This window comes from Streptomyces sp. NPDC026515, assembly GCF_055567595.1.
The window spans coordinates 299,208-353,384 of sequence record NZ_JBVHQD010000002.1 but is presented as its reverse complement, the minus strand read 5'-3'; the positions used below and the strand labels follow the sequence as shown (position 1 = coordinate 353,384).

57 protein-coding genes, 1 tRNA gene and 1 riboswitch (1 of these 59 cut by a window edge) are annotated in these 54,177 nt (G+C 71.1%); of the genes, 30 read left to right on the top strand and 28 right to left on the bottom strand.

Annotation, left to right across the window (positions count from 1 at the left end):
* The 3 genes in view from ppk2 to ACZ4O3_RS05055 are tightly spaced (at most 33 nt apart) and all read right to left on the bottom strand, a layout consistent with a single transcriptional unit that may run on beyond the window.
* Nucleotides 1–241, bottom strand: the 5' portion of a protein-coding gene (gene ppk2 / locus ACZ4O3_RS05065) for a polyphosphate kinase 2 (protein ID WP_467721198.1). The gene continues 656 nt to the left of window position 1, outside the view; only the first 241 of its 897 coding nucleotides appear in the window; it begins with the start codon at nucleotides 239–241; its stop codon lies beyond the left edge, outside the window.
* Nucleotides 242–274: 33 nt separating this feature from the next.
* A complete protein-coding gene (locus ACZ4O3_RS05060) occupies nucleotides 275–505 on the bottom strand; it encodes a hypothetical protein (protein ID WP_384991453.1) in 231 nt (76 codons plus the stop codon).
* Between the two features lie 14 nt (nucleotides 506–519).
* A complete protein-coding gene (locus ACZ4O3_RS05055) occupies nucleotides 520–1,674 on the bottom strand; it encodes an inorganic phosphate transporter (protein WP_362725591.1) in 1,155 nt (384 codons plus the stop codon).
* 106 nt (nucleotides 1,675–1,780) lie between these two features.
* Between ACZ4O3_RS05055 and ACZ4O3_RS05050 the strand changes: the two genes are divergently transcribed.
* The 6 genes from ACZ4O3_RS05050 (at nucleotide 1,781) to ACZ4O3_RS05025 (ending at nucleotide 6,530) form a co-directional block, all read left to right on the top strand.
* Nucleotides 1,781–2,179: a helix-turn-helix transcriptional regulator gene (locus ACZ4O3_RS05050; RefSeq protein ID WP_362725594.1), complete on the top strand. Its 399-nt coding sequence runs from the start codon at nucleotides 1,781–1,783 to the stop codon at nucleotides 2,177–2,179.
* Between the two features lie 112 nt (nucleotides 2,180–2,291).
* Entirely contained in the window at nucleotides 2,292–2,660 is a 369-nt protein-coding gene (locus ACZ4O3_RS05045; protein ID WP_362725597.1) for an effector-associated constant component EACC1, read from the top strand.
* Nucleotide 2,661: 1 nt separating this feature from the next.
* Nucleotides 2,662–3,993, top strand: a complete 1,332-nt coding sequence (locus ACZ4O3_RS05040) for a caspase family protein (RefSeq protein WP_467721196.1) — start codon at nucleotides 2,662–2,664, stop codon at nucleotides 3,991–3,993.
* Nucleotides 3,974–5,293 carry a Clp protease N-terminal domain-containing protein gene (locus tag ACZ4O3_RS05035; RefSeq protein WP_467721195.1) on the top strand — a complete coding sequence of 440 codons (1,320 nt, stop codon included), beginning with the start codon at nucleotides 3,974–3,976 and terminating at the stop codon, nucleotides 5,291–5,293. The genes ACZ4O3_RS05040 and ACZ4O3_RS05035 overlap by 20 nt, the downstream gene beginning before the upstream one ends.
* A 50-nt stretch (nucleotides 5,294–5,343) precedes the next feature.
* Nucleotides 5,344–5,760 carry a VOC family protein gene (locus tag ACZ4O3_RS05030; RefSeq protein ID WP_362731516.1) on the top strand — a complete coding sequence of 139 codons (417 nt, stop codon included), beginning with the start codon at nucleotides 5,344–5,346 and terminating at the stop codon, nucleotides 5,758–5,760.
* Nucleotides 5,761–5,789: 29 nt separating this feature from the next.
* Nucleotides 5,790–6,530 carry a VOC family protein gene (locus tag ACZ4O3_RS05025; protein ID WP_384991437.1) on the top strand — a complete coding sequence of 247 codons (741 nt, stop codon included), beginning with the start codon at nucleotides 5,790–5,792 and terminating at the stop codon, nucleotides 6,528–6,530.
* On the opposite strand, the gene ACZ4O3_RS05020 is transcribed toward ACZ4O3_RS05025, so the two are convergent.
* From ACZ4O3_RS05020 to ACZ4O3_RS05005, 4 genes are all read right to left on the bottom strand, one after another.
* Nucleotides 6,531–6,863 (bottom strand): DUF952 domain-containing protein, encoded by a 333-nt coding sequence (locus tag ACZ4O3_RS05020; protein ID WP_362731512.1) that lies wholly within the window; start codon nucleotides 6,861–6,863, stop codon nucleotides 6,531–6,533.
* A 10-nt stretch (nucleotides 6,864–6,873) separates the two neighbouring features.
* Nucleotides 6,874–7,083: a hypothetical protein gene (locus ACZ4O3_RS05015; protein WP_467721193.1), complete on the bottom strand. Its 210-nt coding sequence runs from the start codon at nucleotides 7,081–7,083 to the stop codon at nucleotides 6,874–6,876.
* A gap of 161 nt (nucleotides 7,084–7,244) precedes the next feature.
* Nucleotides 7,245–8,345, bottom strand: coding sequence for a family 2 encapsulin nanocompartment cargo protein polyprenyl transferase (locus tag ACZ4O3_RS05010; RefSeq protein WP_467721192.1), 1,101 nt, complete (start codon nucleotides 8,343–8,345; stop codon nucleotides 7,245–7,247).
* Between the two features lie 113 nt (nucleotides 8,346–8,458).
* Entirely contained in the window at nucleotides 8,459–9,865 is a 1,407-nt protein-coding gene (locus ACZ4O3_RS05005) for a family 2B encapsulin nanocompartment shell protein (RefSeq protein ID WP_467721191.1), read from the bottom strand.
* Between the two features lie 288 nt (nucleotides 9,866–10,153).
* Here ACZ4O3_RS05005 and ACZ4O3_RS05000 point away from each other — a divergent pair, with 288 nt between their 5' ends.
* Together ACZ4O3_RS05000 and ACZ4O3_RS04995 are read left to right on the top strand one after the other, a co-directional pair.
* Complete coding sequence (locus ACZ4O3_RS05000) at nucleotides 10,154–10,744, top strand: N-acetylmuramoyl-L-alanine amidase (protein WP_362729997.1); 591 nt, start codon at nucleotides 10,154–10,156, stop codon at nucleotides 10,742–10,744.
* Between the two features lie 33 nt (nucleotides 10,745–10,777).
* The gene (locus ACZ4O3_RS04995) at nucleotides 10,778–11,659 is read left to right on the top strand and encodes a 1-aminocyclopropane-1-carboxylate deaminase/D-cysteine desulfhydrase (RefSeq protein WP_384991421.1); all 882 of its coding nucleotides are present in this window, start codon (nucleotides 10,778–10,780) and stop codon (nucleotides 11,657–11,659) included.
* A 20-nt stretch (nucleotides 11,660–11,679) separates the two neighbouring features.
* On the opposite strand, the gene ACZ4O3_RS04990 is transcribed toward ACZ4O3_RS04995, so the two are convergent.
* On the bottom strand, nucleotides 11,680–13,275 hold the full coding sequence (locus tag ACZ4O3_RS04990; protein ID WP_467721190.1) for a Na+/H+ antiporter: 1,596 nt from the start codon (nucleotides 13,273–13,275) through the stop codon (nucleotides 11,680–11,682).
* Nucleotides 13,276–13,336: 61 nt separating this feature from the next.
* Between ACZ4O3_RS04990 and ACZ4O3_RS04985 the strand changes: the two genes are divergently transcribed.
* The 3 genes from ACZ4O3_RS04985 to ACZ4O3_RS04975 all read left to right on the top strand — a co-directional run bounded on the left by ACZ4O3_RS04985 (nucleotide 13,337) and on the right by ACZ4O3_RS04975 (nucleotide 15,374).
* Nucleotides 13,337–13,597 carry a UBP-type zinc finger domain-containing protein gene (locus ACZ4O3_RS04985; protein ID WP_362715210.1) on the top strand — a complete coding sequence of 87 codons (261 nt, stop codon included), beginning with the start codon at nucleotides 13,337–13,339 and terminating at the stop codon, nucleotides 13,595–13,597.
* 272 nt (nucleotides 13,598–13,869) lie between these two features.
* A complete protein-coding gene (locus ACZ4O3_RS04980; protein WP_004925829.1) occupies nucleotides 13,870–14,283 on the top strand; it encodes an ATP-binding protein in 414 nt (137 codons plus the stop codon).
* A gap of 17 nt (nucleotides 14,284–14,300) precedes the next feature.
* On the top strand, nucleotides 14,301–15,374 hold the full coding sequence (locus ACZ4O3_RS04975) for an RNA polymerase sigma factor SigF (protein WP_362715207.1): 1,074 nt from the start codon (nucleotides 14,301–14,303) through the stop codon (nucleotides 15,372–15,374).
* A gap of 21 nt (nucleotides 15,375–15,395) precedes the next feature.
* Here the strand turns inward: ACZ4O3_RS04975 and ACZ4O3_RS04970 are convergent, their stop codons facing one another.
* Nucleotides 15,396–15,836 (bottom strand): hypothetical protein, encoded by a 441-nt coding sequence (locus ACZ4O3_RS04970; RefSeq protein ID WP_362715204.1) that lies wholly within the window; start codon nucleotides 15,834–15,836, stop codon nucleotides 15,396–15,398.
* Between the two features lie 135 nt (nucleotides 15,837–15,971).
* Between ACZ4O3_RS04970 and ACZ4O3_RS04965 the strand changes: the two genes are divergently transcribed.
* A complete protein-coding gene (locus ACZ4O3_RS04965; protein ID WP_362715201.1) occupies nucleotides 15,972–16,940 on the top strand; it encodes a diacylglycerol/lipid kinase family protein in 969 nt (322 codons plus the stop codon).
* Between the two features lie 319 nt (nucleotides 16,941–17,259).
* Nucleotides 17,260–17,517: a WhiB family transcriptional regulator gene (locus ACZ4O3_RS04960; RefSeq protein WP_010353616.1), complete on the top strand. Its 258-nt coding sequence runs from the start codon at nucleotides 17,260–17,262 to the stop codon at nucleotides 17,515–17,517.
* A 204-nt stretch (nucleotides 17,518–17,721) separates the two neighbouring features.
* Here ACZ4O3_RS04960 and ACZ4O3_RS04955 read toward each other — a convergent pair whose 3' ends face one another.
* On the bottom strand, nucleotides 17,722–19,188 hold the full coding sequence (locus tag ACZ4O3_RS04955) for a sensor histidine kinase (protein ID WP_362715216.1): 1,467 nt from the start codon (nucleotides 19,186–19,188) through the stop codon (nucleotides 17,722–17,724).
* 572 nt (nucleotides 19,189–19,760) lie between these two features.
* Between ACZ4O3_RS04955 and nagB the strand changes: the two genes are divergently transcribed.
* Nucleotides 19,761–20,546, top strand: coding sequence for a glucosamine-6-phosphate deaminase (nagB, locus tag ACZ4O3_RS04950; protein ID WP_362715198.1), 786 nt, complete (start codon nucleotides 19,761–19,763; stop codon nucleotides 20,544–20,546).
* Between the two features lie 120 nt (nucleotides 20,547–20,666).
* Here nagB and ACZ4O3_RS04945 read toward each other — a convergent pair whose 3' ends face one another.
* The 4 genes from ACZ4O3_RS04945 to ACZ4O3_RS04930 form a co-directional block, all read right to left on the bottom strand.
* Nucleotides 20,667–22,151, bottom strand: a complete 1,485-nt coding sequence (locus ACZ4O3_RS04945; RefSeq protein ID WP_467721188.1) for a glycoside hydrolase family 3 protein — start codon at nucleotides 22,149–22,151, stop codon at nucleotides 20,667–20,669.
* Between the two features lie 9 nt (nucleotides 22,152–22,160).
* The gene (locus ACZ4O3_RS04940) at nucleotides 22,161–22,997 is read right to left on the bottom strand and encodes a carbohydrate ABC transporter permease (RefSeq protein ID WP_362715192.1); all 837 of its coding nucleotides are present in this window, start codon (nucleotides 22,995–22,997) and stop codon (nucleotides 22,161–22,163) included.
* Nucleotides 22,994–23,968, bottom strand: a complete 975-nt coding sequence (locus ACZ4O3_RS04935; RefSeq protein WP_362715189.1) for a carbohydrate ABC transporter permease — start codon at nucleotides 23,966–23,968, stop codon at nucleotides 22,994–22,996. Before ACZ4O3_RS04935 ends, ACZ4O3_RS04940 begins: the two co-directional genes overlap by 4 nt.
* Before the next feature lie 177 nt (nucleotides 23,969–24,145).
* Nucleotides 24,146–25,432, bottom strand: a complete 1,287-nt coding sequence (locus ACZ4O3_RS04930) for an extracellular solute-binding protein (protein ID WP_467721186.1) — start codon at nucleotides 25,430–25,432, stop codon at nucleotides 24,146–24,148.
* Between the two features lie 358 nt (nucleotides 25,433–25,790).
* On the opposite strand from ACZ4O3_RS04930, the gene ACZ4O3_RS04925 reads away from it, so the two are divergent.
* The 6 genes from ACZ4O3_RS04925 to ACZ4O3_RS04900 all read left to right on the top strand — a co-directional run bounded on the left by ACZ4O3_RS04925 (nucleotide 25,791) and on the right by ACZ4O3_RS04900 (nucleotide 32,873).
* Complete coding sequence (locus ACZ4O3_RS04925; RefSeq protein ID WP_093499171.1) at nucleotides 25,791–26,555, top strand: GntR family transcriptional regulator; 765 nt, start codon at nucleotides 25,791–25,793, stop codon at nucleotides 26,553–26,555.
* A gap of 123 nt (nucleotides 26,556–26,678) precedes the next feature.
* A complete protein-coding gene (locus tag ACZ4O3_RS04920; protein ID WP_467721185.1) occupies nucleotides 26,679–26,948 on the top strand; it encodes a DUF3311 domain-containing protein in 270 nt (89 codons plus the stop codon).
* On the top strand, nucleotides 26,945–28,573 hold the full coding sequence (gene mctP / locus ACZ4O3_RS04915; RefSeq protein ID WP_362715179.1) for a monocarboxylate uptake permease MctP: 1,629 nt from the start codon (nucleotides 26,945–26,947) through the stop codon (nucleotides 28,571–28,573). Before ACZ4O3_RS04920 ends, mctP begins: the two co-directional genes overlap by 4 nt.
* A gap of 109 nt (nucleotides 28,574–28,682) precedes the next feature.
* Nucleotides 28,683–29,219: a GNAT family N-acetyltransferase gene (locus ACZ4O3_RS04910; RefSeq protein WP_384991391.1), complete on the top strand. Its 537-nt coding sequence runs from the start codon at nucleotides 28,683–28,685 to the stop codon at nucleotides 29,217–29,219.
* Between the two features lie 23 nt (nucleotides 29,220–29,242).
* Nucleotides 29,243–29,367: riboswitch (cobalamin riboswitch) on the top strand.
* A gap of 126 nt (nucleotides 29,368–29,493) precedes the next feature.
* Nucleotides 29,494–31,860 (top strand): ribonucleoside-diphosphate reductase subunit alpha, encoded by a 2,367-nt coding sequence (locus ACZ4O3_RS04905; RefSeq protein WP_467721184.1) that lies wholly within the window; start codon nucleotides 29,494–29,496, stop codon nucleotides 31,858–31,860.
* Complete coding sequence (locus ACZ4O3_RS04900; RefSeq protein WP_467721183.1) at nucleotides 31,860–32,873, top strand: ribonucleotide-diphosphate reductase subunit beta; 1,014 nt, start codon at nucleotides 31,860–31,862, stop codon at nucleotides 32,871–32,873. The genes ACZ4O3_RS04905 and ACZ4O3_RS04900 overlap by 1 nt, the downstream gene beginning before the upstream one ends.
* Here ACZ4O3_RS04900 and ACZ4O3_RS04895 read toward each other — a convergent pair.
* Nucleotides 32,786–33,037 carry a hypothetical protein gene (locus tag ACZ4O3_RS04895; RefSeq protein WP_362716113.1) on the bottom strand — a complete coding sequence of 84 codons (252 nt, stop codon included), beginning with the start codon at nucleotides 33,035–33,037 and terminating at the stop codon, nucleotides 32,786–32,788. The two genes, ACZ4O3_RS04900 and ACZ4O3_RS04895, sit on opposite strands and share 88 nt — an antisense overlap.
* 93 nt (nucleotides 33,038–33,130) lie before the next feature.
* Here ACZ4O3_RS04895 and ACZ4O3_RS04890 point away from each other — a divergent pair, with 93 nt between their 5' ends.
* A complete protein-coding gene (locus ACZ4O3_RS04890) occupies nucleotides 33,131–34,096 on the top strand; it encodes a helix-turn-helix domain-containing protein (protein WP_362716115.1) in 966 nt (321 codons plus the stop codon).
* A 39-nt stretch (nucleotides 34,097–34,135) separates the two neighbouring features.
* On the opposite strand, the gene ACZ4O3_RS04885 is transcribed toward ACZ4O3_RS04890, so the two are convergent.
* From ACZ4O3_RS04885 to ACZ4O3_RS04840, 10 genes are all read right to left on the bottom strand, one after another.
* A complete protein-coding gene (locus ACZ4O3_RS04885; RefSeq protein WP_362716118.1) occupies nucleotides 34,136–35,515 on the bottom strand; it encodes a bifunctional albaflavenone monooxygenase/terpene synthase in 1,380 nt (459 codons plus the stop codon).
* On the bottom strand, nucleotides 35,512–36,597 hold the full coding sequence (gene cyc1 / locus ACZ4O3_RS04880; RefSeq protein ID WP_362716121.1) for an epi-isozizaene synthase: 1,086 nt from the start codon (nucleotides 36,595–36,597) through the stop codon (nucleotides 35,512–35,514). The genes ACZ4O3_RS04885 and cyc1 overlap by 4 nt, the downstream gene beginning before the upstream one ends.
* 293 nt (nucleotides 36,598–36,890) lie before the next feature.
* Nucleotides 36,891–37,541, bottom strand: a complete 651-nt coding sequence (gene def / locus ACZ4O3_RS04875; protein ID WP_362716124.1) for a peptide deformylase — start codon at nucleotides 37,539–37,541, stop codon at nucleotides 36,891–36,893.
* Between the two features lie 123 nt (nucleotides 37,542–37,664).
* Nucleotides 37,665–38,645, bottom strand: a complete 981-nt coding sequence (locus ACZ4O3_RS04870) for a hypothetical protein (protein ID WP_362716127.1) — start codon at nucleotides 38,643–38,645, stop codon at nucleotides 37,665–37,667.
* Nucleotides 38,646–38,759: 114 nt separating this feature from the next.
* Nucleotides 38,760–40,130 carry an HD-GYP domain-containing protein gene (locus ACZ4O3_RS04865; RefSeq protein WP_467721181.1) on the bottom strand — a complete coding sequence of 457 codons (1,371 nt, stop codon included), beginning with the start codon at nucleotides 40,128–40,130 and terminating at the stop codon, nucleotides 38,760–38,762.
* On the bottom strand, nucleotides 40,127–41,446 hold the full coding sequence (locus ACZ4O3_RS04860) for an HD-GYP domain-containing protein (protein ID WP_467721179.1): 1,320 nt from the start codon (nucleotides 41,444–41,446) through the stop codon (nucleotides 40,127–40,129). The genes ACZ4O3_RS04865 and ACZ4O3_RS04860 overlap by 4 nt, the downstream gene beginning before the upstream one ends.
* Nucleotides 41,447–41,595: 149 nt before the next feature.
* On the bottom strand, nucleotides 41,596–41,937 hold the full coding sequence (rsrA, locus tag ACZ4O3_RS04855) for a mycothiol system anti-sigma-R factor (RefSeq protein WP_467721178.1): 342 nt from the start codon (nucleotides 41,935–41,937) through the stop codon (nucleotides 41,596–41,598).
* Entirely contained in the window at nucleotides 41,934–42,617 is a 684-nt protein-coding gene (sigR, locus tag ACZ4O3_RS04850) for an RNA polymerase sigma factor SigR (RefSeq protein WP_352219829.1), read from the bottom strand. The genes rsrA and sigR overlap by 4 nt, the downstream gene beginning before the upstream one ends.
* A 256-nt stretch (nucleotides 42,618–42,873) precedes the next feature.
* The gene (locus ACZ4O3_RS04845) at nucleotides 42,874–43,503 is read right to left on the bottom strand and encodes an alpha/beta hydrolase family protein (protein WP_467721319.1); all 630 of its coding nucleotides are present in this window, start codon (nucleotides 43,501–43,503) and stop codon (nucleotides 42,874–42,876) included.
* A 50-nt stretch (nucleotides 43,504–43,553) separates the two neighbouring features.
* Nucleotides 43,554–44,369 (bottom strand): SOS response-associated peptidase, encoded by an 816-nt coding sequence (locus tag ACZ4O3_RS04840; protein WP_467721176.1) that lies wholly within the window; start codon nucleotides 44,367–44,369, stop codon nucleotides 43,554–43,556.
* Nucleotides 44,370–44,475: 106 nt separating this feature from the next.
* Between ACZ4O3_RS04840 and ACZ4O3_RS04835 the strand changes: the two genes are divergently transcribed.
* The 6 genes from ACZ4O3_RS04835 (at nucleotide 44,476) to ACZ4O3_RS04810 (ending at nucleotide 48,933) form a co-directional block, all read left to right on the top strand.
* Complete coding sequence (locus ACZ4O3_RS04835) at nucleotides 44,476–45,087, top strand: AMP-binding protein (protein WP_467721174.1); 612 nt, start codon at nucleotides 44,476–44,478, stop codon at nucleotides 45,085–45,087.
* On the top strand, nucleotides 45,054–45,212 hold the full coding sequence (locus ACZ4O3_RS04830) for an acyl carrier protein (RefSeq protein WP_467721318.1): 159 nt from the start codon (nucleotides 45,054–45,056) through the stop codon (nucleotides 45,210–45,212). The genes ACZ4O3_RS04835 and ACZ4O3_RS04830 overlap by 34 nt, the downstream gene beginning before the upstream one ends.
* A 101-nt stretch (nucleotides 45,213–45,313) precedes the next feature.
* On the top strand, nucleotides 45,314–46,027 hold the full coding sequence (locus ACZ4O3_RS04825; RefSeq protein WP_362733084.1) for a M50 family metallopeptidase: 714 nt from the start codon (nucleotides 45,314–45,316) through the stop codon (nucleotides 46,025–46,027).
* 154 nt (nucleotides 46,028–46,181) lie between these two features.
* Entirely contained in the window at nucleotides 46,182–47,510 is a 1,329-nt protein-coding gene (gene aroA / locus ACZ4O3_RS04820; RefSeq protein ID WP_467721173.1) for a 3-phosphoshikimate 1-carboxyvinyltransferase, read from the top strand.
* 12 nt (nucleotides 47,511–47,522) lie between these two features.
* The gene (rsgA, locus tag ACZ4O3_RS04815) at nucleotides 47,523–48,533 is read left to right on the top strand and encodes a ribosome small subunit-dependent GTPase A (RefSeq protein ID WP_362726980.1); all 1,011 of its coding nucleotides are present in this window, start codon (nucleotides 47,523–47,525) and stop codon (nucleotides 48,531–48,533) included.
* A 76-nt stretch (nucleotides 48,534–48,609) separates the two neighbouring features.
* Nucleotides 48,610–48,933, top strand: a complete 324-nt coding sequence (locus ACZ4O3_RS04810; protein WP_351321695.1) for a DMT family transporter — start codon at nucleotides 48,610–48,612, stop codon at nucleotides 48,931–48,933.
* Nucleotides 48,934–49,071: 138 nt separating this feature from the next.
* Here ACZ4O3_RS04810 and ACZ4O3_RS04805 read toward each other — a convergent pair whose 3' ends face one another.
* Nucleotides 49,072–49,674 (bottom strand): TetR/AcrR family transcriptional regulator, encoded by a 603-nt coding sequence (locus ACZ4O3_RS04805; protein ID WP_384991512.1) that lies wholly within the window; start codon nucleotides 49,672–49,674, stop codon nucleotides 49,072–49,074.
* A gap of 241 nt (nucleotides 49,675–49,915) precedes the next feature.
* On the opposite strand from ACZ4O3_RS04805, the gene hisN reads away from it, so the two are divergent.
* The 3 genes from hisN to ACZ4O3_RS04790 all read left to right on the top strand — a co-directional run bounded on the left by hisN (nucleotide 49,916) and on the right by ACZ4O3_RS04790 (nucleotide 51,827).
* The gene (gene hisN / locus ACZ4O3_RS04800; protein WP_467721172.1) at nucleotides 49,916–50,716 is read left to right on the top strand and encodes a histidinol-phosphatase; all 801 of its coding nucleotides are present in this window, start codon (nucleotides 49,916–49,918) and stop codon (nucleotides 50,714–50,716) included.
* 183 nt (nucleotides 50,717–50,899) lie between these two features.
* Nucleotides 50,900–51,292 (top strand): CBS domain-containing protein, encoded by a 393-nt coding sequence (locus ACZ4O3_RS04795; RefSeq protein WP_467721171.1) that lies wholly within the window; start codon nucleotides 50,900–50,902, stop codon nucleotides 51,290–51,292.
* Between the two features lie 115 nt (nucleotides 51,293–51,407).
* Nucleotides 51,408–51,827 carry a Fur family transcriptional regulator gene (locus ACZ4O3_RS04790; RefSeq protein WP_362726968.1) on the top strand — a complete coding sequence of 140 codons (420 nt, stop codon included), beginning with the start codon at nucleotides 51,408–51,410 and terminating at the stop codon, nucleotides 51,825–51,827.
* 103 nt (nucleotides 51,828–51,930) lie between these two features.
* Here the strand turns inward: ACZ4O3_RS04790 and ACZ4O3_RS04785 are convergent.
* Nucleotides 51,931–52,004, bottom strand: a tRNA-Met gene (locus tag ACZ4O3_RS04785).
* Nucleotides 52,005–52,088: 84 nt separating this feature from the next.
* Nucleotides 52,089–53,930 (bottom strand): sel1 repeat family protein, encoded by a 1,842-nt coding sequence (locus ACZ4O3_RS04780; RefSeq protein WP_467721170.1) that lies wholly within the window; start codon nucleotides 53,928–53,930, stop codon nucleotides 52,089–52,091.
* Between the last annotated feature and the right edge of the window lie 247 nt (nucleotides 53,931–54,177).

Here is a 54,177-nt window from a genome sequence, read left to right as displayed (position 1 = left end):
CGAAGACGATGACGATCCGGCGTCCGGTCTCCTTGATCCAGGTCTGCAGCTTCAGCAGTTCGATCTGCTGGAGCCGCTTGTGCCACTCGTACTCCTTGCGCTCCATGCGCTGCGGGTACGGGTAGTTCTCCCGCCAGGTGTCGATCGGTGATCCGTCCGGGCGGATGAGTACGGGATCGTCCGGGTCGCTGTAGTCGACCTTCAGGTCGGCCAGGTCGGACAGCAGGTCCGGCGTCGTCATCCAGTCCTCCTCAGCGGCTTGTGGGTCGGTGGGTCAGTGGAACTGCGGGACGATCAGGTAGATGCCGTACGCCACCACCGCCGCGCAGGCCAGGAAGCACAGCCCGGCCTGGGCGGCGCCCACGGTGCTGGTGCCGCCGTGCTCCTTGGCCGCCTCGTAGCGGGCGAGCCCGAGGACGCCGAAGGCGAAGACGACCACCACGGCGAATGTAACTCCGATGCTCACCGCGGTGACCTCGCCGAGTGCGGTCCAGTCGATGTTCATGGGAACTCCCTCACTCAGGCGGCAGTGCCGACGTTGGACGGGGGCGTGGTGCGGATGGCGACCTCGTGACCGTCGTTGACGTTCTTCGCGTCGATCGGGTTGCGACGCGACAGCAGGACGATGCCCGCCGCGAGCGCGGCGCCGACCAGCGCGACCACGACCGTGCCGAAGTTGCCGCCGTGCTTGACCGTGGCCGCGGAGATGCCGCCGACCAGCGCCGCACAGGGCAGGGTGATCAGCCAGGCGGCCACCATGCGGCCGGCGATGCCCCAGCGGACCTCCGCGAGCCGTCGGCCGAGACCCGCGCCGAGGATGGAACCGGAGGCGACCTGCGTGGTGGACAGGGCGAAGCCCATGTGGGCCGAGGTCAGGATGACGGCCGTGGAGGCGGTCTCCGCCGCGAAGCCCTGCGGGGACTGGATCTCCGTCAGGCCCTTGCCCATGGTGCGGATGATCCGCCAGCCGCCGATGTAGGTGCCGAGGGCGATGGCGAGACCTGCGCTGAAGATCACCCAGATCGGCGGCCCGGCGTCGCCCGGGAGCGCGCCGACGGAGATCAGGGTCAGGGTGATGATGCCCATGGTCTTCTGGGCGTCGTTGGTGCCGTGCGCGAGCGAGACCAGCGAGGCCGAGCCGATCTGTCCGAGCCGGAAGCCCTTGGTCACCGAACCCTCGCGGCCGCGGGCGGTGAGTTTGTAGGCGCAGTACGTCGCGATCAGCGCGGCGACGCCCGCGACCACCGGTGAGGCGAACGCCGGGATGATGATCTTCTCAAGAACCTTGTCGAAGTTGACCGCGCCGGAGCCGGCACCGACCCACACGGCACCGATCAGTCCCCCGAACAGGGCGTGTGAGGAGCTGGAGGGCAGTCCGACCAGCCAGGTCAGCAGATTCCAGAGGATCGCCCCCACCAGCCCCGCGAAGATCATCGCCGGGGTCACCTTGGCGTCGTCGACGATGCCGCCGGAGATCGTCCTGGCGACCTCCGTCGAGAGGAAGGCTCCGGCCAGGTTCAGCACACCGCTGATCAGAACGGCTGTCTTCGGTTTGAGCGCTCCGGTCGCGATGGACGTGGCCATCGCGTTCGCCGTGTCATGGAACCCGTTGGTGAAGTCGAAAGCCAGCGCAGTGACGATCACGACCGCCACGAGGAACGTGATGTGGTCCATTCCTTAATGCAAACAAGTACGAGCCAATTGCGCGAGAACCGGAGGCGAACGAAGCCTCAAGAACAGACCCGGTCCGCCTGCGGGATGTGCATGCCATGCTGAGGCCATGACCCTGGAGGACCTGCGGCGGCTGCGCCGGGCGCGCGACCGCATGGACCGCGAGTACGCCGAGCCGCTCGACATGACCGAGCTCGCACGGACGGCCCTCATGTCCCCGGGACATTTCCAGCGCAGCTTCCGCAAGGCCTTCGGGGAGACGCCGTACAGCTACCTCATGACCCGGCGGGTCGAACGGGCCAAGGCACTGCTGCGGCGCGGGGACCTCACCGTGACGGAGGTGTGCATGGCCGTCGGCTGTACGTCCCTCGGGTCCTTCAGTTCGCGGTTCACCGAGCTGGTCGGGGAGACGCCGAGCGCGTACCGGGCCCGGGACCACGAGGAGAGCACGGTGATCCCGTCCTGCGTGGCCCGCACGTTCACCCGGCCCCGTCGCCGCCCGTACTGACCGGGTCACGTTCCGCTGTCCCGGCCCTACACTGGCCGTCAAGGTCAACACCGTTGCCCGCCACGGCCCGTGCGGGTCTCGGGCACGGGCCGTCCACGCATCGGGGGAATCCGTGGCAACTGCGATCATCTCCGTCCTGAGCCCCGCCCCGGTCACGGACGCCGAGTCCCTGACCGACTGGCTCAGAGGCGAGCCGGCGCTGGCCGGCAAGGTCCGGCTGACCGGTGGCGCCCCGGCCGAGGGCCAGCTGGGCGCCCCGCTGGACACGGTCTCCGTCCTGCTCGGCGCGGGCGGTCCGCTCACCGTGCTCGCCTCCTGTCTGCGCGCCTGGATCACCCAGCCGCGCCGCAGCGACGTGAAACTGACCGTCCGGCACGAGCACGGCCCGGCCGTCGAGATCGACGCCAGGCGGGTCAGCCGCGAGGACGTGGCGGAGATCCTGCGGCAGGCACTGGAGGAGCGTCCGGAACAGGGCGAGTGACGTGCGGCTCCCCGACCCCCACCGCTCCCGGGTCGTCCTGATCGGCGCGAGCCGCTACTCCGACCCGGCCCTGCCCGACCTGCCCGCCGTCGGGCGGACCGTCACCGATCTCGCCGGGCTGCTCACCGAGCCCCCGTACCGGCTCGTCCCGGAGAGCCACTGCACGGTCCTGCTCGACGACGGCGACCTGCGCACGGTCGGCGACCGGCTGCGCGCCGCCGTAGCCGGCGCCGAGGACCTCCTGCTGGTCCACTACGCCGGTCACGGCCTGGTCGCCGGCCGCCGCCACACCCTGTACCTGGCGCTGCCGGACAGCCGCTGGGAGGCACCCGAGTTCAACTCCCTGGAGTACGACAAGCTGCGCGACGCCGTCCTCGACTCCCCCGCCGAGACCAAGGTGGTCGTCCTGGACTGCTGTTTCTCCGGCCGGGCCGTCGGCGACTCGCTCAGCGCCGACCCGCCCGGCGGCGGGCCCGGGCCGATCGACCGGCTGGAGGTGGCCGGCACCTATGTGCTGACCTCCGCCCAGCGCGACCAGGTGGCCCTCGCCCTGCCCGGCGAGGAACACACCGCGTTCTCCGGCCGGTTGATCCGGCTGCTGCGCGAAGGGGTGGTCGGCGGGCCCGAGCTGCTCACGGTCGACGACCTCTACCGCCGGCTGAGCGCCGTCATGGCCGCCGAGGGTCTGCCCGCCCCGCTCAACCGGGGCGCCGGTACGGCAGGTTCGATCGCTCTGGGCATCAACCGCGCGTTCGCCACCTCCGCCGGACCCGAACTGCGCCGCCGCCACACGGCCGCCGTCGAGCAGGGCCGGGCCGGGGACTGGACGGGGGCCGCCGCGCTGCTGCGGGAGATCGTCGACGAGCAGACCCGGATCCTGGGCGCCGAGCACGAGGACACCCTGCGCGGCCGCCAGTCCCACGCGCACAGCCTCGGCGGCGCCGGCAGCCCCGTGGCGGCGGCCGGGCTGCTGCGCCGGCTCCTCGCCGACCAGTTGCGGCTGCTCGGCCCCGACCATGCGGACACCCTGCGCACCCGGCAGTTCCTCGCGGTGAACCTGGGCGAGGCGGGGCACCGGGAGGAGGCGGCCGGGATGCTCCGGGTGCTGCTCGCGGACCGGGGGCGGGTGCTGGGCACGGAACATCCGCACACGCTGCGGACCCGGCATCTGCTGGCCCGCAACCTGGCGTTCGCCGGCGGCCGCGAGGAGGCCCTGGCACTGCTGCGGGAGGTGGTGGCGGTGCGGGAACGGCTGCTTGGTCCCGAGCATCCGCACACCCGAAGGGCCCGGGCGGACCTGGCGGAGGTGAGCCGTGTACGAGCGGTTCAGTGACCGGGCTCGGGACGTCGTCGACCTCGCCCGCCAGCAGGCACGGGCGCTCAGGCACTGGTACGTCGAGCCCGGCCACGTCCTGCTCGCGCTGCTCGAGTCGGACGGGCCCGAGGTCGTACGGCTGCTCGGCACGTCCGCCGAAGGGCTGCGCGCGGCCCTGGCACCGGCCCTGGGCAGCGGCACCGTCGAACCCGGGGAGTACCTGCCGCTGACCGGTGCGGCCACCGCCGTGTTCGAACTGGCACCGCGGGAGGCCGACCGGCTGGGTCACCGGCTCGTGCAGCCCTTCCACATCCTGTTCGCCCTGCTGGCCACCGCGGACACCGTGCTGGCGGACGTGCTCGCGCAGACCCGGGTGGACCCCCGGCGCGTCCGTGCGTCCGCCACCGCTCCGGCCACCCCCGCCCTGCTGGACTCGGTCACCCGGGACCCGGCCGCCGGCGCCCCTCCCGTCGTCGGCCGCGCCGCGGAGATCGACCGGGTCCTGCGCACGCTCACCCGCCGCGACCGCCGGATCCCGCTGCTCACCGGACCGCCCGGTGTGGGCAAGAAGGCCGTGGCCGTGGGCGTCGCCCGGGCCGTCGAGCGGGGCCGGGTACCGGACGCCCTGCTCGGCCACCGGGTCCGCTCCCTGGACCTGCATGCCGTCCTGAGCGACCCGCGCCACCGCGCCCGCGGCACCGCTCTGGCGGCCGGCCTCCTCGACGAGATCAGGGACAGCACCGGCCTGCTCCTGCACGTGCCCGGGGCCCTCACCCGCCTGCGGCTGCCCGAGGGCACCACCACCCCGTTCGGCCTGCTGCGCCCGCTCCTGGAGAGCCCGGGTGTCCTGGTCTTCGGTGACTGCGGGGACTCGGACCACGACCGCCGGGACGCCGACCCCGGCCTCGACCGTCTCGTCCAGCCCGTCCCGCTCGAAGAGCCGCCCGCCGCCGACGTGGCCGAGATCCTCCGCGCCGGGCGGGCGCGCCTGGAGGCGCACCACGCGGTGACCCTCACCGACGAGGCCCTGACCGCCGCGGCCGCCCTCGCCCACGACCACGTCCCCGACCGGGCACTGCCCGGCTCGGCCCTCGGTCTCCTCGACGAGGCGGCGGCTCTGGTCCGGGCCGGAGCCGCCACCGCCACCGGCGCCGGCAGCACGGCCCGCACGGAGCCGCGTCCTGACGGCCCGCCGACCGTCACGGCCGCCCATGTCACCCAGGCCCTCGCCACCGCCTCGGGCATCCGCGTCGCCGGGCCCGCCGAACGGGCCGCCCCGCTCTCCGGCCACGACCCCTACGTCTGGGCCATGAGCTGAGGCCGTGAACCGATCCGGCACGGCCGGCCGTTTCCTCCTAGCCTGACCCCATGGACGTAAAACTCGCGCAGTGTTTCATCGCCGTCGACGACCATGACAAGGCGCTGGCCTTCTACCGGGACGTGCTCGGCCTGGAGGTCCACAACGACGTGGCGTTCGAGGGGATGCGCTGGGTGACCGTCGGGTCGCCCCAGCAGCCGGGCGTGGAGATCGTGCTGGAGCCGCCCGGCGCCAACCCGGACGCGTCCCCCGCCGACCGGCAGGCCATGGCCGAGCTGCTCGCCAAGGGCATGCTGCGGGGGGTCATCTTCTCCACCACCGACTGCGACGCGCTGTACGAGCGGGTGCGGGAACACGGCGGCGACGTCATCCAGGAGCCGACGGACCAGCACTGGGGCGTACGGGACTGCGCGTTCCGGGACCCCGCGGGCAACCTGCTGCGTTTCACCGAACGCCGGGACGAGTAGCCCCCGCGGGCCCCTCTACGATCCCCTCCATGACCATCCGCTGGACGTACGTCTTCGCCGACCGCCCCACCGCGCACCTCGCCGCCGCCCAGGCCTTCTGGACGGCCGTCACGGGCACCTTCCTCTCGGCGCCCCGCGGGCAGGACGACGAGTTCGTGACGCTGCTGCCGGCCAACGGCGTCGATGCCTGCGTCAAGATCCAGGGCGTCGACGCGGGCCCCGGCGGAGCCCACCTGGACCTGTGCGTCGAGGACGTGCCGGGCCTGGTGAAGCGGGCCCGGGAACTCGGCGCCGAACCGGTCGCCGAGCACGAGGGCTGGGCCGTACTGCGGTCGCCCGCCGGGCAGTTGTGGTGCGCGGCCCCCTGGCAGGGCGAGTCGGTGCGGCCGCCGGTCGTCGCGGGCAGCCGGCTCGACCAGGTCAGCCTCGACATCCCGCCGTCCGCGTACGCGACGGAGACCGCGTTCTGGGCGGAGCTGACCGGCTGGGAGCTGCTGACCGGTTCGCTGCCGGAGTTCCGGGTGCTCAGGCCACCGGCCGGGCTGCCCGTGCGGATCCTCCTCCAGCGGCTGGCCGACGAGCGCCCGGCCGCCGCCCATCTCGACCTGGCCTGCGAGGACGTCGCGGCGACCCGGGCCCGGCACGAGGAACTCGGCGCCGTCCACGTGGCCGACGGGCGGCACTGGACGGTGCTGCGCGACCCGGCGGGCGGCGTCTACTGCCTGACCGGCCGGGACCCGGAGACCGGCGGACTCCCGGACAGGGCCTAGCTAGCCCCAGGGCTCCACGTCCACCACGGCCGTGACCGGGATCGGCCCGTACACGTGCGGGAACTCCTCGCCGTCCGGCTGCACCGCCTCCCACCTCACCGGTACGCCGACCCGTGCCGGATCCACGACCAGTACCACCAGCTCGTCCGGGCCGTCGTAGGAGCCGTACAGGAACGCTGCCACGCGCGGGAGTTGGTCGCGGGTGGAGCAGTGGATGAAGCCCTCCTCCTGAAGGGTGCGGCCACGGGTGGACAGCTCGTAGGAGCCCCGCGCGCGGGCGTCCTCCCACAGGGAGCGCTCGGTGATGTGCAGGATGTTCGGAAGTCCGGTCATGCCGTCAACGCTAGGGCGTCCCCCGGTCCGTCTTCGCGGCGGACCCGGGCGCCGGGGCCGGGGCCGGCGGCCGCTCCTGCCGCCGGTTCCCCGCGCAGTCGGGATTACGGCAGGGAGCCGGTCCCCAGACCGGAACCCACGCGCCCAGCGTCTTGCGCCGATGCACCACTGTCTCGACGGCCTGCCCGCACACCGGGCAGACCCGGTCCTGGCTGTCCATGTCTCCAGCGTAGGCCGGAACGGGGGGATCCGGCGGCCGGCCATCCGCCGTGGAAAACGCCGGGCCCCGCACGCCGTGGGGATGTGCGGGACCCGTCGGGCCGGAGCCCCCGGGAGCCGTGCGGGGTCAGGAGCCGCGCGGTTCCGGGGGTTCCGGTGTCTTCACCTGCTGCGCCGGGTCACGAACTCGGCGAGCGCGAGCAGACCGCCGGCCGACTCGGGGTCGGGCACCGCACGGGCGAGCTCCTCCATGGCCAGGGCCATCCGGTCGGCCGCCTCGGCCTGCGCCCAGTCACGGCCGCCCGCCCGCTCCACGGCCAGTGCCGTGCGCGCGACCTCGTCGGCGTCGGCCCTCGCAGGCGGCTCGGCGTACAGCTCGGCGAGTTCGTCCGCGGCCGGGGTGCCGGAGGCGAGGGCCGCGACGACCGGCAGGGACTTCTTGCGGGCCGCCAGGTCCGCCCCGGCCGGCTTGCCGGTGCGCCGTGGATCCCCCCATATCCCGATGACGTCGTCGATCAGCTGGAAGGCGAGCCCGGCCTGCCGGCCGAAGCCGTCGAGCGCCGCCACCTCTTCCGCCGCCGCCCCCGCGTACAGCGCGCCGAGGGCGCAGGCGGAGCCGAGCAGTGCCCCGGTCTTGGCCTCGGCCATGACGAGCACCTCGTCGAGGGTGACCTCGCCCGGGGCCCGGTCCTCCATGGCCGTGTCCGCGTGCTGACCGGCGCACAGTTCCAGGACGCACCGCGCGAGCCGGGCGGCGGCGGGACCGGACGCCGGGTGCGGGTCCTCGGCGAGCAGCCCCAGGGCCAGCGCCTGGAGGGCGTCCCCGGCGAGGATCGCGTCGACGTCGCCGAACACGGTCCACGCCGTGGGCCGGTGCCGGCGTGTGGTGTCCCGGTCCATGACGTCGTCGTGCAGCAGCGTGAAGTTGTGCACCAGTTCCACGGCGGCAGCGGCCCGGACGGCGGCCGCGCGGGCCGCCGGGCCGCCGAGCGCGTCGGCGGCGGCGAGGACGAGAGCGGGCCGGATGGCCTTGCCCGCGTCGCCGGCCGCCGGCGTGCCGTCGGCGTGCTCCCACCCGAAGTGGTAGCGCGCGACCCGGCGCATGGCGCCGGGCAACGAGTCGACGGCCGCGTGCAGTTCGGGGTCGACGGACGCCCGGGCACGCTCCAGTACGGCCGCCGCCTCCGTCCCGTCGAGGGACTCGGGCCTCTCCGGCGGCACCCCCGTGGCGCGCTGCCGGCGCTCCGTCACGAACTCGGCCATGGCCTCCCCCTCGCGGAGTGGGCGTACGGTGGCGTCCGTGCCCCGGCTTCGCACGTACCCCGAGGGTGTACCCGCCCCGGAGGGCGGGAACACGGCCGCGAAGTGCGGAAACGTCACCTCCAGCGGCCGATCTCGACGTTCTCCAGCACGCCGAGGGCGTCGGGGACCAGGACGGCCGCCGAGTAGTAGGCCGTGACCAGGTAATTGATGATGGCCTGCTCGTTGATGCCCATGAAGCGCACCGACAGGCTCGGCTCGATCTCGTCGGGGATCCCGGACTGGCGCAGCCCGATGACGCCCTGGTCCGCCTCGCCCGTGCGCATGGCGATGATCGAGGTGGTCCGGGCCTCGGAGACCGGGATCTTGTTGCACGGGTAGAGCGGGACCCCGCGCCAGGTCGGGATGCGGTTGCCGCCGACCTCGATGGACTCGGGGACCAGTCCGCGCTTGTTGAGCTCGCGGCCGAAGGCGGCGATCGCCCGCGGGTGGGCGAGGAAGAGCTTGGTGCCGCGGCGGCGGCTGAGCAGCTCGTCCATGTCGTCCGGGCTGGGCACGCCGTCGTGCGGCTGCAGCCGCTGGTCGTACTGGCAGTTGCTGAGCAGGCCGAACTCCGGGTTGTTGATCAGCTCGTGCTCCTGGCGCTCCTTCAACGCCTCGACGGTCAGCCGGAGCTGGTGCTCGGTCTGGTTCATGGGCTGGTTGTAGAGGTCGGCCACCCGGGTGTGGATGCGCAGCACGGTCTGGGCGATGCTCAGCTCGTACTCGCGCGGCCGGGCCTCGTAGTCGACGAAGGTGTTCGGGATCTCGGGCTCGCCACTGTGGCCGGCCGCGAGGGCGACCTCCTTCTCACCGAACTTGTTGGTGCGCTGCTCGGGGATCGCGCGCAGCCGGTGCAGGTGCTCGCGCAGCGAGTCGGCGCGCTCGGCGACCTGCTCGAAGTCCTGCCGGGACAGGGTCAGGACGGTACAGGCCGTGTCCGCACGGGCGGTGTACTCCCAGATGGCGTCCGGGTCGATCAGGCCCTGCTCGCCGAAGTGCGCGCCGTCGGCGAGGACACCGAGCACCGCGTCGTCGCCGTACGGGCCGGTGCCGATCTTCTCGACCCGGCCGTGGGCCAGCAGGTGGACCTCCTCCGCCTGGCTGCCGAACGAGGCGATGACCTCGCCCGCGGCGAAGTCGCGCTGCCGGCACCGCTGGGCCAGCTCCCCCAGCACCTCCTGGTCCTCGTAGGACCGCAGGACGGGCAGTTCGCCCAGCTCCGCGGGGATGACCTCGACCCGGTCTCCGGTCTTCAGGAACGTGATACGGCCGTCACCGACGGTGTAGGTGAGCCGCCGGTTCACTCGGTACGTGCCGCCCTGGACGTCCACCCAGGGCAGTGTCCGCAGCAGCCAGCGGGAGCTGATCTCCTGCATCTGGGGCGCGGACTTGGTCGTGGTGGCCAGGTTCCGCGCGGCCGCCGTGTCCAGGGACTGCTGCGGCTTGCCCTGATCCGTGCGGACCTCTTCGCCTACCGACATAGAGAAATGCCCTCCCATACCTGCGCGGATGCCGAACTGTCCACGCATCGGTCTCACCGGCCACCCTGTCATCACGGAGCGTGCCCGTGCCATTACCCGAAAGAGCGGGAATAGATCATCGAACATGTGGGCATGCCGGGCGAATAGTCGCTCAACCGGCCTGCGATATGCCGACTTGTCCTGATCGGCTCGCACGTGATCCGAACATCGCCTCGGGGGCTGGCCGTGGATCCGCGCGTTCTGTAGAAGGTTCGGCACCAGCCGAGCACAGAAGCTAAGGAGGCGGTCATGGCCCCACCCATGTCCGCGGAGGTCTTCCTCGACGCGTTGCGCAGCGAGGGCGTCACGGTCGTCGAGGTCGGCGACTGGAGGGAACACAACCGCAACCACAAGGGGCCCTGGGGCCCGGTCCACGGCGTGATGATCCACCACACGGTGACCCACGGCGCGGCCCGCACGGTGCGGATCTGCTACGACGGCCGCCCGGACCTCCCCGGCCCGCTCTGCCACGGTGTCATCACCAAGGACGGCACGGTCCACCTCGTCGGCCACGGCCGCGCCAACCACGCGGGACCGGGCGACGACGACGTGCTGCGCGCCGTGATCGCCGAGAAGGCCCTGCCCCGGGACAACGAGGCGAACACCGACGGCAACCGGCACTTCTACGGCTTCGAGTGCGAGAACCTGGGCGACGGCGAGGACCCCTGGCCCGCGGCCCAGCTGGAGGCGATCGAGAGGGTGGCGGCGGCGGTGTGCCGGCGGCACGGCTGGTCGGAGCGGTCGGTGATCGGCCACGCGGAGTGGCAGCCGGGGAAGGTGGACCCCCGTGGTTTCACGATGGCCTGGCTGCGCGAGCGCGTCCGGGACCGCCTGAAGTGACCCGGTGCCCGCACTCCGGGCGACAATGACCGCGTGACCAGCGCCGACATACTCAGCCCCCGGCTCCCGTCCCCTCTTGAGGAGGTGGCCGACGACCGGTTCGCCCGCCGCGGCGTCCGGCTCCTCCTCAAGCGGGACGACCTGATCCACCCGGAGCTGATCGGCAACAAGTGGCGCAAGCTGGTCCCGAACATCGAGGCGGCGGCCGGACGGCCGGTGCTCACCTTCGGCGGGGCGTACTCCAACCATCTGCGGGCGACGGCAGCGGCCGGGCGCCTGCTCGGCTTTCCGACGGTGGGCGTGGTCCGGGGCGAGGAACTGGCCGCCCGGCCGCTGAACCCCTCGCTGGCGCGGTGCGCGGCCGACGGCATGCGGCTGCACTTCGTCGACAGGTCGGTCTACCGGCGCAAGACCGAACCGGCGGTGGTGGCCGCGCTGGCGCGGGCGGCGGGGGCCGAGGACGCGTACGTCGTGCCGGAGGGCGGCAGCAACGCGGCCGCGGTCCGCGGCTGCCGGGCCCTGGGCGAGGAGCTGCGCGACCGCGCCGACCTGGTGGCGACGGCGTGCGGAACCGGGGGCACGCTGGCCGGGCTCGCCGCCGGACTGGGCGCGGGACAGCGGGCGCTGGGGGTGCCGGTGCTGCGCGGCGGCTTCCTGGCCGGGGAGACGGAGCGGCTCCAGCGGGAGGCGTTCGGGGGGCGGCGCGGGGACTGGTCGCTCGACGAGCGGTTCCACTTCGGCGGATACGGGCGGACGACCCCCGGCCTCGACGACTTCGCACGGGACTTCGAGGACCGGCACGGGGTGACGGTGGAGCGGCTGTATGTCGCCAAACTGCTCTATGGGCTTGTCGAGCTGGCAGCGGAAGGCGCCCTGCCCAGCGGGATCCGGGTGGCGGCGGTCATCACCGCCTGACCTGCGCTTCCGTCGGAACCTCAGGTCGCCTCCCGGAACGCCGCCGCCTCCTCCAGGTCCAGTCGGCGCAGCAGGGTGCGGAGCATCTCGTCGTCGATGTAGCGGTGGTCGCGGAGCCGGACGAAGACCGCGCGTTCGGCGCTGATCATGTCGCGGGACAGCCGCCGGTAGGTCTCGTCGACCGACTCGCCGGTGACGGGGTTGGTCTGGCCGAGACGCTCCCACACGGCGTTGCGACGGCGTTCCAGGACACTGCGCAGGCGGTCGGCGAGCGGCGGCGGCAGCTCGTTGCGTTCGTCGGAGAGGAGGTCTTCGAGGCGGTTCTCGGCCGCGCGGGAGGCCTGCGCCTGGGCGTTGGCCTCGGCGAGGGTCTCGGCCTGCACGTCCCGGGGCGGGAACTTCATCAGGCGGATCAGCGGGGCCAGGCTCAGGCCCTGCACCACCAGGGTGCCGATGACGGTCGTGAAGGTCAGGAACAGGATCAGGTTGCGCTGCGGGAAGGCGCTGCCGTCGTGCAGGGTGAGCGGGATCGAGAAGGCGATGGCCAGCGAGACGACGCCGCGCATGGCGGCCCAGGACTCGACGACGGGCGATCTCCAGTCGAGGTCCCCCTCCCGCTCGCGGATCCGGGGGAACACCAGGCGCGGCAGGACGGCCGCCGGGTACATCCACACGAACCGGGCCGCGACCACGACGAGGAAGAGGGCGGTCGCGTACCAGGCGGCGTCGATGCCCCGGTACGCGCCGAGGCCCTTCAGGACGACCGGCAGCTGCAGTCCGATCAGCGCGAAGACCGCCGACTCCAGCAGGAACGCGACCATCCGCCACACCGCGTCCTCCTGGAGGCGGGTGGCGAAGTCGACCTCCCAGGCGCGGTGGCCGAGGTAGAGGGCGACCACCACGACCGCCAGCACGCCGGAGGCGTGCAGCTGCTCGGCGACGCCGTAGGCGACGAACGGGATCAGCAGCGACAGCGTGTTCTGGAGCAGGGCCTCCTTCAGATGGGTGCGCAGCCAGTGGATCGGCACCATCAGCGCCAGCCCGACCAGCACGCCGCCGATCGCGGCCACCAGGAACTCGCCGACCCCGTGCATCCAGGAGGCGCCCTCGCCGATGGCGGCCGCGACGGCCACCCGGTAGGCGGTGATCGCGGTGGCGTCGTTGAGCAGGGACTCGCCCTGCAGGATCGTGGTGAGCCGGGACGGCAGCCCCACCCGGCGGGCGATCGCGGCGGCCGCGACGGCGTCCGTCGGTGCCAGCACCGCACCCAGCGCCAGCGCCGCGGGCAACGGCAGGCCGGGCACGATCGCGTAGGCGGCCCAGCCGACCACGAAGGTCGCGAAGAGCACGTAGCCGACCGACAGCAGCGCCACGGGCCGCATGTTGGCCCGCAGGTCGAGGTACGAGCTCTCGGTGCCCTCCTTGTACAGCAGCGGGGGCAGCACGAGCGGCAGCACGATCTCCGGGTCGAGCGTGTAGTCGGGGACTCCGGGGATGTACGAGACGGCCAGGCCGACGGCGACCAGCAGCAGGGGCGCCGGCACCGGGGTACGCCGCGCCACGCCCGCGACCGTCGCGCTTCCCGCCACCAGCAACAGCAGTGGCAACACGTCCATGATCCTCGCCCACCCTCATTTTCCGCGCGGCCACCCGCACACCCGTCGTAATCTGGCAATCATGAAACAGTGCACGCATGCCGGCGCGCTGCCGCACCCGGAACCCCGACCGCTGGACGAGACCTGCCCGGAGTGCTTCTCCCAGGGCTGGCACCCGGTTCAGCTGCGGCTCTGTCTGACCTGTGGCCATGTCGGCTGCTGCGACTCGTCGCCGGGAAGACACGCGACGGAGCATCACGAGACGTCAGGTCACCCCGTGATGCGGACCTTCGAGCCCGGCGAGGACTGGCGCTGGTGCTTCGTCGACCACGTCCTCGTGTGACACTGCACTACGGCCGCTGAAGGCGGCCGTGGCGACGGTTCGACGGTTCGACGCCGGGGTACGTCAACCCGGCGCGCGCTCTTCCCAATTGGACAAGCCGGACCCCTAGACACGGAGCGTATCCACAGGTTTACTGTGAGTGACGCCAGGGGGTTGGGGTCCCGGGACAGAAAAGTTCGGAGCGCGGTAGCGTCACCGCTGAACCACGTAGTGCGTTACCCCGGGGGGCGACCCCTCGGCCCCGAAATGCTTGTACCACCATGGAGGTGAGGGTGTCCCAGATCGCAGGCGAGCCCGCGACCCAGGACTTCGTGGAAGTCCGGCTGCCGGCTGCGGGTGCCTACCTGTCGGTGCTGCGGACGGCCACGGCCGGTCTCGCCGCCCGCTTGGACTTCACCCTGGACGAGATCGAGGACCTGCGCATCGCGGTGGACGAGGCCTGCGCGATCCTGCTCCAGCAGGCCGTTCCCGGCTCGGTGCTCAGCTGTGTCTTCCGCCTCGTCGACGACTCGCTGGAGGTCACGGTCTCCGCGCCGACCACGGACGGTCACGCCCCTTCGCGCGACACCTTCGCCTGGACCGTGCTGTCGGCCCTGGCGGGCAAGGTCTCGTCGGCCGTCGACGAGGACAAGACCGTGTCGATCAGCCTCTACAAACAGCGCGGCGCGGGACCCGGGCCGGCGTGAGGAACGAGGACGGGCCGGTGCGGGACGAAGAGCGCGGCACACGGGAGCTGTCGGCCGGGGGCGAAGAGCCCGAGGCCGACTCCCGCCGCATGGCTGACGGCATCGACGGCATCCCGGAACAGGCCAGGCCGCACCCGGAGGAACCCTCCGCGCGCGCCGGGCTGGAGGGTGCCGCGCAGAGCGCGCCCCCGGAAGGGCGGAACGGGGCCACGGCCCCGGACCGAGCCGGGGCGAAGGCTCGTGGAAGGGCGACGGGCGGGACGATGAGCGAGCACGAGCGATACGCCGAGAACGAGGCGCTGGCCGCGGAGGTCGTGCAGGCGACCCACCACGAACCTCAGGACCGCAGCGGGGCGCGCGCCATGTTCATCGAGCTGCGCAAGCTCAAGGACGGCAGCCCGGAGTACGCGGAGCTGCGCAACAGGCTGGTCCGGATGCACCTGCCGCTCGTGGAGCACCTCGCGCGCCGGTTCCGCAACCGCGGCGAGCCGCTGGACGACCTCACCCAGGTCGCCACGATCGGCCTGATCAAGTCGGTGGACCGCTTCGACCCGGAGCGGGGCGTGGAGTTCTCCACGTACGCCACCCCGACCGTGGTCGGCGAGATCAAGCGCCACTTCCGCGACAAGGGCTGGGCGGTCCGCGTCCCGCGCCGCCTGCAGGAGCTGCGTCTCGCGCTGACCACCGCCACGGCGGAGCTGTCCCAGCAGCACGGCCGCTCCCCCACGGTCCACGAGCTGGCCGAGAAGCTCGCGATCTCGGAGGAGGAGGTCCTGGAGGGCCTGGAGTCGGCCAACGCGTACTCCACGCTGTCCCTGGACGTTCCCGACACCGACGACGAGTCCCCGGCGGTCGCCGACACACTCGGCGCCGAGGACGAGGCACTGGAGGGCGTCGAGTACCGCGAGTCCCTCAAGCCGCTGCTGGAAGACCTGCCGCCCCGCGAGAAGCGGATCCTTCTCCTCCGCTTCTTCGGCAACATGACGCAGTCCCAGATCGCCCAGGAAGTCGGCATCAGCCAGATGCACGTCTCCCGGCTGCTGGCGCGGACCCTGGCCCAGCTTCGCGAGAAGCTGCTGGTCGAGGAGTAGGTCTTTCCGCCGGCGACCGGATCAGCCGCTGCGCCCCGGCCCCTTGATCCCCAGGGCCCGGGTCGTGGCAGAGTTCACCAGCAGGACCAGCGAGGCGACGGCCACCACGGCCAACGCGATCCCCGCCGGAATGGCCGCGCTGTCGGCCTGCAGCAGGCTGTAGGCCACCGGCAGCGCCATGATCTGCGTGATCACCGCGGGTCCCCGGCTCCAGCTCCTGCGCAGGAGCAGCCCCCGCGCCGCCAGCAGCGGCAGCAGCGCCAGCACGATCACGGTGATGCCCCCGGTGACGGCCTGTCCCCGGTCGTCCGGAGATCCGGTGAGCCCGAGGACCAGCATCCAGACCCCGCCGACGGCCAGCGCGAGCCCTTCCAGCCCGCTCAGCGCGGCCGCGTACGTCAGCCTTCGCGGACGGGGCCCGTCGGTCACGTCGGCCTTCTCGGCCGTAGGCGCATTGCTCACGGCAGAAGGGTAGCCCTCGCCCGAAAACGCGGGCCCGGCCCCTCGGCGCCACGTGTTCAGACTCACGCCTCTTTCTCTTACCGGATCCCTAACGCGGCCTGGGCCCGGTACTTCCCAGTAGGTACGCTGCAATCCATGCGTGCACTTCTCGTGGTCAATCCGGCGGCAACCACCACAAGCGCACGTAGGCGCGATGTCCTGATCCACGCGCTCGCGAGCGAGGTCGAACTGGAGGCCGTCACCACCGAGTACCGCGGCCACGCCCGTGACCTGGGCCGGCAGGCGGCGGAGAGCGAGGACATCGACCTGGTCGTGGCCCTCGGCGGCGACGGCACGGTCAACGAGGTGGTCAACGGCCTCCTCCACGCCGGCCCCGACCCGGACCGGCTGCCCGGACTCGCGGTGGTCCCCGGCGGCTCCACCAATGTCTTCGCGCGGGCCCTCGGCCTGCCCAACGACCCGGTCGAGGCCACCGGCGCCCTGCTCGGCGCGCTGCGCGAGAAACAGGAGCGGGTCGTCGGCCTCGGCCTGACGGCCGGCACCCCCGGCACCGCGGACGAGGCCGTCCCGGCCCGCTGGTTCACCTTCAACGCGGGGCTCGGCTTCGACGCCGGCGTGGTCGGCAGGGTCGAACAGCAGCGGGAACTCGGCAAGAAGTCGACGCACGCACTGTATGTACGACAGGTCGTACGGCAGTTCTTCGGTGAGGAGCACCGCCGGCACGGCACGATCACCCTGGAACGCCCCGGGGCCGACCCGGTCACGGATCTTGTGGTGGCGATAGTCTCGAACACCTCGCCCTGGACGTATCTCGGCAATCGTCCGATGTACACGTCGCCTAAGGCCTCGTTCGATAAAGGCATCGACGTACTCGGTCTCAGCCGCCTGTCGACAGCCGCGGTTGCCCGGTATGGCACCCAGTTGCTCACTTCGTCCCCCGAGCGCGGACCCCATGGCAAGCACGCCGTGTCCTTGCACGACCTGGACCAGTTCACCTTGCATTCGAAGGTCCCCCTCCCCCTTCAGATGGACGGCGACCACCTAGGACTGCGTACGAGCGTGACGTTCACAGGCGTACGCCGCGCACTGCGTGTGATTGTGTGAGCGGAACGGGCCAAAGTCCTTTCACTCGAACGTTTAGGCCAGGATCCACCCCATGGAAGTACGGCTGTGACCCAGTCGACACCGAGGAATCAAAAAAAACTTTCCGGAAGGGGTTGTATCCGTCGCTGAGGTTTGCGAGGCTCTACGTGGCGGTCGGGACAGCCCGCAACACTGGCGTCCACTGATCACCGGAATCCCCTTCAACTCACAGGACCCCTGCCAGGGAACCTGGCGGTCGGCCCTTCACTTGTTGAGGGATTCGTGAAAGCGTTCACATTCACAAGCAACGTGCATGTAATACCAAGGAGAGGTAGCAGCCATGGACTGGCGTCACAACGCCGTTTGCCGCGAGGAAGACCCCGAGCTCTTCTTCCCCATCGGCAACACCGGTCCTGCGCTGCTGCAGATCGAGGAAGCCAAGGCCGTCTGCCGTCGCTGTCCCGTCATGGACCAGTGTCTGCAGTGGGCGCTCGAGTCCGGTCAGGACTCCGGCGTCTGGGGTGGTCTCAGCGAGGACGAGCGTCGCGCGATGAAGCGCCGTGCCGCCCGCAACCGGGCCCGTCAGGCCACCGCCTGACAGTCCCACCCCTGGTGACGGCCTGAGCTTGGCGGCGCGTACAGCGAGTACGCATCTCCCGCCCCCGAGCCGCAGCGCGCAGTACCCCGATGCGCTTAAGAGCAGCAACGAGTAATCGGCCCCGGACCCACCAGGTCCGGGGCTCTTTGCTGTGCCCAGGCGGCCGTTGCCGTGGCCCCGCTGCCCGACGTTCCCCCGGCCGGGCTACTTCTGCGGCTGCACCGGAACGTCGAGGATCACCCTGGTCCCCCGCTCCGGCGCCGGCACCATGTCGAACGTGCCGCCCAACTCGCCCTCCACCAGCGTCCGTACGATCTGCAGACCGAGGTTGCCGGAGCGGTGCGGGTCGAACCCCTCGGGCAGGCCGACGCCGTCGTCCTGGACGGTGACCAGGAGTCGCGCCTCCTTGGTGGTGCCGCCCCGCACCGCCGTGACCTCGACGGTGCCCGTCTCGCCCTCGCGGAAGCCGTGTTCGAGGGCGTTCTGCAGGATCTCGGTGAGGACCATCGACAGCGGGGTCGCCACCTCGGCGTCGAGTATGCCGAAGCGTCCGGTGCGCCGGCCGGCGACCTTGCCCGGCGAGATCTCCGCGACCATCGCCAGCACCCGGTCGGCGATCTCGTCGAACTCCACGCGCTCGTCCAGGTTCTGGGACAGCGTCTCATGCACGATCGCGATCGAGCCGACCCGTCGGACGGCCTCCTCCAGGGCCTCCCGGCCGCGCTCGGACTCGATCCGGCGGGCCTGCAGGCGCAACAGCGCGGCCACCGTCTGGAGGTTGTTCTTCACCCGGTGGTGGATCTCCCGGATGGTCGCATCCTTGGTGATCAACTCGCGTTCACGGCGCCGCAGTTCGGTGACGTCCCGGAGCAGTACCAGGGAACCGATACGGGTGCCCTTGGGCTTGAGCGGGATCGCCCGGAACTGGATCGCGCCGTCGCTGGACTCGATCTCGAACTCGCGCGGCGCCCAGCCGCTGGCGACCTTGGCGAGCGCCTCGTCCACCGGCCCGCGGGTCGGGGCGAGTTCCGCGGTGGTCTGGCCGAGGTGGTGACCGAGCAGGTCGGAGGCGAGGCCGAGGCGATGGTAGGCCGAGAGGGCGTTCGGGGAGGCGTACTGGACGATGCCGTCCGCGTCCAGCCGGATCAGGCCGTCGCCGACACGCGGCGAGGCGTCCATGTCGACCTGCTGGTTCGGGAAGGGAAACGATCCGGCAGCGATCATCTGCGCGAGGTCGGAGGCGCTCTGGAGGTAGGTCAGCTCCAACCGGCTCGGGGTGCGCACGGTCAGCAGGTTGGTGTTGCGGGCGATGACCCCGAGGACCCGGCCCTCACGCCGTACCGGGATGGACTCGACCCGTACGGGGACCTCTTCCCGCCACTCCGGGTCACCCTCCCGGACGATCCGGCCCTCGTCCAGCGCGATGTCCAGCATGGGGCGCCGGCCCCGGGGCACCAGATGACCGATCATGTCGTCCTGGTAGGAGGTCGGGCCGGTGTTGGGGCGCATCTGCGCCACCGAGACATAGCGGGTGCCGTCCGCGGTGGGAACCCACAGGACCAGGTCGGCGAAGGAGAGGTCGGAGAGCAGCTGCCACTCCGAGACCAGCAGATGGAGCCACTCGAGGTCGGAGTCGTCGAGGGCGGTGTGCTGGCGGACCAGTTCGTTCATGGAGGGCACGTCTGCGAGCGTACCCGCGGGTCTGTTGATGGCCTAAAAACGGCCGAGAACACCCGCGGGCCGCGGCGCCTGGGAGGGACCCTCAACCCTCCCGGCACCGCAGCCCGGAGCAGCAACGGCCACGGGGTGTGCGGTCCCGACAGGCCGAAGGTGAGGACCCGGGGCAGTCAGGGCAGAGAGCTCCGGTTCCTCGGTCCGTCCTCCTGTGCGGGGAGGACGGAAGAGTGCGACTGTGTCGTACGGTGCCGCCGTACTCCTTCAGTCCTGGTACGCAATTGTGGACTAGACCACGGTGTGTGTCCATGCGTTGGAGACTGTTCACAGTCGATGCGATCGCAGCGTAGCCCGCCGGAGGCGGCCGTGGGGCCCGATGGGGCGCGGCATTTTCCGACACCCCGGCGGACGGGCGGGATTTTTCCTTGATTCACCCGTTCTGACGTATTCACGTAACCTCACACTTGTCCCCTTTTCGCTGCACCGCTCCCGGGGTGACGGGGGCTGGTTCTGTTAGATTGGTCCCATCGGATTGGTCTAAACCACATAGACAGAACGGCAGGCCCAGCGTGGAAGTTGTCATCGTTCCGGACGCCGCCGCGGGTGGCGAGCTGATCGCCGAGGCCATGGCCCAGCTGCTCGGCCGCAAGCCGGACGCGCTGCTCGGGGTGGCCACGGGCTCGACCCCGCTGCCCATCTACCAGGCGCTCACGGCCAAGGTGCGGTCCGGGGCCGTGGACACCTCGCGGGCGCGGATAGCCCAGCTCGACGAGTACGTGGGACTGCCGGCCGAGCATCCGGAGTCGTACCGGTCGGTGCTGCGGCGCGAGGTGCTGGAGCCGCTCGGGATCGGGATGGACGCGTTCCTCGGCCCCGACGGCGCGGCCGAGGACGTACAGGCCGCCTGCGAGGCGTACGACGGGGCGCTGGCGCGGGCGGGCGGCGTGGATCTGCAGTTGCTCGGGATCGGCACGGACGGACACATCGGGTTCAACGAGCCGTGTTCGTCCCTCGCCTCCCGGACGCGGATCAAGACGCTCACCGAGCAGACCCGGGTCGACAACGCGCGGTTCTTCGACGGCGACATCGCGCAGGTGCCGCACCATGTGATCACCCAGGGGATCGGGACGATCCTGGAGGCGCGGCATCTGGTGCTGCTCGCGACGGGCGAGGGGAAGGCCGACGCGGTCGCGGCGACCGTGGAAGGGCCGGTCGCCGCGGTGTGTCCCGCGTCGGCGCTGCAGTTGCACCCGCATGCCACGGTCGTGGTGGACGAGGCTGCCGCGTCCAAGCTGAAGCTTGCGGAGTACTTCCGGTACACGTTCGCCAACAAGCCCGCTTGGCAGGGTATTTGAGAGCGGTCGCGTCTGCCGTGTTCGGCCGTGCGCCGCGCGCGGCGTGGGGGCCGGTCGCGCAGTCCCTCCCCCGGCCTCCGGCCGGGGGACCCCCGGCGCCCCCCTGAAGGGGCGCTCCGCTCACCGGGGTGCGATGACCTCCGCCGCCGCCGTGCCGCAGACCCTCGCCGCGCCGTGGGTCGCGATGTGCAGGGCACCCCTGGGCGGCGCCTGGGGGACGCCCATCTCCACCACGATCGTGTCGGGGCGGGACTTGAGGAGTACGTCCAGGGCCGTGGTCATCCAGGGGTGGCGGTGCTCGTCCCGGAGCACGGCCACGATCCTGCGGTCGCCGGCCGCCGACAGGGCGTCCTCGCCCGCGTGGTCGCCCGTGAAGCCGGCCGTCTCCGTTTCGGGCAGGCGGCGGGACAGTTCCGCCGCCACCCCCCAGGGGGTCTCCGTGCCCACCGCGATGTTGGACACCGGGGTGAACACGGCCACGAAGGGGGCCGTGGTCAGGGGCGGGTAGGGATCGACGCGCGTCACGTCCAGTGCGCGGCGGGCGGCGACGAGGCCGATGTCCGCGGCCGCGGAGTCCGGCTGCGCCCGCTCCGTCGTGGCCGTCCAGCGGGCCAGTGACCGTACCCGGTCCGCCGCCTCCGCCAGGCGTTCCTCGGGGAGTTCGCCGGAGCGGACCGCCGCGACCAGGGCGTCGCGCAGACGCCGTACCGTCTCCTCGTCCGCGAGACCGCCGCCCACGCAGATCGCGTCCGCTCCGGCGGCGATGGCCAGGACGCTGCCGTGTTCGATGCCGTACGTCGCGGAGATGGCCTGCATCTCCATCCCGTCGGTGACGATCAGGCCCTCGTAGCCGAGTTCGCCGCGCAGCAGGTCGGTGAGGATCGTGCGGGACAGCGTGGCCGGCCGGGCCGGATCCAGTGCCGGGACCAGGATGTGCGCGCTCATCACGGCACGGGTGCCGGCGGCGATGGCGGCGCGGAAGGGGGCCAGCTCGCGGGCGTGCAGGACGTCGCCGGCGGCGTCGATGCGGGGCAGGGCGAGGTGCGAGTCGACGGCCGTGTCGCCGTGGCCCGGGAAGTGCTTGGTGCAGGCCGCGACCCCGGCCGACTGGAGACCGGTGACATAGGCCGCCGCGTGGCGGGCCACCAGGTCCGGGTCGGCGCCGAAGGAACGGACGCCGATGACCGGGTTGGCCGGGTTGGAGTTGACGTCGGCGGACGGGGCCCAGTTGAAGTTCACCCCGCAGGCCGCGAGGCGGCGGCCCAGTTCGAGGGCGACCTCCCGGGTCAGTTCCACGTCGTCGACCGCGCCGAGGGCGTGGTTGCCGGGGAAGGAGGAGCCGGTGTGCACCTCGAGGCGGGTGACGTCACCGCCCTCCTCGTCGACCGCCACCAGGACGTCGTCCCGTTCGGCGCGCAACTGGGCTGTGAGAGCGGCGAGTTGCTCGGGCGAGGCGATGTTGCGGCCGAACAGGCCCACGGCGGCCAGGCCTTCGCCGAGCCGGCGCAGCAGCCAGTCGGGGGCGGTGGTGCCGGTGAAGCCGGGCTGGAGGACCGTCAGCGCGTCGCGCGTGAGTGTGTCCGTACCGCTGGCGAGTGTCGTCATCGGGTGGCGTTATCCCTTCACGGCGCCCGCGGTCAGGCCCGCGGCCATCTTGCGCTGGACGAGGAGGAACAGGACGACGATCGGCACGGCCATCATGGTGGAGCCGGCCATCATCGGGGCGTATTCGGTGCCGTGCTTGGTGGTGAAGTTGGCGAGCCAGACGGTCGCGGTCTGGTGCTCCTGGCTGAGCAGCATCAGGGCGTAGATGTACTCGTTCCAGGCCTGGATGAAGGCGTAGACCGAGGTGGCGACCAGGCCCGGGGCCAGCAGCGGGAAGACCACCCGGACGAAGGCGCCGGTGCGCGAGCACCCGTCGACCATCGCGGCCTCCTCCAGCTCCTTCGGGATGTTGACGATGAAGCCACGCATGGTCCACACCGTGAACGGGAGGATGAAGGTCAGGTAGGTGATGATCAGACCGCTGAGCTTGTCGTACTGGTCCAGGTCGTTGAGGAGCAGGAAGACCGGGATGATCATGGCGACCAGCGGGACCATCTGGACCGCGAGGATGCCGACGATCACGACCTTGCGTCCGCGGAAGGCGAACCGTGAGATGGCCAGGGCGGCCAGCAGACCGACGACCATGCCGATCGCCACCACGGACAGGGAGACGATCAGGCTGCGGCCCACCGGGCCCCAGAAGTCGGCGATGTCCAGCGCGCGGCGGAAGTTGGACAGGGTCAGGCCCGTGGGCAGCAGGCTCGGGTCCGGGTCGATGGCGTCCTTCGCCGGCTTGAACGCCGTGTTCAGCATCCAGTAGACGGGGAACCCGACGACGACGAAGACCAGGAGGCCGAGGAGGTTCCAGGCCGCACGGGGCCCCCTGCGGACGGCTGTGGTGCTCATTCGACCTCTCCGATCTTCAGCATCTGGCGCATGTACACGGCGACGACACCGAGCAGCAGAACCACGGTGAGCAGGGCGATCGCGGAGCCCTGTCCGTAGTTGTTGACCACGAAGGCGCGGTCGTAGGAGTAGGTGGTCAGCAGCTGGAACTCGGGCTCGGGATGCCCGCCGCGCATGACGAAGACCTGCGGGAAGACGCCCATGTCCCAGATGACCGAGAGGGTCGTGAGCATCACGATGATCGGCTTGAGGACGGGGAGCGTGACGTAACGGAAGACGCCCCAGGCGCCCGCGCCGTCCAGGCGCGCGGCCTCCACCAGTTCCGCCGGGACCTGGGTCAGGCCGGCACTCAGCGTGATGACCACGAAGGGCACCGCTCCCCAGACCACCAGGAGCATGATCACCGCGAGCCCCTCGGGGCCGCTGGCGAACCAGTTGTGGCCGATCAGCTCCACCCCGGGAATCTTGCTGAGCAGGGCGTTGAGGATGCCGTAGTCGGAGTCGAAGAGCCACTTGAAGAGCGTGGTGGCGACGATGACCGGCATGCCCCAGCTGGCCACCAGCGCGATGTTGACCAGGGTCTTCACCCAGCCGGAGACCCGCTGCAGCAGCAGCGCGATGAGCATGCCGACGACCATGGTGAAAACCACGCAGCCGACCGCGAAGACGATCGTGCGCAGCACCACCTGCCAGAACTCGGTGTCGTCGAGCACGTCGGAGAAGTTCCCGAACCCGACCCACTCGGCCGACTTGAACCCCCACAGCTGGGACTGCCCGAACTCCTGGAAGGAGAGGGCGACCAGCCGGTAGAAGGGGTAACCGAGCACGAGCCCGAGAATCCCCAGACAGGGCGCGAGCAGCAGCCAGGGAACGGCGGGACCGCCCGAGCGCCGGTTCCCGCGTGGTCGGTGCGGGAAGTCCGGTGGAGGTGCCGGCACCTTGGCGGGTGTGGTCGTGTCAACGGCACTCATCGCGTGCTCCTCAGCAGTTCAAGAAACGTCAGGTGACGCGCCCCCGAAGGGTCGCGAGGAACTGCGCGACCAGCCCCCACGCACCCGCAGCGGCCGCGCGGCCCAACGCGGCACTCTCTTCGTGGAACTCACCCGCCGGGCCTGACCCCCCGTCGACCAGGCCCGGCCGGATGGCGACTACTTGGTGTTGATGACCTTGTCGATCGCGGCGTCCGCGGTCTTGGCGGCCGCCTCCACCGTCTGCTTGCCGGTGCCGATGTTCTGCAGCATGGTCTGCAGGACCTGCGCCTTCTCGACCTGCCCCCAGCCCGGGGCCATCGGGACGAACCAGTTGGACTCGGCCGCGGTGGCCGGCACCGCGGTCGCCGGGTCGTTCTTCAGCGTCGCGAGGTCGGTCTTGTTGTTGGGCAGGTTGCCCTTGGCCATCAGGCCCTTCTGGCCGGAGGGACCGGTGAACGCGTTGATCCACTCGGCGGCGACGCCCTGCGCCTTGGACTTCACCGGGATGGCGAGGTCGGAGCCGCCCAGGAAGACCGGCATGTTCTTGCCGGACGGGCCGGGCATCACGAAGTTGACCAGGTTGTCCTTCAGCTTGCCACCGGTCTTGTCGTTCTTCGGGTCGGCCGCGGTGGCGCCCTCCCACGCGGCACCGAAGATCATGGACGACTTGCCCTGGCCGTAGACGATGTACCGGTCGGACTCGTCCTTGGTCTTGTCACCGTGCATGTACTTGTCGATGACGTTCTTGAACTCGTTGAGGCCCTTGACGGACTCGGGTGAGGAGAGGTTGCCCTTCCACTGGCCGCCGGACTCCGCGGCGATGGAGCCGCCGGCGTCGTAGACGAAGGACATGGCCGCGTACCAGTCACGGGTGGGCTGGTACCAGGCGCTGAACTTGTCGCCTTCCTTCTTCTGGATCTTGTCCAGGTCGGCGGTCAGCTCGGTGTAGGTCTTCGGCGTGGTCTTGACGCCGGCCGAGGCGGCGACGTCCTTGCGCCAGTTGGCCACGCGGCCACCGGCGTAGTACGGCACGCCGTAGGTCTTGCCGTCGTAGGTCACGGAGGCCTTGAGGCCGTCGAGCCACTGGTCGGAGTTGGTGAACTGGGAGGCCTCGACCGGAGCGAAGGCGCCCTTGACCATGTAGCCGAGCATCTCGGTGTTGCCCATCTCGACCACGTCGGGGGCCTTGTCCGTGGCGAGGACGGCGTCCAGCTTGGTGTTCTTGTCCGGCCAGCCGTAGTACTCGTGCTTGATCTTGATGCCGGGGTGCTTCTTCTGCACGGCCGCGTCGGCGGCCTTCACCAGGTCGGGCCAGTTGTTCTGGGCGTCCACGGTGAGCCAGGCGGTCAGCTCCTTGGCGTCCGCCCCCTGCGCCTTGTCGTCGTCCTTCTTGTCACTGCCACACGCCGCGATGGAGACGACCATGCCCGCGATACCAATCGCGGCTATCAGCTTGCGCTTCACGCCACCCTCCTCAGGGATGCCACAAACCCCCCTGCCTCCCCGCGCGAGCGTTGGGCCGGGACCTGGACCAATGGTGTAGACCAGTGCGGGAAGCTTGGCCCAGACCAGCAGGCCTGTCAAGGGTGGTCGAATGGGCTCCGACCAGCCGTTATGCGACCTACATATGCAGGAACCTTTAAGTAAGAAGCCCTCGAAAACCCGACGCGCGGACGAGACAATTCCGGTAGACCACTCAAGTGGTGGACTAGACCAAAAGAGCCCGCGGCGGTATACAGAGGGGATCACGCAGCGTGCAGGGGAAATCCCGGTACGCTGCCGTGCCACGAAGTGGCCGGATCAGGAGCCGGGAAGGCGGAGCATGAGCACCGACGTCAGCAGTGCGGAGAACGAGAGCGGGACAGCCGTCCGTACCGCGCGCGTGCCCAAGTACTACCGTCTGAAGAAACATCTCCTCGAGATGACGGAGACACAGGCGCCCGGCACCCCGGTCCCGCCCGAGCGCACGCTGGCCGCCGAGTTCGACACCTCCCGCACCACCGTCCGACAGGCCCTCCAGGAACTGGTGGTCGAGGGCCGCCTGGAACGCATCCAGGGCAAGGGCACCTTCGTGGCCAAGCCGAAGGTCTCCCAGGCGCTGCAGCTCACCTCCTACACGGAGGACATGCGCGCCCAGGGCCTGGAGCCGACCTCACAGCTGCTGGACATCGGCTACATCACCGCCGACGACCGGCTCGCCGGCCTGCTCGACATAACGGCCGGCGGGCGCGTGCTGCGCATCGAGCGGCTGCGCATGGCCAACGGCGAGCCCATGGCCATAGAGACCACGCACCTGAGCGCCAAGCGCTTCCCGGCCCTGCGCAGGTCCCTCGTCAAGTACACGTCCCTCTACACCGCCCTCGCCGAGGTGTACGACGTCCATCTCGCCGAGGCCGAGGAGACCATCGAGACCTCGCTGGCCACCCCGCGCGAGGCCGGCCTGCTCGGCACCGACGTGGGCCTGCCGATGCTGATGCTCTCCCGGCACTCCCTGGACCGCGACGGCCAGCCGGTGGAGTGGGTGCGCTCGGTGTACCGCGGCGACCGGTACAAGTTCGTGGCCCGCCTCAAGCGTCCGCAGGACTGACACCGGGCACCCTTCACGGAATCGACATACCGACAGCCGGACAGCTACTTCCGCTGCGGTGACGCCGTGACCTAGATTGCCTGCGCATTACACAGGCGAACGATGAGGGGACGGAGCCGCGGTATGTCGGATGTACCTGAAGTGAGACAGCCGGTGATGACACCGATACGCGTGGTCATCACCGTCTGCCTCGTCGCGCCCTTCGTGGCGATGCTGTGGGTGGGCTCCTACGCCAAGACGGACCCGACGTTCATCGGGATCCCGTTCTTCTACTGGTACCAGATGCTGTGGGTACTGATCTCGACCGCGCTCACGATGACCGCGTACCAGCTGTGGCAGCGTGACCAGCGCGCCCGCAAGTCCGGCCACACGAGCGGGGGTGCACAGCAGTGAAGGACGGTGTGAACGGCGTCGCGCTCGGCGTCTTCATCTTCTTCTTCCTGGCCGTCACGGTCATGGGCTTCCTGGCCGCGCGCTGGCGCAAGGCCGACAACGAGCACTCCCTGGACGAATGGGGCCTGGGCGGCCGCTCGTTCGGCACCTGGGTCACCTGGTTCCTGCTCGGCGGCGACCTCTACACGGCGTACACCTTCGTCGCCGTACCGGCGGCGATCTACGCGGCGGGCGCGGCCGGCTTCTTCGCGGTGCCGTACACGATCCTCGTCTACCCGCTGATCTTCACGTTCCTGCCCCGCCTGTGGTCGGTCTCCCACAAGCACGGCTACGTGACGACCTCCGACTTCGTCCGCGGGCGCTTCGGCTCCAAGGGGCTCTCGCTCGCCGTCGCCCTGACCGGCATCCTGGCGACGATGCCCTACATCGCGCTCCAGCTCGTCGGCATCCAGGCCGTCCTCGACGTCATGGGCATCGGCGGCGGCGACGGCACCAACTGGTTCGTGAAGGACCTGCCGCTGCTCATCGCCTTCGGCGTCCTGGCGGCGTACACCTACTCCTCCGGCCTGCGGGCGCCCGCCCTCATCGCGTTCGTGAAGGACGGGCTGATCTACCTCGTCATCGCGGTCGCGATCATCTACATCCCGATCAAGCTGGGCGGCTTCGACGACATCTTCGCCAAGGCCGGCCACGCGTTCACCCAGGTCAACCCGGCCACCGGCAAACCACGCGGGGCGCTGGCACCACCCGAGGCCGGCCAGTGGACCTACGCCACCCTGGCGCTGGGCTCCGCGCTCGCGCTGTTCATGTACCCGCACTCGATCACCGCGACGCTCTCCTCCAAGAGCCGTGACGTGATCCGCCGCAACACCACGATCCTGCCGCTGTACTCCCTGATGCTGGGCCTGCTCGCGCTGCTCGGCTTCATGGCCATCGCGGCCGGCGTCAAGGTCACCAACGGCCAGTTGGCGATCCCGCAGTTGTTCGAGAACATGTTCCCGGACTGGTTCGCGGGCGTGGCCTTCGCGGCGATCGGCATCGGCGCCCTGGTCCCGGCCGCCATCATGTCCATCGCGGCCGCCAACCTCTTCACCCGCAACATCTACCGGGACTTCATCAAGCCGGACGCCACCCCGAAGCAGGAGGCCCAGGTCTCCAAGCTCGTGTCGCTGCTGGTGAAGGTCGGCGCGCTGGTCTTCGTCCTCACCATGGACAAGACGGTCGCCATCAACTTCCAGCTCCTCGGCGGCATCTGGATCCTGCAGACCTTCCCGGCCCTGGTCGGCGGCCTGTTCACCCGCTGGTTCCACCGCTGGGCCCTGCTGGCGGGCTGGGCGGTGGGCATGGTCTACGGCACGGCCGCGGCGTACGGCGTGGCCTCCCCCACCCAGAAGCACTTCGGCGGCTCGGCCAAGGAGATCCCCGGCATCGGGGAGATCGGCTACATCGGCCTCACGGCGTTCGTGATGAACGTGGTGGTGACCGTGGTCCTGACGTTCGTCCTGAAGGCCCTGAAGGCCCCCGAGGGCATCGACGAGACGAAGACGGAGGACTACACGGCCGACGCCGGCGACCCGGGCGTGGAAACGGAACTCCCCCCGGCCGTCGCGGAGGGCGCCCACTGAAGCACCCCGTCAGGGGCGCGAGGAACTGCGCGGGCAACCCCTGACGACCCGCAGCGGGCCGCCGAAAAGAAGTCACGACGGCGGCCCGCTGTCGTACACACTCACCCGCATGACGATCCGGATCAGGAAAGCGAACCCCGCGGAATACGGCACCCTCGGCGAACTGACGGCCCAGGCCTACCTCCAGGACGGCCTCCTCGACTTCGGTGAGAGCGACTCCTACCTCACCGAACTGAGGAACGTGGCGAAACGGGCCGCCGCGGCCACCGTTCTCGTCGCCGTGAGCGACGACGTCCTCCTGGGTGGCGTGACTTTCGTCCCCGGCCCCGGCCCGATGTCCGACATCGCCGCCGAGGGCGAGGCCGAGATCCGCATGCTCGCCGTCGACAGCGCCGCCCGCGGCCGGGGTGCCGGCGCGGCGCTCGTCCGCGCCTGCGTCGACCGCGCACGCGCCCTCGAAGGCTGCGAGAAGGTCGTCCTGTCGACGCAGCGCACCATGGAATCCGCCCACCGGATCTACGAACGTCTCGGCTTCGTCCGCACACCCGAGCGGGACTGGAACCCCTTGCCACAGCTTGACGACATCACTCTTCTCACCTATGAGTTGACGCTGCGAGACGGTTCGCGACACAACATGTGGGGGTGACGCGACAGCACGGCACCAGATGTATGCTCATGCTCGCTGTCGCCGCAGGGGAATCCGGTGCGAATCCGGAACTGTCCCGCAACGGTGTACTTGCGCACATCTGTGCGCGAGCGTCAGTCCGAGGACCTGCCGACAGCAACGCCCGGCCGTCCGGCCCGGGTGTTCTGACGTCCGGGTCTCGTGGAGTGGACCGGGGACGCGACACGCGTGCGTGCGCCCGTGTGCTGCCTCCTGCCCTCCGCCAGGCCCTGAGCCGAGCGAGGGAGAGCCCCACGTGACCATCGCGCCAGCCGAACCGGCTTCAGCGACCATCTCTGTGGACGAGGACGGTCCCGGCACCGCGTTGCTGCGGACCCTGACCGGGCTGACCGCCGATCTCCCCGACGCCGACCCCGGCCGGGTCGCCGCCGCCGCGCTGCGCGGCCGGTCCTCGCGGGCCGACGAGGCCGAGCTGCGCGAGCTGGCCACCGAGGCGGCCGCCGGTCTCATCTCCGAGGACCCCGCCTACTCCCGGCTCGCCGCCCGGCTGCTGACGATCTCGATCCGTGCCGAGGCCGCCTCGCAGGGCGTGACGTCCTTCACCGAGTCCGTCGCCGTCGGCCACCGCGAGGGCCTCATCGCGGACCGCACCGCGGAGTTCGCGCGCCTGCACGCGGCCCGCCTGGACGCACTGGTCGACCCGGCCGCCGACGACCGCTTCGGCTACTTCGGCCTGCGCACCCTGTACAGCCGTTACCTGCTCCGGCACCCGATCACCCGCAAGGTCGTCGAGACCCCCCAGCACTTCCTGCTCCGGGTGGCCGCCGGTCTCGCCGAGGACGACACGGTCCGCGCCCTGGACGAAGTCGCCGCGCTCTACGGGCTCATGAGCCGCCTCGACTACCTCCCCTCCTCGCCCACCCTCTTCAACTCCGGCACCCGGCACCCCCAGATGTCGTCCTGCTACCTCCTCGACTCCCCGAAGGACGAGCTGGACTCCATCTACGACCGCTACCACCAGGTGGCCCGGCTCTCGAAGCACGCCGGCGGCATCGGCCTGTCGTACAGCCGGATCCGCTCCCGCGGTTCGCTGATCCGCGGCACCAACGGGCACTCCAACGGCATCGTGCCGTTCCTCAAGACGCTCGACGCCTCGGTCGCCGCGGTGAACCAGGGCGGCCGGCGCAAGGGGGCGGCCGCGGTCTACCTGGAGACCTGGCACTCCGACATCGAGGAGTTCCTGGAGCTGCGCGACAACACCGGTGAGGACGCCCGGCGTACGCACAACCTGAACCTCGCGCACTGGATCCCGGACGAGTTCATGCGCCGGGTCAACGCCGACGGGCAGTGGTCCCTGTTCTCCCCCGCCGACGTGCCGGACCTGGTGGACCTGTGGGGCGACGAGTTCGACGCGGCGTACCGCGCGGCGGAGGAGAAGGGTCTGGCCCGCAAGACCGTCCCGGCCCGTGATCTGTACGGCCGGATGATGCGCACTCTCGCGCAGACCGGCAACGGCTGGATGACCTTCAAGGACGCGGCCAACCGGACCGCGAACCAGACGGCCACCCCCGGCCATGTCGTCCACTCCTCCAACCTCTGCACGGAGATCCTGGAGGTCACGGACGACGGCGAGACGGCGGTGTGCAACCTGGGCTCCGTGAACCTCGGCGCCTTCGTGGACACGGCGACCGGTGACATCGACTGGGAGCGGCTGGACGAGACCGTCCGCACCGCCGTCACCTTCCTCGACCGGGTCGTCGACATCAACTTCTACCCGACCGAGCAGGCGGGCCGCTCCAACGCCAGGTGGCGTCCCGTGGGCCTCGGCGCGATGGGGCTCCAGGACGTCTTCTTCCAGCTGCGGCTGCCCTTCGACTCCGCCGAGGCCAAGGCGCTCTCCACCCGGATCGCCGAGCGGATCATGCTCGCCGCCTACGAGGCCTCCGCCGACCTCGCCGAGCGCGGCGGCCCGCTGCCGGCCTGGGAGAAGACCCGTACCGCACAGGGCGTGCTGCACCCCGACCACTACGGCGTCGAGTTCACCTGGCCGGAGCGCTGGGCGGCGCTGCGCGCGCGGATCGCCACGACCGGCCTGCGCAACAGCCTGCTGCTCGCCATCGCCCCCACCGCCACCATCGCGTCCATCGCGGGCGTGTACGAGTGCATCGAGCCGCAGGTCTCCAACCTGTTCAAGCGCGAGACGCTGTCCGGTGAGTTCCTCCAGGTCAACTCCTACCTGGTGCGGGAACTCAAGGACCTCGGCGTCTGGGACGCCCGTACCCGTGAGGCGCTGCGCGAGGCCAACGGCTCGGTGCAGGACTTCGCGTGGATCCCTGCGGACGTCCGGGCGCTGTACCGCACGGCGTGGGAGATCCCGCAGCGCGGTCTGATCGACATGGCCGCGGCCCGGACCCCGTACCTGGACCAGGCCCAGTCCCTGAACCTGTTCCTGGAGACGCCGACCATCGGCAAGCTCTCCTCGATGTACGCGTACGCCTGGAAGTCGGGCCTGAAGACGACGTACTACCTGCGCTCGCGCCCGGCGACCCGGATCGCCCGCGCCGCGCAGGCCCGGCCCACCGTTCCCGCCCAGCAGACGGCTCCCGAAGACGCGGTCGCCTGCTCCCTGGAAAACCCCGAGTCCTGCGAGGCCTGCCAGTAATGACCACCCCGAACAAGAACCTGCTCGACCCGGGCTTCGAGCTGACTCTGCGCCCCATGCGCTACCCGGACTTCTACGAGCGCTACCGGGACGCCATCAAGAACACCTGGACCGTCGAGGAGGTCGACCTCCACTCGGACGTCGCCGACCTCGCCAGGCTCAGCCCCTCCGAGCAGCACCTGATCGGCCGTCTCGTCGCCTTCTTCGCGACCGGTGACTCGATCGTGGCGAACAACCTGGTGCTGACGCTGTACAAGCACATCAACTCCCCCGAGGCGCGCCTGTACCTGAGCCGCCAGCTGTTCGAGGAGGCCGTGCACGTCCAGTTCTATCTGACGCTCCTGGACACCTACCTCCCCGACCCGGAGGACCGCAACGCCGCGTTCGCCGCGGTGGAGAACATCCCCTCCATCCGCGAGAAGGCCGAGTTCTGCTTCAAGTGGATGGACTCGGTGGAGAACCTGGACCGCCTGGAGTCCAAGGCCGACCGGCGCCGGTTCCTGCTCAACCTCATCTGCTTCGCCGCGTGCATCGAGGGCCTGTTCTTCTACGGCGCCTTCGCGTACGTCTACTGGTTCCGCAGCCGGGGTCTGCTGCACGGTCTCGCCACGGGCACCAACTGGGTGTTCCGTGACGAGACGATGCACATGAGCTTCGCGTTCGACGTGGTCGACACCGTCCGCAAGGAGGAGCCGGAGCTCTTCGACGACGAACTCCGGCAGCAGGTCACCGACATGCTGCGGGAGGCCGTCGAGGCGGAGCTCCAGTTCGCCCGTGACCTGTGCGGTGACGGCCTGCCCGGCATGAACACCGACTCGATGCGCGCGTACCTGGAGTGCGTCGCCGACCAGCGGCTCGGCCGCCTCGGCTTCGCTCCGGTGTACGGCTCGCAGAACCCGTTCTCCTTCATGGAGCTGCAGGGCGTTCAGGAGTTGACGAACTTCTTCGAGCGGCGCCCGTCCGCGTACCAGGTCGCGGTGGAGGGCACCGTGGACCTTGACGAGGACTTCTGAGCCTTCTGAGCCTTCGGCTCCCCATGGGCCTCATGGGCCTCCCTGATCTGCCGGTCGATACGCCTGTCGCGCAGGACGCCGAGCACGGACGGGAGGGCCATGAGGACCAGGATGCCGAGGACCAGGACCATTCCGACGAGACCTTCGATCTGGTTTCCGTTCATGGACACCACTGTCGCGCCGAATGGTCCTTACCGTGAGTGGCAGCACTGCCACACACCCTCGAATTGCTGCCAGCGACAAGGCACACTGGCAGCATGCTGACGAACGTGGCCGCGGTGCTTCTGGACGGTGTGCACCCCTTCGAGCTGGGGGTGGTCTGCGAGGTCTTCGGCCTCGACCGCTCCGACGAGGGGCTGCCGGTGTACGACTTCGCGGTCGTCTCGGCGGAGGGGCCGTCGCTCGGCACCCATGTGCCAGGCCTGACCGTCACCACTCCGTACGGCCTGGACCGGCTGGACGAGGCCGATCTGATCGCGGTCCCGGCCTCCGACGCCAACGTCGAGCGCGACTACCCGCCCGAGCTGCTCGACGCGCTGCGCCGGGCGGTGGACCGGGGCGCCCGGGTGCTGAGCGTCTGTTCCGGCGTCTTCGTCCTGGGCGCCGCCGGGCTGCTGGACGGGCGCCGGTGCGCGGTGCACTGGCGGCACGCGCGGCTGCTCGCCCGCCGTTTCCCGCGCACCCGGGTCGAACCCGACGTGCTGTACGTCGACGAGGACCCGGTGATCACCTCGGCGGGCACCGCGGCCGGCATCGACGCGTGTCTGCACATCGTCCGCAAGGAACAGGGCCCCGAGGTCGCCAAGAAGATCGCCCGGCGGATGGTGGTGCCCCCGCACCGGGACGGCGGCCAGGCCCAGTACATCGAGCGGCCGCTGCCGGAGAGCCGCTGCGACACGGTCGGCGAGGTGCTGGCCTGGATGGCGGAGCATCTCGACGAGGAGGTCACCGTCGAGCAGCTCGCCGCCCGCGCCCTGATGGCCCCGCGCACCTTCGCCCGCCGCTTCCAGCAGGAGACCGGCACCACGCCGTACCGCTGGATCCTTCGGCAACGGGTACTGCTGGCCCAGGAGTTGCTGGAGGGGACCGACGAGACGATGGACGCCGTAGCGGGCCGCACCGGCTTCGGTACGGCGGCCGCGCTGCGGCACCAGTTCGTGAAGGAGCTCGGCACCACGCCGAACGCCTACCGGCGCGCGTTCCGGGGCCCGCAGGCCGCCTGAGCGCGCGCCGGTAGCAGGAGCGGACCGGGAGCCGGCGGGTCACCAGGGCACGGGCGTGAGCAGCAGGCGCTGCGGGCGCAGGGTGATGCCGACCCTGGTGGCGTCGTCCGACCCCGGCACCTGTTCGAAACGGTACCTGGCGCACAACACCGCCGTGATCAGGCTGAGCTGGGCCATGGAGAAGTGGTCGCTGGGGCATTTGCGGTTGCCGACGCTGAAGGGGCTCATGGCGTACTTCGGCACCTCCTGAGCCCGCTCCGGAAGCCAGCGGTCCGGGTCGAAGTCGAGGTGCGCGTCGTACGAGCGGGAGTCGCGCTGGATGGCGTAGGGGCTGTAGACGATGTCGGCCCCCGCCGGAATGCGATAGCCGCCGAGCTCGGTGTCGGCCACTGCTCGCCGCGTCAATATCCATATGGCGGGCCGCAAACGCATCGCCTCGACGACGACATTGTTGGTGTGCGTGAGCTGCCGAACGTGCTCGAATCCAACCGGTCGACCTCCTGTCACGGATTCGACCTCGGTCCGTACCTTCGCGGCGTGTTCCGGGTGTTCGGCGAGGACCTGGAGCAGCCACATGATCGTGGAAGCGACGGTTTCGCTACCGGGCGTGAGTATCGCGACGACCTGGTCGTGGATCTCCTGTTCCCCGATGGGCTCGCCATTGTCGTCCTTCGCCGCCAGCAATGCTGTCAGCAAATCGTCCGGCTTTTGACCAGATGCCCGGCGCTCGGTGACGATCTCGTCGACGAGGAGATGCAGATCGGCCAGCGCCCGGTTGAATTCACGGTTGGCCGGCAACGGCAGCCGGTAGAGCGGACCGAGTGGTACGACCATCCGCCGGTACATACCCCGGAAGACGCTTGTGAGGTCGACGCTCAGCCGCTCCGCGCGCTCGTCCATGTACTCCCCGCGCAGCAGGCAGCGGGCGGCTATGCGGACCGCGACCCGGAAGGACTCCGAGGTGCAGTCGACGGTGCCCCCGGGCTGCCAGCGCGTGGCCAGCGCGTGCGCCTCCTCCTCCATGATCGGACCGTAGTCGGGTATCGCGGAGAGGCTGAACGCAGGCTGGATGGTGCGCCGCTGGCGGCGGTGGCGGGGGCCGTTCGCGGTGGCCACGCCCTCCTTGCCGAGCAGCCCCTCCAGGGACTCCCAGAGCGGGCCCGCGATGATGAAGTCGGGGCTGAGGGCGAGAGCCCCGGTGAGCGCCGGGGTGGTGACGGCGTACATCTCCTTGGGGCCGAGGCGCAGGCGCACCATGTCGCCGTCGGCGCGCAGCCGGGACATGAAGGCCAGCGGGTCGCGGACCAGCTGCCAGCCGTGGCCGAGCAGCGGCACACCGCCGCCGGCGAGGGGCGGTTCGCGCAGTTCACCGTGTTCGGAAGCCTCCGCGGTCGCGGGCTTCACGGATTCGACGGTCATTTCTCACCTGCCGCTTCGTTGTTGACGTACGGGGGCGTGGACCGGTCGTCCCAGCTGTCGACCATGTACCGGCCGGATTCGTGGTGGAACCAGTAGACGGAACTGAACCAGTTCCGCATATTGGCGACACAGGCCAGGACCGCGGCACCGAGTTCCTTTCCGCGCACGGTGCCGTCGTCGAGCTGTTCGGCGAATCGATGAGCGGTCCGCTCGGCGGCCAGGAATTCGCTTATGCATTCCTCGACGCGTCGCCTGACTTCTTCGACAGCCTTTTCCAGACTCAGTCCCTCATGGGTGACGAGACTGATTCCGAGATTGTGCACCTCATCGCCCGCTATTTCCTTGGGCAGCGAGCAGAGGTCGTTGTACCACGCCGCGAATTCCTGGCTGAGCAGTGCCGGGCGACGGTAGGCCGGATTCTTGCGCACGGCGTCCGGGAGTTCGGTCCCGGCACTCGGCTCAAGGAGGTCCGTCCATATCCAGTGGGCGAAGGTGAGGCGTCGCAGGGCGAGGTATTCCTCGACCTCCGGGATGTATCCCGTGGTGCGGTTGCGGTATTCCCGGTCGTAGGCCTCGATCACCTCGTGGAAGTGCCGGGCGAACCGCTGGTTCCAGCTCACCGGCAGGAACGAGCACAGCCGCGCGACACTGTCCGCGAACCCCGCGACCAGGGTGTCCGGATGGTGCAGATGGTGCAGCGGGGCGTCGAGGGCCGCATGCAAACGGAACCTCAGCCGTCGCCAGTCGGCCGCCCGCCCGTGCACGACGTCGCGGTCGTGCCGGTCGTCCCAGACGAAGAACCAGGCGCTGTAGTCGCATATCGCCTGGATCACCTCGTCGGAGGCGCCCAGGTAGTACCCGGCCATGAGGTCGGTGTAGCAAAGGCCGTCGGCATATTCCCGCACCTTGTCGGCCGGCATCAGCCGCTTTTCCAGCAGCCAGAGGCGGGTCATCTCCTGGAGCTGTGGCCAATACGGATGCAGTTGCCGAGGAAACTCAGCCTCGATCACGGGCAGGGCGAGTTGTGGTGGAACCGCGAGCGCCGTCGGCGTCGATGTGGTGCTGTGTGAGAAAGCGTGCACGAACATACCCCTCTCAGCCGCCAGGTACGCACACCCCTCCCGCTGTGCCGGGCGTGCGCCGTTGCGTATCCCCGCACTTCCCATTCAGCACTACAACCGACCGGTCTGGGAACGGATTTGCTCCATTCACTACCCCCCAGTGCCGCGAATCTCCCCTTGTGTGACTGATTAGGGATCGCTAGAGACGTACAAAGGATCGAATGCGCGACGGACGGGCGAACGAGTCTGACCGGACATGACGAACGCCTGGCCGGGGCGATCCCGACCAGGCGTCACAACTGCCCCTGTCCGCCTCAGTCGTTGGCGACCACGGGGTAGCGGGGCTCGTTCTCGGCCATCTGCCGCAGGGCGTCCTTGCGCTCGCGCTTGGAGAGCCGGTCGATGTACAGGTACCCGTACAGGTGATCGGTCTCGTGCTGCAAACACCGAGCGAAGTAGCCGGTGCCGCGCACCTTGATCGGGTTGCCCTGCTCGTCCTGGCCGGTGACCTCGGCGTAGTCGGGCCGGGCCAGCGGGGCGTAGGCGGTGGGCACCGACAGGCAGCCCTCGTTGCTGTCGTCCAGCCGCCGCTTGTCCGCCGGCAGGTCCACCAGCTTCGGGTTGCACACCACACCCACGTGCCGCGCGCCCTCGTCGTCCTGGCAGTCGTAGACGAAGACCTTCAGGTCGACGCCGATCTGGTTGGCGGCGAGGCCGACGCCCTCGGCCGTCCGCTGGCTGGCGAACATGTCGGCGACCAGCTGCGCCAGCTCGTCCCCGAACTCGGTGACGTCCTTGCATTCCTTGTGCAGCACGGGGTTGCCGACGACGGTGATGGGCCGCGAGGTCCCCCGCGCACGCCAGGCGTTCTCGCGCTCCTCGGTCCCCTCGGTGTCGACGACGAACCCGTCGTCATCCACGGGGAGCACGCCCGCGTGCTGCTGATCGGTGTCCTGCTGCGCCATGACCGACGTAAGCCTTCCTAGGTAAAACGGGGGTGATGTTGCAGGTACAGGGTACGTGGATGCTTTGTGGGGCGCGGGAAACTGCGCGATCGGCCACATCGGGCCCGCAGTCGAAGCGCAGGCTCAGCAGACCTCTTCCAGATCCCGCCAGTCCCGGGAGTCCGGGCTGTCCGCGACCCATCCGTCCAGCAGCCCCCTCACCAGCGCGGACGGCGCGGCCACCCCGCACTCCCGCTCCGGCACCCACAGCTGCCCGTCGGTGCGGTGTCCGAGCGGCCCCGGGTGCCCCGGCTCGCTGTGGTCGTGGGGATCGAGATGCACCCCGTCGCCCTCGTCGGACGGCATCCGCGACTCGGAGCACATCCGGCACAGCAGCCGCACCGAGGAGGACCAGTCCTCAGCGGCGAACCCGGCGTCCCCGGCCAGCTGCTCCAGCGCGTCCCGGTCCGCCTCCGTCGCCGCCTCCAGCAGCACCACCCAGGTCGGCACCGGCGACGGCGCCCACAGCTCGATCTCGTCGAAGACGGGGTACGCGTGCCCGGTCGCCGTGGTCCGCTCGCCGTGCGGCACCCCGTCGTGCAGCACGACCTCGCCCCAGCGCCGCCCCGACGACGGCAGCGGGATCGACTGCACCTCGATGCGGGCGGGATCCAGCCGCCGCCCCCACACCACCTCGGCCTCCCCCTCGGGGGACAGCCGTACGGCGGCGCTGCCCAGGTCCATCCCGTCCGGCTCACCGGAGACGGTGGCGCCGCCGGGCACCCGCAGCCCGTAGGCCTGCCAGGCCCGCCGGGCCAGCGGCCAGTCCTGCAGCGCGGTCGCGGCGATCCCGACGTTCCACCAGTCGGGCGCCCCGGTCTCCCGGTCGAGCAGGGCCACCGCCCGCAGCCCGGCGGCCCGCGCCTGCTCCCAGTCGTGCCGGAACTTGTGCAGCAGGGCGAGGTTGAACCAGGACTCGGACAGCCAGGGTTCCAGGTCGGCGGCACGGGTCAGCAGTTCGCCCGCGTCCTCGTACCGGCCGTCACCGATCAGCGTGAACGCGCGGTCGGTGGCCTGCCGCCAGGAGGCGGAGGGCCGGTGCCGTCCCTTGCCGAAGATCCTCACGATTCCCGCCTGCCAGTTCCATTTCCGCACAGTGGGCTGGCTTGTGCCCCCGGACATCACCCTCTCCCTCGCATCCAACCACGTACGACGGGAGGGCCGCTCATTACCCATGGGTTACCCCGTCGCGCGCAAGGTCAGACAGTCTCTGGAGAGCACGCGCGCCAGGGACTCCACGACCTCCGGAGCGTAGTCCCCCGCGGTGGCCAGCCGTAACTCCTCCAGCGCGGTCAGCGGCCCGCCGGGCCCGGAGTCCCGGGCCTTCTCCTCGTACGCGTTGACGACCCGCACGATCCGCGCGGCGAGCGGCTGCTCCCGGTAGGGGTCGGCCTGCCGCTCCACGACCACGGCGACCGCCGCCTCCACGCCGGTCTGCCGTACGACGGCTCCGCCGAGCAGGGCGATCCGGCGCTGTTCCGCCGGCGGCAGGACGGCCGTGGCCCCGGCCGGCACCGGGTCGACCAGGCTCAGCTGGCCGATGTCGTGCATCAGCGCCGCGTACTCGAGGACGGTGAGCTCCGCTCCGGACAGCCCGAGGTCCCGCCCCACGGCCTGGCTCAGCATGGCGACCCGGCGGGCGTGTCCGGCCGGGGTGTACCCGGCCACCTCGGTGGCACGCGCGAGCGAGGCGATGGTCTGCCGGTAGGTGGCCCGTACGGCCGCGTACCGGCGCAGGGACAGCTGGGTGAGGAGCAGGGGCAGGCAGAAGACCGGCAGCGCCCAGAGGCCGACGACGGCGACGGCCGGCGCCATGACCGCACCGGTGGCGCAGACCGCGGACCCGATGCCGAGCAGACCGCGCAGTTCGTCGCGGAGCAGCGGCCCGAACGGCCATCCGGTGCGGGAGTGCGCCTGGGCGGCGGCGAGCACGGCGTCGCACAGCACGGTGAGCACCAGCAGCGCGATCAGCAGCAGCGCGTAGGCCGGTCCGCCCCAGTGTTCCAACACGCCCCTGCTGTACAGGGGTTGGAAGCAGACGGCGGCGAAGCCGACGGTGAGCACGCGGCGGGCCAGACGGTCGAGCGTGGGGCCGCGCCCGTCGGCTATGTGGGGCACGCTGCCGAGCAGCGTGGCCGCGCAGACGACGGTCACGACCTGAAAGGTCCCGCCATGTGTGGTGGCCCCGCCGTCGGCACCCAGCAGGGCATAGGCGAGCCCCCCGGCGGCCGCGAGCGGCGCGGCCTCGCGGGCCTCGATCCCGGTCCGCCGGCCGAGCTCCCCGACGGCGACGAGTCCTCCGAAGGCGAGCGCGATCCTGCGGTCGGCGAGACCGTCCCAGAGGGTGCCGCCTAGACAGCCGAGGGCGAGAAGCAGTGCGGCGCCCCGGATGCCCCGCAGGACGGCGGGCGGACGGGACGGGAGCCCCCGGAACGCTCCGCCGGCCGACGAGTGTGCCGGGCCCGGCTCCGGCTCGGTGGATCCGGGGAGCGGGCCGGCGGGGCCGGGGGCCCTCCGCCCCGGCACGGGCGCCAGGTCGTCGGAGGTCATGCGGTGCCTCGGCCCACGCTCTGCCCCTCACTTCGCGGGCGGCCGGAGACGGCCGGCCCGGGTGCGCAGTCGTCGGCGGTCACCGCGGGGTGCCAGCCCTGTCTGGCCAGCGCCCGCGTCAGGGCGTCGACGGCCTCGGTGTCGAACTGCCGGCCGGCGCAGCGCCGCAGCTCCCGCACCGCCGCCGCGACCGGCCGGGCCCGGCTGTAGGAGCGGGTCGAGGTCATCGCGTCGAACGCGTCGGCGACGGCCACCACGCGCGCGGACTCGGGGATCTGACTGCCGGCCAGACCGTAGGGGTAGCCGCTGCCGTCGATGCGCTCGTGGTGGTGGAGGATCGCCGCCCGGGCCTCGCCGAGGAAGGAGATCCCGCGCACCATCTCGTGGCCGTACTCGGGATGCAGCTCGATGATCCGCCGTTCCTCGGGGGTGAGCGGCCCGTCCTTGCGCAGCAGCCGGGTCGGGACGCCCAGCTTTCCCACGTCGTGCAGGATCCCGGCGAAGCGGAGCACCTCCACCCGCTCGTCGTCCATGCCCAGCTCGCGCGCGATCATCACGGAGGCCTGTCCGACCCGTTCGCTGTGCCCACGGGTGTAGCCGTCCTTGATGTCGACGGCCTGCACGAGCGCCCGGATGGTGGCCTGGTGGGCGGCCCGTTCCCGGTGGTACTGGGCGAACGCCCACCAGGAGACGCACATCGGCAGCAGGACCAGCAGCGCGGCGACGGGACCGAAGGGGCTGCGCCACAGCACGGCCATCATCAGCCCGGCGAGCCCGTGCACCCCGATCGGCGCGAGGGAGCGGGAGAGCAGCCCCCGCCAGGCCCGTCGGGGCGGGACGCGCTCGGCCAGGGCGAGGATCCCGCCGTCCAGCAGTGCGAGAACCCCGCAGAACGCCAGTACCGCCGCCGCACAGGGCAGCAGCGCGTACGGGAAGTCGCAGCCCACCACGGAGTCCCGGCCGCCCAGCGCCCAGTGGACGCGTCCCGCGCTCCACACGGCGAGCGCCAGCTCCGCGGCCCGCCAGATCCGCCGCAGCGTCCGCGGCCGCTGTTCGACGTGTGAGAGCAGCGCACCCGGCAGCGGTACCAGCGCGGCGGCCGGCGGCGGCAGCAGGAAGGCGGCGGCGAGCAGCACCGGGTAGAAGGTGCCGCCGAACCGCCGTCGCGCGAGGTGCTCACAGGCCGCGTACAGCGCGGCCAGCAGAGCCACCGCCCACCAGGGCGTACGCGGGTCCGGCAGGGGCAACAGACACCAGAGGGCGCCGAGGGCCGCACAGCCCACGTACGCGCGCACCCGTGCCGGAACCGCCTCCATCTCGCCCCTCCCCCGACCATGCCTGTCCAGGCTCCGGAGCCTAGGCGGCCGCCGGAGGGTCCGGAGGATATGACCGGAGGATTAGCACATTCGGGTGACAGACCACCGGGGGCGGCAGGGTCCGGCGAGGAGGGTCGCCCGGCTCGGGCTCAGCTCTCCTGCGGGGCGACCGGAGCGGCCTGCGCGGCCGACGCGGTCCGGGCGGCAGCCGTGACGTCGTGGTCCGGGACGGTCTGGCCGGACCGGATCAGGTCCAGCCGCCCCAGCACCTTGGCCCGCAGGTCGGTGGGCACGTCGTCATGGCCGCAGCACCGCTTGACCAGCTTCTTCACGGCCTCCTCCAGCCCGTACTTCTCCAGGCAGGGGGAGCACTCGTCGAAGTGCTGCTTGAACTTGACGCGATCGACGTCCGGCATCTCACTGTCGAGGAACTCGTACAGATGATCGAGTACCTCACTGCAGTCCGTCTCGTGCGGCTCTCCGCAGCTCATGAGCCCGAGCCTTTCGCTTCGTTCGACTCTCCGGCGCCGGCCGGGACGAGCCCGCGCTCACGCGCGTAGTCCTCCAGCATGCCGCGCAGTTGACGGCGGCCCCGGTGCAGCCGGGACATCACCGTACCGATGGGTGTCCCCATGATGTCCGCGATCTCCTTGTACGCAAAGCCCTCTACGTCGGCAAGGTAGACGGCGATGCGGAATTCCTCGGGGATCGCCTGCAGCGCTTCCTTCACGTCCGAGTCGGGCAGATGGTCGAGCGCCTGCGACTCCGCGGAGCGCAGACCGGTCGACATGTGCGACTCGGCGCGGGCGAGCTGCCAGTCCTCGATCTCCTCGGCCGCGGAGCGCTGGGGTTCGCGCTGCTTCTTGCGGTACGAGTTGATGAAGGTGTTGGTAAGAATGCGGTACAGCCAGGCCTTGAGGTTGGTGCCCTCACGGAACTGGTGGAAGGACGCGTACGCCTTGGCGTAGGTCTCCTGCACCAGGTCCTCGGCGTCGGCCGGGTTGCGCGTCATGCGCAGCGCGGCCGAGTACATCTGGTCGAGGAATTCCAGCGCGTCCCGCTCGAAGCGCGCGGTGCGCTCCGAGGTCGACTCCGCGCTCGTGCCCTGGCCCTCGGGCAGCTCCGCCTGGCCGTTGTCGGTCCCTGCGTCGGTCCCAGTGACCGGACCCACCTCCTCAAGATCCAGGGCAGGACCGAAACCGATCCCACTCGACTCGGAGGATAGAACACGACCCGTGCCTGCCGCCGCTCGAATGGGAGCGGTCTTGGCCGCGTGCAGCACTGTCCAGCCCAGGTCAGCGCTGCTGCTGCGGCTCGGGCAGATGGTCGAACCCATGCGGCGGACTTCCTCTCCTTCGGCGTCGGCACTGGTGCCCCAGCACTTCTGTCCGCCTCAACAGTGGTCCGTCGCGCAACATTCCCGGGCGTCACCCGAGTGCCGCGGTCCATGCGACGACCGCGTCCGTGATGATGGTCACTGCCCCTTCCGGCTCGATGTCTGCCCTTCTGGGCACCGCGAAGCCGTGATCGGCGTGCGGCACCTCGATGAGCGTGTAGTCACCCTCCGGGAACTCGGCCGGCTTGCCGAACGGGTCCCTGCCGCCCTGCACGACGAGTGTGGGCACCCCGGCCCCCAGCAGTTCCTCGGCCCGCGACTTCTCGGGTCTGCCCGGCGGGTGCAGCGGGAAGCCGAGAGCGAGGACGGCGACGGCACCGAGCTCCCGCGCGGTACGACAGGCCACCCGGGCGCCGGCGCTGCGCCCGCCGGACACCACCGGCGGCCCGGGTGCGGCGAGCGCGGGCCACACGCCCCGCCAGCCCGCGTCGAGCGTCCTGGGCGCCGGGGCGACCTTCTTGCCGGCGACCCGCCAGGGCTGCTCGACGAGCGCGACGCTCACGCCGTGCGCCGGGAGCACCGCGGCGAGAGCCTGGAGGTCGCGGGCCTCGATGCCGCCGCCCGCCCCATGGCTCAGGGCGAGCACCAGCCGCGCCTTGCGCGCCGCGTGCCAGGTGATGCGGGCGTCTCCCGCCTCCGTACCGACGATCTTCGAAGTGATCACGTCAGCAGGCTAGAAGAGCGGGGCCGCAGGGCGGGCCTAGAAGGGGCCTAGAAGAGCGTGCTCTCCTCCGGTGCCTCCAGTTCCGTCAGCAGCTCCGGGCTGTTGTTGCGGACGTTGCTGACGGCCGTGGAGACCGGGTAGGCCCGCATCAGGCCCTCCGGCGGCGGGGCGAGCAGCGAGCGCAGGTCCTCGACGTCGGTGCGGTCCGGGTCGAGCCAGGCGTCCCAGCGGTCCGGGGTCAGCATCAGCGGCATCCGGGGGTGGATGTCGAACAGCGACCGCGGGCCCTGTGCGGGCGCCACCGCCAGCGGCGAGGTCTCCGCCTCCGTGGTGATCACCGAGCAGGTCGCCCACCAGGCCAGCGGATGCTCGTCGGGCAGCGTCCGGTCCCGCCAGAACTCGTACAGCCCGGCCATGGCGAACACCGAGCCGTCGGCCGGGAGCACGAAGTAAGGCTGCTTGCGCGGCCGCTTCCTGCGGCCCTCGACCTCCAGCTCCCGCTCCTCCTTGGCGGTGACCCACTCGTAGTAGCCGTCGGCGGGCAGGATGCAGCGGCGGGTGGCGAACGCGCGGCGGTAGGACGGCTTCTCGTGCACGGTCTCGGCACGCGCGTTGATCATCCGGGCGCCGCCCTCCGGCGACTTGGCCCAGGACGGCACCAATCCCCACTTGAGCCTGCGCAGTTGACGGACCGGGCGCCGGTCGTCGGCGTCCTTCAGCGGCCGGTCGAGGACCGCGTAGACCTCCTTGGTGGGGGCCACGTTGTAGTCGGGCTCCAGAGTCTCCTCGGGCTCCCACTTCTCGACCTCGAAGATCCCGGCCAGATCCTCTGGCTTACGACTCGACGCGTACCGTCCGCACATCTTCACAACCCTACATTTCACTCCCAGGGCTGAAGCCGGGACGGCGGAGTCGGTAACGGGGGGCGCGCGGAGCACACACCTCTGTCTGTCCCGTGCGTCTTGCTGGGTGCAGCAGCTGTTCGAACGCCGGGCGGCGCTCCGCCCCGACGCCCCCGCCGTGATCGCCCCGGACCGGACCCTGTCCTACGGACGGCTCGCGGACGCCTCGCGGCAGGTGGCCCGCAGGCTGACCGCCGGCGGCGCGCGGCCCGGGCAGTTCGTCGCCATCGTCATGGAGAAGGGCTGGGAACAGGTCGTCGCGGCCTCCGGCATGCTCTTCTCGGGCGCGGCCTACCTGCCCGTCGACCCGGACCCGCCCGGCCGGCGCCTGCGGCAGCTGCTCGACCAGTCGCTGCCCGCCGTCGCCGGCACCCCGCTGCCGCCGCCCGGCAGCCCGGACGACGTCGTCCACACCATGCTCACCTCCGGATCGACGGGAGAGCCGAAGGGCGTGATGGTCCCCCACCGGGCGCAGGCCAACTGCCCGGTGCGGACGATCGAGACCTACCGGGTCACCGGCGCGGACCGCGGCCCGGCCGTGGCGGCGCTCCACCCATACCTGTCGGCCTTCGACCTCTTCGGGCTGCTGGCCGCCCGCGGCAGCGTGGCCGTCCCGGCCGCCGGCGACCGCCGCGACCCGGCGCACTGGGCGGCCACTCGCCGGCCGCGACCCGGCTGATCGCCAGGATCCGCGACCGCTTCCAGGTCTCGATCAGCCTGCGCGAGGTCTTCACCGCCCGGACGGTCGCCGGCCTGGAGACGGCGGTCGACCGGCACCGCGGGGAGGTGGGCGGCACGGCCTGATCCGGGTACGTTCCCCTCCTCTTGGCCGTTGACATGCCGAGCACACATCCATACGTGTCAGACTGCCGACTCCGTACGAGGAGAGGGAACGACCGCAGACCATGGACACCAGCACAGCGACCTCGCTCTGGGACGAGCTGCTCGGCACCCAGCCCGACCCGGACCTGTGGGTGGTGATCGCGACACTCGCCGCCGCGGCCGCCGTGGTGGTCCCGCACACCGTGTGGCGGATATCCCGCAACACCATCACGATCGCCCACGAGGGCGGCCACGGCCTGGTCGCCCTCCTCACCGGCCGCCAGCTCACCGGCATCCGGCTGCACTCCGACACCAGCGGCCTCACGGTCAGCCGGGGCAAGCCGCACGGGCTGGGCATGATCCTCACGGCGGCGGCCGGCTACACCGCGCCCCCGCTCCTGGGCCTGGGCGGCGCGGCCCTGCTCGGCAGCGGCCGCATCACTCTCCTGCTCTGGATCGCGACGGCCCTGCTCATCGCCATGCTGGTGATGATCCGCAACGCGTACGGCGTCCTGACGGTGTTCCTGACGGGCGGCGCGTTCCTGCTGGTGTCCTGGCTGGCGGGGCCCCAGGTGCAGGCGGCGTTCGCGTACGCGGTGGTCTGGTTCCTGCTGCTCGGCGGGGTACGCCCGGCGTTCGAACTCCAGGCGAAGCGCTCCCGGGGCGGCGCCGGCGACTCGGACGCGGACCAGCTGTCCAGGCTGACCCATCTTCCGGCGGGCGTGTGGCTGTTCCTGTTCCACACGGTGTCGCTCTGTTCCCTGATCGGCGGAGGCCGCTGGCTGCTCGGCATGTGAGCGGCACACCGGGGCCGGCCGGGCGGCGCGGGGCCGTGCCGGCACGCGGCTGCGCCGTGTGGACGCGGCGAACCCCCGCCGCCCCGCACCCGAACGCCGTCCTCCCGGTGGAACGACCGGCACCCCCACCCCGGCCGCGCACTAAAGTGACCCCATGGCCGCAAACCCCACCGCACCAACCGCCCTCTGGCCCGCCCCCCACGCAAGCGGAGCCGTCGACGCGACCGTCCACGTGCCCGGGTCCAAGTCGGTCACCAACCGCGCTCTCGTCCTCGCCGCCCTCGCCTCCGAACCCGGTTGGGTGCGCCGCCCCCTCCGCTCCCGCGACACCCTGCTGATGGCCGGCGCCCTGCGCGCGATGGGCGTCGGCATCGAGGAGGGCGTGGGCCCCGACGGCTCCGGCGAGGCCTGGCGGGTGATTCCCGCGGGGCTCCGCGGCCCCGCCACCGTCGACGTCGGCAACGCCGGCACGGTGATGCGCTTCCTCCCGCCGGTCGCCACCCTCGCGGCCGGCGACATCCGCTTCGACGGTGACCCGCGGTCCTACGAGCGCCCCCTGCACGGCGTGATCGACGCCCTGCGCGCCCTCGGCGCCCGGATCGACGACGACGGCCGGGGCGCGCTCCCGCTGACGGTGCACGGCAGCGGCGCCCTGGAGGGCGGTCCGGTGTCGATCGACGCCTCGTCCTCGTCCCAGTTCGTGTCGGCTCTGCTGCTCTCCGGCCCGCGGTTCAACCAGGGCGTGGAGGTCCGCCACGTCGGCGCGACCCTCCCCTCCCTGCCGCACATCCGGATGACCGTCGACATGCTGCGCGCGGTCGGCGCCCAGGTGGACACCCCGGAGTCGGGCGGCGAGCCGAACGTCTGGAGGGTCACCCCGGGCGCGCTGCTCGGCCGGGACCTGACCGTCGAGCCGGACCTCTCGAACGCCCAGCCCTTCCTCGCCGCCGCCCTGGTGACGGGCGGCAGGGTGCTGGTCCCGGACTGGCCGTCGCGGACCACCCAGCCGGGTGACCGGCTTCGCGAGATCTTCACCGAGATGGGCGGTACCTGCGAACTGAGCGAGTACGGCCTGGAGTTCACCGGTTCCGGCCGGGTCCACGGCATCGATGTCGACCTGGGTGACGTGGGCGAGCTGACTCCGGGCATCGCGGCGGTCGCCGCGCTCGCCGACTCTCCCTCCACCCTGCGGGGCGTGTCCCATCTCCGGCTCCACGAGACGGACCGGCTGGCCGCGCTCACCAAGGAGATCAACGAGCTGGGCGGTGACGTCACCGAGACCGCCGACGGCCTGCACATCCGCCCGCGCAGGCTGCACGGCGGGGTCTTCCACACCTATGAGGACCATCGCATGGCCACCGCCGGTGCGATCATCGGCCTGGCCGTGGAGGGCGTCCAGATCGAGAACGTGGCGACCACGGCCAAGACCCTGCCGGACTTCCCCGACCTGTGGACCGGGATGCTCGGGAGCGACGGGGCCTAGGGGCGTACGACCATGCGCCGCTACGGCAAGCACACGGACGAGGACGACATCCGCCAGCGTCCCAACCGCAAGGGCACCCGGCCCCGTACCCATATCCGCCCCGCCCACGAGGACGCGGCCGAGGGTATGGTCCTGACCGTCGACCGGGGCCGGCTGACCTGCCTGGTCGAGGACCGTACGGTCCTGGCGATGAAGGCGCGCGAGCTGGGCCGCAAGGCCGCGGTGGTGGGTGACCGGGTGGCCCTGGTGGGCGACCTGTCCGGCAAGAAGGACACCATGGCCCGGATCGTGCGCATCCAGGACCGCACGTCGGTCCTGCGCCGGACCGCCGACGACGATGATCCGTTCGAGCGGGTGGTCGTCGCCAACGCCGACCAGCTGGCGATCGTCACCGCCCTGGCCGACCCGGAGCCCCGCCCGCGTCTCATCGACCGCTGCCTGGTCGCGGCCTACGACGCCGGCCTCACCCCTTTGCTGGTCATGACCAAGTCGGACCTGGCCCCGCCGGACAAACTCCTGGAGCTGTACGGCGAACTGGAGATCCCGTACGTGGTCACCAGCCGCGAGGAACTGGAGACGGGGGACGCGGCCCGCGCGGTCCAGGATCATCTGGACGGCAGGATCACGGCGTTCGTCGGCCACTCGGGCGTCGGCAAGACCACGCTGGTGAACGCCCTGGTCCCCGAGGGCCTGCGGCGGACGACGGGTCATGTGAACGCGGTGACCGGCCGCGGCCGCCACACGACGACCTCGGCCCTGGCCCTTCCCCTCACCGGGGACGACGGCTGGGTGGTCGACACTCCGGGGGTCCGCTCCTTCGGGCTGGCGCACATCGACCCGTCCCGGGTGATCCACGCGTTCCCCGACCTGGAGCCCGGCACCGTGAACTGTCCGCGCGCGTGCAGCCACGACGAGCCGGAGTGCGCGCTGGACGCCTGGGTCGCCGAGGGGCACGCGGGCCCCGCCCGCCTCTACTCCCTGCGCCGGCTCCTGGCGACACGCGAGCGCACGGAAGGTGACTGACCACCGCGTTGTTTGTCCTGACCCGAGTTCGGTAAGTGCATAATCGCACCGAGCTGGACTTACGGGAGGACGGCACATGGCGTGGCTGCTGGTGATCGTGGCCGGAATTCTGGAGACCGGCTTCGCCGTGTGCCTCAAACTCTCGCACGGCTTCACCCGTCTCTGGCCGACGATCGCGTTCGCGTCCTTCGCCCTGGGCAGCTTCGGTCTCCTGACCCTGTCCCTCAAGAAGCTGGACGTGGGCCCGGCGTACGCGGTGTGGACGGGCATCGGGGCGGCGGGCACGGCGATCTACGGCATGATCTTCCTGGGCGACCTGGTGTCCACCCTGAAGATCATCTCCATCAGCCTGGTGATCGCGGGCGTGATCGGCCTCCAGCTCTCGGGCTCCGCCCACTGACACCGGCGCCGGAAGCAACACGGCGCGAGGCCGGCCCGTGGCCGGCCGAGGGGCGCGCGGCCGTACCGACGTGCGGACACGCCGCGCGGGCGCGACAGGCCCCCACTCGCCCGCGGCCGGTACGCGACGCCCTGCCCGTCACACCGGCTGCCGCGACAGCGCCCCCCGCACCAGCTCCGCCACCCCGCCCTCCCCCGGCGGCGCGGCCACGCACGACAGCGCGAGCCGCACCACCAGCTCGCAGGACCGGGCCAGCTCACCATTGCCCCGCACGGCTCCCGGTCCGGACAGCACCGCCACCGCCCGGTCCCGCACGATCTGCACGAAGTCCCCGGGGGAGGGCAACGGCCCGTCCGCCCTGCGCTGCGCAGGCACCGCCGACGACGACGGCACCGCGGTCAGCGTCGGCGAGGGCAACCGCTCGCTCCAGCACCCTGTGAGCATCGCCCGCACCAGCACGTTCTCGCGGGCTGCGACGGCCATCCACTCGGCCGTCGCCGTCAGACGCTCCCGTACCTCGGTATGACTGCCGAGCGCACGCTCCACCCCCGCGAGATACCCGTCGGCCTCCCGGCGCACCAGGGCCCTCGCCAGGCCTTCCTTGCTGCCGAACTCGTTGTACAGCGTCTGCCGGGAGACGCCTGCCGCCGCGGAGACGTCGACCATCCGTACGGCGGCCCACGGGCGGCGGGCGAGCGCCGTGTACGCGGCGTCCAGCAGGGACTCGCGGGCTGCAGGCATCATCGCCTCCTGGGGCGAGCGGTCTGCGCCCAGATTTGACGCGCACGATCCCACTGTCAAGGGTTCGCGAAGGCACCGGGGGGCGCCCTTCGGCCAATACACGCGGGCGCCCCGGGACCACCACTCGCCCCGCCGGATCGACGGACGGACAGCCCCCGTGTCCCCAGGCCCCCCGACATCCCCCGTATCCGCCCCATCCCTGTGTAGCCCCGCCCCGGCCCCGGCAGATAGCGTTCGTCACATGCCGGACTACCACGATGACCTGCGGCTCGCCCACGTGCTCGCGGACGCGGCCGACGCCGCCACCATGGACCGCTTCAAGGCCCTCGACCTCAAGGTCGAGACCAAGCCGGACATGACCCCGGTGAGCGAGGCGGACAAGGCGGCCGAGGAACTGATCCGCGGCCAGTTGCAGCGCGCCCGCCCACGGGACGCGGTCCTGGGCGAGGAGTACGGCATCGAGGGCACGGGCCCGCGCCGCTGGGTGATCGACCCGATCGACGGCACCAAGAACTACGTACGCGGTGTTCCCGTCTGGGCGACCCTGATCTCCCTGATGGAGGCCGCCGAGGGCGGCTACCGGCCGGTCGTCGGCGTGGTCTCCGCACCCGCGCTGGGCCGCCGCTGGTGGGCGGCGCTGGGGCACGGCGCCTACACCGGCCGCAGCCTCTCCTCCGCCACCCGTCTGCGCGTCTCCAAGGTCTCGAAGCTGTCCGACGCGTCGTTCGCGTACTCCTCCCTGAGCGGCTGGGAGGAGCGCGGGCAGCTGAACGGCTTCCTGGACCTGACCCGGGAGGTGTGGCGCACGCGCGCGTACGGCGACTTCTGGCCGTACATGATGGTCGCCGAAGGGTCGGTGGACATCTGCGCCGAGCCGGAGCTGTCCCTGTGGGACATGGCGGCCACCGCGATCGTCGTGACGGAGGCCGGCGGCATCTTCACCGGCCTGGACGGCCGCCCCGGCCCGCACAGCGGCAACGCGGCCGCGTCCAACGGTCTGCTCCACGACGAGCTGCTGTCGTACCTCGGCCAGCGTTACTGAAACTGCCTCCTGGGGCAGAACAGGGCATTCCCGTCCGGCACATATGAGCGCGTGCGCCCTCAATTGGCTACTCGCACCCCCTTGTTGACCCGGGCTTTACCTGCCACCCTATGAGAACGCCCACTTTGTGAACTTGTGAATCGCTGAACTATCTCCGCGGTTCCCTAGGAGGTGGCACCTTCCATGCTCGTCCGTGACGCCATGAGCACGGTGGTCCTGACCGTCGGCCCAGCCCACACACTCCGCCAGGCAGCCGCCCTGATGTCCGCGCGCCGCGTGGGCGCGGCGATCGTCCACGACCCGGACGCCGGCGGCATCGGCATCCTGACCGAACGCGACATCCTGAACTCCGTCGGCCTGGGCCAGAACCCGGACACGGAACTCATCCACGCCCACACCACCAACGACGTCGTGTTCGCCGCAGCGACCTGGACCCTGGAGGAGGCGGCCCAGGCGATGGCCCACGGCGGCTTCCGCCATCTGATCGTCCTCGACGGCGGCGAACCGGCCGGCATCGTCTCCGTCCGCGACATCATCCGCTGCTGGGTCGGGGCCCGCGCACCCCTACCCGTCTGACATCACACACCCGCCGTCCATCAGCCGTTCCTGTGCTGGACTCAGTCCAAATCAAGTTCCGCTCCAAAGTCACACCTGTTCGGGAAATGGTCGGCCTGCTGTTAGGCTGGATCCCATGAGTGACCTTCTGGAACGGCTGCGTGGACGCGGATGGCGGATGACCGCGCAACGACGCGTCGTGGCCGAGGTCCTCGACGGCGAGCACGTGCACCTGACGGCCGACGAGGTCCATGCCAGGGCCGTCGTCAAGCTGCCGGAGATCTCCCGGGCGACCGTCTACAACACGCTGGGCGAGCTGGTCTCGCTGGGCGAGGTGCTCGAGGTCTCCACGGACAAGCGCGCCAAGCGGTACGACCCGAACGCGCACCAGCCGCACCACCACCTGGTCTGCGCGCACTGCGGCTCGATCCGGGACGTCCGTCCGACCGGCAACCCGCTGGCCGACCTGCCCGTCTCGGAGCGCTTCGGCTTCACGGTCTCCGACGTCGAGGTGACGTACCGCGGCCTGTGCCCGGACTGCGCGCAGGCCGCCTGACGTCCCGCCAGAACCGCACGACGGCCGAGAACCGCACCGACTGACGGCCGCACAACGGCCGAGGGCCGGAATCCATTTCTGGATTCCGGCCCTCGGCCTTCAGTAGCGGGGACAGGATTTGAACCTGCGACCTCTGGGTTATGAGCCCAGCGAGCTACCGAGCTGCTCCACCCCGCGTCGATGAACAGAACACTACGTGAGGGACACGAGCGGAAGCAAATCCCTTCCCACGGGCCCGCCTGACCTGCGGATATACGCAGGTCAGGCGGACAGCTCCTCGCGCAGCGCATCCCGCAGCCGCCCGGCCCGCTCGGCGACCTCGGCCGGCCCCAGCGCTACCGCCCGGTCGGCCCACCGCTGCCCCTCGTCCAGTTCGCCACGACGCGCGTAGACCAGGGCCAGCCGCAACGCCGCCCGCCCGTGCCCGGCGTCGGCGGCCCGCTGCCACCACACGGCGGCCTCGGGCTCGCTCCCCTCCCGGGCCAGCAGCAGCCCCAGGTTGAACGCCCCGTTCCGGGACCCGGCCTCAGCCGCGATCCGGTACCACCGCGCCGCCTCCACCACGTCCCCGCGCGCGGCGGCGAGCATCCCGACCCGCACCTGGGCCCGCCGGTGGCCCTGCGAGGCGGCCCGCTCGTACCACTCCTCGCACTCGGTCTTGGTGTGCACCGAGGGCTCGCCGAGCTCGTGCTCGGAGACCTTCGGCCGGCGCGCGTCGAGCACCGCGGCGAGCCGGTAAGCGCCCTCCGCGCTCCCGCCGCCCGCGGCGCACCGCAGATGCCGCTCCGCGGCCGCCTCGTCGCCCTCACGCAGCCGGGCGATGCCGACCTGGAGCGCCGCCTCCGTGTGTCCGGCCGCGGCCGCCTGCTCGTAGCAGTGCAGCGCGATGCGCTCCTCGCCCCGCCCGGCGTACAGGATCCCGAGGTTGAACGCGGCGTCCACGCTGCCGGCCTCGGCGGCCTTGGAGAACCACGGCTCGGCGCCCGCCGTGTCACCGCCCTGGAGCAGCAGGACGGCGAGCGCGTTCGCCGCCTCCCGGTGGCCCGCGTAGGCCGCCCGCCGGTACCACTGCTCGGCCTGTGCGGTCCGCCCCTGCTCGGCGCAGAGCAGGGCGAGGTTGTACGCCCCGTTGTCGTCGCCGGCGTCCATCGCCGCCCGGTACCAGCGCTCGGCGGTCTGTGTCTGACCACGTTCGGCGTGCAGCGCGCCGAGCGCGTTGGCCGCGTTGCCGTCGCCGTCCTGCGCGGCCCGCAGCCACCACACGGCGGCGCTCTCGGTGTCCCCGGCGTCGCGCAGCAGGAAGCCGAGCGCGCACGCGGCCCGGGCCTCGCCGTCCTTGGCCGAGGTCAGGTACCAGCGTCCGGCTTCCTTCAGCTCGCCGCGCCGCTCCAGGATCGCCCCGAGGTGCAACGCGGCCCGTCGGTGGCCGCGGGCGGCGGCCTGCCGGTACCACTGCTCGGCCTCCTCGGCCTCCGGGGTCCCGGCGGCGGCCTCCGGGCCGGCGGCGGCGTCGGCCCCGGTCTCCCCCTCGTCCACGTCCTCCCTGCGGTCCAGCGCGCGCGCCAGCCGGTACGCCGCCTCCCGGTGCCCGCGTTCCGCGGCGGCCCGCATCCAGTGGCCGGCGTTCGCGTCGCCGCGGTGCTCCAGCAGATCGGCCAGCGCGTAGGCGCCGAGCGGATGGCCCTGCTCGGCGGACTGGCGCAGCCAGTACTCGGCGGCGGGTTCGTCCCCGCGCTCCCGGTGGTACCGGCCCAGCGCGTGGGCGGCCGCCGCGGAACCGGCCACGGCGGCGATCCGCCACCATCCGGCAGCCTCGTCGGGGTAACCACGCTGGTGCAGCAGGACACCGAGGTTGTTGGCGGCGGCACGGTCACCGGCGGCGGTGGCTGCACGCAACTGGGGTTCGGCCCCGTCGAGGTCGCCACGGCGCAGCAGCAGGGCACCGAGGACACTCATCGACTCGACGTCACCGGCCTCGGCGTGGAGCCGGTGACGTGCCTCCTCAGCGGCCTCAGCGGCCTCGTCGCGGGTCGGCTCCTCGCCCGAAGGCTGCACAAATCGCCCTGTCTCGAACAGAGTTGCCTTGTCCCCCATAACGTCCATCGTCGCACCACCTGCAACCTGGGTACATCCGGTATAGCGCAACCCGTGAGGTCACTTCAGCGTTTTGTCGACATGCCCACAGAACGACAAGTCAAACACATCTGGCTCAACTCCCCACCGCGGCTCGGCGACCTCGCGCACCGGTACATGCGTTCGCCGCCCGTCCGGCGACCGGCGGCCGTCCCTCCGCACGCCACGAGCCCCCGGTCCAGGCGCCGTTGGCCGGCCGTGCGCACACCACGAAGGC

What these genes read in the sequence shown, in the direction of transcription:
- rsrA (WP_467721178.1), bottom strand. Translation starts at nt 41,937, where the DNA reads ATGAGCTGCGGAGAGCCGCACGAGACGGACTGCAGTGAGGTACTCGAT.
- ACZ4O3_RS04935 (WP_362715189.1), bottom strand. Translation starts at nt 23,968, where the DNA reads ATGAGTGCCGTTGACACGACCACACCCGCCAAGGTGCCGGCACCTCCA.
- ACZ4O3_RS05030 (WP_362731516.1), top strand. Translation starts at nt 5,344, where the DNA reads ATGGACGTAAAACTCGCGCAGTGTTTCATCGCCGTCGACGACCATGAC.
- ACZ4O3_RS04790 (WP_362726968.1), top strand. Translation starts at nt 51,408, where the DNA reads ATGAGTGACCTTCTGGAACGGCTGCGTGGACGCGGATGGCGGATGACC.
- ACZ4O3_RS04925 (WP_093499171.1), top strand. Translation starts at nt 25,791, where the DNA reads ATGAGCACCGACGTCAGCAGTGCGGAGAACGAGAGCGGGACAGCCGTC.
- ACZ4O3_RS05005 (WP_467721191.1), bottom strand. Translation starts at nt 9,865, where the DNA reads ATGTCGGTAGGCGAAGAGGTCCGCACGGATCAGGGCAAGCCGCAGCAG.
- hisN (WP_467721172.1), top strand. Translation starts at nt 49,916, where the DNA reads ATGCCGGACTACCACGATGACCTGCGGCTCGCCCACGTGCTCGCGGAC.
- ACZ4O3_RS04825 (WP_362733084.1), top strand. Translation starts at nt 45,314, where the DNA reads ATGGACACCAGCACAGCGACCTCGCTCTGGGACGAGCTGCTCGGCACC.
- def (WP_362716124.1), bottom strand. Translation starts at nt 37,541, where the DNA reads ATGGCGCAGCAGGACACCGATCAGCAGCACGCGGGCGTGCTCCCCGTG.
- ACZ4O3_RS04945 (WP_467721188.1), bottom strand. Translation starts at nt 22,151, where the DNA reads ATGACGACACTCGCCAGCGGTACGGACACACTCACGCGCGACGCGCTG.
- ACZ4O3_RS04955 (WP_362715216.1), bottom strand. Translation starts at nt 19,188, where the DNA reads ATGAACGAACTGGTCCGCCAGCACACCGCCCTCGACGACTCCGACCTC.
- ACZ4O3_RS04840 (WP_467721176.1), bottom strand. Translation starts at nt 44,369, where the DNA reads ATGTGCGGACGGTACGCGTCGAGTCGTAAGCCAGAGGATCTGGCCGGG.
- ACZ4O3_RS05025 (WP_384991437.1), top strand. Translation starts at nt 5,790, where the DNA reads ATGACCATCCGCTGGACGTACGTCTTCGCCGACCGCCCCACCGCGCAC.
- ACZ4O3_RS05050 (WP_362725594.1), top strand. Translation starts at nt 1,781, where the DNA reads ATGACCCTGGAGGACCTGCGGCGGCTGCGCCGGGCGCGCGACCGCATG.
- ACZ4O3_RS04965 (WP_362715201.1), top strand. Translation starts at nt 15,972, where the DNA reads ATGCGTGCACTTCTCGTGGTCAATCCGGCGGCAACCACCACAAGCGCA.
- rsgA (WP_362726980.1), top strand. Translation starts at nt 47,523, where the DNA reads ATGCGCCGCTACGGCAAGCACACGGACGAGGACGACATCCGCCAGCGT.
- ACZ4O3_RS04900 (WP_467721183.1), top strand. Translation starts at nt 31,860, where the DNA reads ATGACCACCCCGAACAAGAACCTGCTCGACCCGGGCTTCGAGCTGACT.
- ACZ4O3_RS04940 (WP_362715192.1), bottom strand. Translation starts at nt 22,997, where the DNA reads ATGAGCACCACAGCCGTCCGCAGGGGGCCCCGTGCGGCCTGGAACCTC.
- ACZ4O3_RS04990 (WP_467721190.1), bottom strand. Translation starts at nt 13,275, where the DNA reads ATGGACGTGTTGCCACTGCTGTTGCTGGTGGCGGGAAGCGCGACGGTC.
- ACZ4O3_RS04810 (WP_351321695.1), top strand. Translation starts at nt 48,610, where the DNA reads ATGGCGTGGCTGCTGGTGATCGTGGCCGGAATTCTGGAGACCGGCTTC.
- ACZ4O3_RS04795 (WP_467721171.1), top strand. Translation starts at nt 50,900, where the DNA reads ATGCTCGTCCGTGACGCCATGAGCACGGTGGTCCTGACCGTCGGCCCA.
- ACZ4O3_RS04860 (WP_467721179.1), bottom strand. Translation starts at nt 41,446, where the DNA reads ATGGAGGCGGTTCCGGCACGGGTGCGCGCGTACGTGGGCTGTGCGGCC.
- ACZ4O3_RS04780 (WP_467721170.1), bottom strand. Translation starts at nt 53,930, where the DNA reads ATGGACGTTATGGGGGACAAGGCAACTCTGTTCGAGACAGGGCGATTT.
- ACZ4O3_RS04895 (WP_362716113.1), bottom strand. Translation starts at nt 33,037, where the DNA reads ATGAACGGAAACCAGATCGAAGGTCTCGTCGGAATGGTCCTGGTCCTC.
- ACZ4O3_RS05000 (WP_362729997.1), top strand. Translation starts at nt 10,154, where the DNA reads ATGGCCCCACCCATGTCCGCGGAGGTCTTCCTCGACGCGTTGCGCAGC.
- ACZ4O3_RS04910 (WP_384991391.1), top strand. Translation starts at nt 28,683, where the DNA reads ATGACGATCCGGATCAGGAAAGCGAACCCCGCGGAATACGGCACCCTC.
- ACZ4O3_RS05020 (WP_362731512.1), bottom strand. Translation starts at nt 6,863, where the DNA reads ATGACCGGACTTCCGAACATCCTGCACATCACCGAGCGCTCCCTGTGG.
- ACZ4O3_RS05055 (WP_362725591.1), bottom strand. Translation starts at nt 1,674, where the DNA reads ATGGACCACATCACGTTCCTCGTGGCGGTCGTGATCGTCACTGCGCTG.
- ACZ4O3_RS04805 (WP_384991512.1), bottom strand. Translation starts at nt 49,674, where the DNA reads ATGCCTGCAGCCCGCGAGTCCCTGCTGGACGCCGCGTACACGGCGCTC.
- ACZ4O3_RS04865 (WP_467721181.1), bottom strand. Translation starts at nt 40,130, where the DNA reads ATGACCTCCGACGACCTGGCGCCCGTGCCGGGGCGGAGGGCCCCCGGC.
- ACZ4O3_RS04885 (WP_362716118.1), bottom strand. Translation starts at nt 35,515, where the DNA reads ATGACCGTCGAATCCGTGAAGCCCGCGACCGCGGAGGCTTCCGAACAC.
- ACZ4O3_RS04960 (WP_010353616.1), top strand. Translation starts at nt 17,260, where the DNA reads ATGGACTGGCGTCACAACGCCGTTTGCCGCGAGGAAGACCCCGAGCTC.
- aroA (WP_467721173.1), top strand. Translation starts at nt 46,182, where the DNA reads ATGGCCGCAAACCCCACCGCACCAACCGCCCTCTGGCCCGCCCCCCAC.
- ACZ4O3_RS04920 (WP_467721185.1), top strand. Translation starts at nt 26,679, where the DNA reads ATGTCGGATGTACCTGAAGTGAGACAGCCGGTGATGACACCGATACGC.
- ACZ4O3_RS04985 (WP_362715210.1), top strand. Translation starts at nt 13,337, where the DNA reads ATGAAACAGTGCACGCATGCCGGCGCGCTGCCGCACCCGGAACCCCGA.
- ACZ4O3_RS05060 (WP_384991453.1), bottom strand. Translation starts at nt 505, where the DNA reads ATGAACATCGACTGGACCGCACTCGGCGAGGTCACCGCGGTGAGCATC.
- ACZ4O3_RS04890 (WP_362716115.1), top strand. Translation starts at nt 33,131, where the DNA reads ATGCTGACGAACGTGGCCGCGGTGCTTCTGGACGGTGTGCACCCCTTC.
- ACZ4O3_RS05010 (WP_467721192.1), bottom strand. Translation starts at nt 8,345, where the DNA reads ATGGCCGAGTTCGTGACGGAGCGCCGGCAGCGCGCCACGGGGGTGCCG.
- ACZ4O3_RS05015 (WP_467721193.1), bottom strand. Translation starts at nt 7,083, where the DNA reads ATGGACAGCCAGGACCGGGTCTGCCCGGTGTGCGGGCAGGCCGTCGAG.